This window comes from Streptomyces sp. NPDC058274 (assembly GCF_042881375.1).
GTDB lineage: Bacteria > Actinomycetota > Actinomycetes > Streptomycetales > Streptomycetaceae > Streptomyces.
Genome location: NZ_JBHVXW010000026.1, coordinates 57,672 through 113,178 on the forward strand (window position 1 = coordinate 57,672; position 55,507 = coordinate 113,178).

General features: G+C 71.0%; 51 protein-coding genes and 1 pseudogene (1 of these 52 running past the window's edge). 20 read left to right on the forward strand and 32 right to left on the reverse strand.

Annotated elements, in window-relative coordinates; translation table 11 throughout:
• Positions 1-331, reverse strand: partial view of a thioredoxin domain-containing protein gene (locus tag ACFVYF_RS34810; protein ID WP_389461911.1) — the 5' end (the start) only. Its footprint begins 1,706 nt before the window's first position; only the first 331 of its 2,037 coding nucleotides appear in the window; the start codon lies at positions 329-331; the stop codon falls past the left edge of the window.
• A 236-nt stretch (positions 332-567) separates the two neighbouring features.
• On the opposite strand from ACFVYF_RS34810, the gene ACFVYF_RS34815 reads away from it, so the two are divergent.
• A complete protein-coding gene (locus ACFVYF_RS34815) occupies positions 568-3,786 on the forward strand; it encodes a tetratricopeptide repeat protein (RefSeq protein WP_389461913.1) in 3,219 nt (1,072 codons plus the stop codon).
• Positions 3,787-4,367: 581 nt separating this feature from the next.
• Here the strand turns inward: ACFVYF_RS34815 and ACFVYF_RS34820 are convergent.
• Both ACFVYF_RS34820 and mca read right to left on the reverse strand, forming a co-directional pair.
• Positions 4,368-4,640 (reverse strand): hypothetical protein, encoded by a 273-nt coding sequence (locus ACFVYF_RS34820; protein ID WP_389461914.1) that lies wholly within the window; start codon positions 4,638-4,640, stop codon positions 4,368-4,370.
• Positions 4,633-5,493, reverse strand: a complete 861-nt coding sequence (gene mca, locus ACFVYF_RS34825) for a mycothiol conjugate amidase Mca (RefSeq protein WP_389462008.1) — start codon at positions 5,491-5,493, stop codon at positions 4,633-4,635. The genes ACFVYF_RS34820 and mca overlap by 8 nt, the downstream gene beginning before the upstream one ends.
• Before the next feature lie 170 nt (positions 5,494-5,663).
• Between mca and ACFVYF_RS34830 the strand changes: the two genes are divergently transcribed.
• Both ACFVYF_RS34830 and greA read left to right on the forward strand, forming a co-directional pair.
• On the forward strand, positions 5,664-6,062 hold the full coding sequence (locus ACFVYF_RS34830) for a DUF4307 domain-containing protein (RefSeq protein ID WP_389461916.1): 399 nt from the start codon (positions 5,664-5,666) through the stop codon (positions 6,060-6,062).
• Between the two features lie 248 nt (positions 6,063-6,310).
• Entirely contained in the window at positions 6,311-6,808 is a 498-nt protein-coding gene (gene greA, locus ACFVYF_RS34835; RefSeq protein ID WP_389461918.1) for a transcription elongation factor GreA, read from the forward strand.
• 176 nt (positions 6,809-6,984) lie between these two features.
• On the opposite strand, the gene ACFVYF_RS34840 is transcribed toward greA, so the two are convergent.
• From ACFVYF_RS34840 to ilvA, 3 genes are all read right to left on the reverse strand, one after another.
• Positions 6,985-7,842 (reverse strand): ABC transporter permease, encoded by an 858-nt coding sequence (locus ACFVYF_RS34840; protein ID WP_389461920.1) that lies wholly within the window; start codon positions 7,840-7,842, stop codon positions 6,985-6,987.
• Positions 7,839-8,846 carry an ATP-binding cassette domain-containing protein gene (locus tag ACFVYF_RS34845; RefSeq protein WP_389461922.1) on the reverse strand — a complete coding sequence of 336 codons (1,008 nt, stop codon included), beginning with the start codon at positions 8,844-8,846 and terminating at the stop codon, positions 7,839-7,841. The genes ACFVYF_RS34840 and ACFVYF_RS34845 overlap by 4 nt, the downstream gene beginning before the upstream one ends.
• A 147-nt stretch (positions 8,847-8,993) precedes the next feature.
• A complete protein-coding gene (gene ilvA / locus ACFVYF_RS34850; protein ID WP_389461923.1) occupies positions 8,994-10,223 on the reverse strand; it encodes a threonine ammonia-lyase in 1,230 nt (409 codons plus the stop codon).
• Positions 10,224-10,387: 164 nt separating this feature from the next.
• On the opposite strand from ilvA, the gene ACFVYF_RS34855 reads away from it, so the two are divergent.
• The 3 genes from ACFVYF_RS34855 to ACFVYF_RS34865 all read left to right on the forward strand — a co-directional run bounded on the left by ACFVYF_RS34855 (position 10,388) and on the right by ACFVYF_RS34865 (position 11,859).
• The gene (locus ACFVYF_RS34855; protein WP_389462010.1) at positions 10,388-10,894 is read left to right on the forward strand and encodes a MarR family winged helix-turn-helix transcriptional regulator; all 507 of its coding nucleotides are present in this window, start codon (positions 10,388-10,390) and stop codon (positions 10,892-10,894) included.
• Positions 10,895-11,116: 222 nt separating this feature from the next.
• Positions 11,117-11,614: a sigma factor-like helix-turn-helix DNA-binding protein gene (locus ACFVYF_RS34860; RefSeq protein ID WP_389461925.1), complete on the forward strand. Its 498-nt coding sequence runs from the start codon at positions 11,117-11,119 to the stop codon at positions 11,612-11,614.
• The gene (locus ACFVYF_RS34865; protein ID WP_389461927.1) at positions 11,611-11,859 is read left to right on the forward strand and encodes a hypothetical protein; all 249 of its coding nucleotides are present in this window, start codon (positions 11,611-11,613) and stop codon (positions 11,857-11,859) included. Before ACFVYF_RS34860 ends, ACFVYF_RS34865 begins: the two co-directional genes overlap by 4 nt.
• A gap of 31 nt (positions 11,860-11,890) precedes the next feature.
• On the opposite strand, the gene ACFVYF_RS34870 is transcribed toward ACFVYF_RS34865, so the two are convergent.
• Positions 11,891-13,045, reverse strand: coding sequence for a cystathionine gamma-synthase (locus ACFVYF_RS34870; protein WP_389461929.1), 1,155 nt, complete (start codon positions 13,043-13,045; stop codon positions 11,891-11,893).
• A 176-nt stretch (positions 13,046-13,221) separates the two neighbouring features.
• Here ACFVYF_RS34870 and ACFVYF_RS34875 point away from each other — a divergent pair, with 176 nt between their 5' ends.
• Positions 13,222-14,340, forward strand: a complete 1,119-nt coding sequence (locus ACFVYF_RS34875) for a hypothetical protein (RefSeq protein WP_389461931.1) — start codon at positions 13,222-13,224, stop codon at positions 14,338-14,340.
• 79 nt (positions 14,341-14,419) lie between these two features.
• Here the strand turns inward: ACFVYF_RS34875 and msrA are convergent, their stop codons facing one another.
• The 6 genes and pseudogenes from msrA to ACFVYF_RS34905 all read right to left on the reverse strand — a co-directional run bounded on the left by msrA (position 14,420) and on the right by ACFVYF_RS34905 (position 18,937).
• The gene (gene msrA, locus ACFVYF_RS34880; protein ID WP_389461933.1) at positions 14,420-14,932 is read right to left on the reverse strand and encodes a peptide-methionine (S)-S-oxide reductase MsrA; all 513 of its coding nucleotides are present in this window, start codon (positions 14,930-14,932) and stop codon (positions 14,420-14,422) included.
• A 492-nt stretch (positions 14,933-15,424) separates the two neighbouring features.
• On the reverse strand, positions 15,425-16,048 hold the full coding sequence (locus ACFVYF_RS34885) for a hypothetical protein (protein ID WP_389461935.1): 624 nt from the start codon (positions 16,046-16,048) through the stop codon (positions 15,425-15,427).
• An 87-nt stretch (positions 16,049-16,135) separates the two neighbouring features.
• A complete protein-coding gene (locus ACFVYF_RS34890) occupies positions 16,136-16,420 on the reverse strand; it encodes a hypothetical protein (protein ID WP_389461937.1) in 285 nt (94 codons plus the stop codon).
• Positions 16,417-17,229, reverse strand: coding sequence for an MBL fold metallo-hydrolase (locus ACFVYF_RS34895; RefSeq protein WP_389461939.1), 813 nt, complete (start codon positions 17,227-17,229; stop codon positions 16,417-16,419). Before ACFVYF_RS34895 ends, ACFVYF_RS34890 begins: the two co-directional genes overlap by 4 nt.
• Positions 17,230-17,306: 77 nt before the next feature.
• Positions 17,307-17,489 (reverse strand): annotated as a pseudogene (locus ACFVYF_RS34900) (VOC family protein); the annotation flags it as partial.
• 68 nt (positions 17,490-17,557) lie between these two features.
• Complete coding sequence (locus tag ACFVYF_RS34905) at positions 17,558-18,937, reverse strand: FAD-dependent oxidoreductase (RefSeq protein WP_389461940.1); 1,380 nt, start codon at positions 18,935-18,937, stop codon at positions 17,558-17,560.
• Between the two features lie 292 nt (positions 18,938-19,229).
• On the opposite strand from ACFVYF_RS34905, the gene ACFVYF_RS34910 reads away from it, so the two are divergent.
• Positions 19,230-19,595: an ArsR/SmtB family transcription factor gene (locus ACFVYF_RS34910; protein WP_389461942.1), complete on the forward strand. Its 366-nt coding sequence runs from the start codon at positions 19,230-19,232 to the stop codon at positions 19,593-19,595.
• Between the two features lie 165 nt (positions 19,596-19,760).
• Here ACFVYF_RS34910 and arsB read toward each other — a convergent pair whose 3' ends face one another.
• Together arsB and ACFVYF_RS34920 are read right to left on the reverse strand one after the other, a co-directional pair.
• Entirely contained in the window at positions 19,761-20,858 is a 1,098-nt protein-coding gene (gene arsB, locus ACFVYF_RS34915) for an ACR3 family arsenite efflux transporter (RefSeq protein ID WP_389461944.1), read from the reverse strand.
• Positions 20,855-21,163 carry an ArsR/SmtB family transcription factor gene (locus ACFVYF_RS34920; RefSeq protein ID WP_389461946.1) on the reverse strand — a complete coding sequence of 103 codons (309 nt, stop codon included), beginning with the start codon at positions 21,161-21,163 and terminating at the stop codon, positions 20,855-20,857. The genes arsB and ACFVYF_RS34920 overlap by 4 nt, the downstream gene beginning before the upstream one ends.
• Before the next feature lie 47 nt (positions 21,164-21,210).
• Here ACFVYF_RS34920 and ACFVYF_RS34925 point away from each other — a divergent pair, with 47 nt between their 5' ends.
• On the forward strand, positions 21,211-21,630 hold the full coding sequence (locus ACFVYF_RS34925) for an arsenate reductase ArsC (RefSeq protein WP_389461948.1): 420 nt from the start codon (positions 21,211-21,213) through the stop codon (positions 21,628-21,630).
• Between the two features lie 211 nt (positions 21,631-21,841).
• Here the strand turns inward: ACFVYF_RS34925 and ACFVYF_RS34930 are convergent, their stop codons facing one another.
• Both ACFVYF_RS34930 and ACFVYF_RS34935 read right to left on the reverse strand, forming a co-directional pair.
• Positions 21,842-22,621: an MBL fold metallo-hydrolase gene (locus tag ACFVYF_RS34930; protein ID WP_389461949.1), complete on the reverse strand. Its 780-nt coding sequence runs from the start codon at positions 22,619-22,621 to the stop codon at positions 21,842-21,844.
• A gap of 327 nt (positions 22,622-22,948) precedes the next feature.
• Positions 22,949-23,338 carry a VOC family protein gene (locus ACFVYF_RS34935; protein WP_389461951.1) on the reverse strand — a complete coding sequence of 130 codons (390 nt, stop codon included), beginning with the start codon at positions 23,336-23,338 and terminating at the stop codon, positions 22,949-22,951.
• 250 nt (positions 23,339-23,588) lie between these two features.
• Here ACFVYF_RS34935 and ACFVYF_RS34940 point away from each other — a divergent pair, with 250 nt between their 5' ends.
• The 3 genes from ACFVYF_RS34940 to ACFVYF_RS34950 all read left to right on the forward strand — a co-directional run bounded on the left by ACFVYF_RS34940 (position 23,589) and on the right by ACFVYF_RS34950 (position 26,994).
• Positions 23,589-24,659: an iron-siderophore ABC transporter substrate-binding protein gene (locus ACFVYF_RS34940; protein WP_389461952.1), complete on the forward strand. Its 1,071-nt coding sequence runs from the start codon at positions 23,589-23,591 to the stop codon at positions 24,657-24,659.
• 23 nt (positions 24,660-24,682) lie between these two features.
• Positions 24,683-25,717: a FecCD family ABC transporter permease gene (locus ACFVYF_RS34945; RefSeq protein WP_389461954.1), complete on the forward strand. Its 1,035-nt coding sequence runs from the start codon at positions 24,683-24,685 to the stop codon at positions 25,715-25,717.
• A 230-nt stretch (positions 25,718-25,947) separates the two neighbouring features.
• The gene (locus ACFVYF_RS34950; RefSeq protein ID WP_389462012.1) at positions 25,948-26,994 is read left to right on the forward strand and encodes a FecCD family ABC transporter permease; all 1,047 of its coding nucleotides are present in this window, start codon (positions 25,948-25,950) and stop codon (positions 26,992-26,994) included.
• A gap of 28 nt (positions 26,995-27,022) precedes the next feature.
• Here the strand turns inward: ACFVYF_RS34950 and ACFVYF_RS34955 are convergent, their stop codons facing one another.
• Positions 27,023-28,063: an NAD(P)-dependent alcohol dehydrogenase gene (locus ACFVYF_RS34955; RefSeq protein ID WP_389461956.1), complete on the reverse strand. Its 1,041-nt coding sequence runs from the start codon at positions 28,061-28,063 to the stop codon at positions 27,023-27,025.
• 171 nt (positions 28,064-28,234) lie between these two features.
• On the opposite strand from ACFVYF_RS34955, the gene ACFVYF_RS34960 reads away from it, so the two are divergent.
• The gene (locus ACFVYF_RS34960) at positions 28,235-29,143 is read left to right on the forward strand and encodes a helix-turn-helix domain-containing protein (RefSeq protein WP_389461958.1); all 909 of its coding nucleotides are present in this window, start codon (positions 28,235-28,237) and stop codon (positions 29,141-29,143) included.
• Between the two features lie 92 nt (positions 29,144-29,235).
• Here the strand turns inward: ACFVYF_RS34960 and ACFVYF_RS34965 are convergent, their stop codons facing one another.
• The 6 genes from ACFVYF_RS34965 to ACFVYF_RS34990 all read right to left on the reverse strand — a co-directional run bounded on the left by ACFVYF_RS34965 (position 29,236) and on the right by ACFVYF_RS34990 (position 37,996).
• Positions 29,236-30,006, reverse strand: coding sequence for a group II truncated hemoglobin (locus ACFVYF_RS34965; RefSeq protein WP_389461961.1), 771 nt, complete (start codon positions 30,004-30,006; stop codon positions 29,236-29,238).
• A 117-nt stretch (positions 30,007-30,123) separates the two neighbouring features.
• Positions 30,124-33,441, reverse strand: a complete 3,318-nt coding sequence (locus tag ACFVYF_RS34970; RefSeq protein ID WP_389461963.1) for a S8 family serine peptidase — start codon at positions 33,439-33,441, stop codon at positions 30,124-30,126.
• Positions 33,442-33,660: 219 nt separating this feature from the next.
• Positions 33,661-34,344: an ABC transporter ATP-binding protein gene (locus tag ACFVYF_RS34975; protein ID WP_389461964.1), complete on the reverse strand. Its 684-nt coding sequence runs from the start codon at positions 34,342-34,344 to the stop codon at positions 33,661-33,663.
• A 91-nt stretch (positions 34,345-34,435) separates the two neighbouring features.
• Positions 34,436-35,884, reverse strand: coding sequence for an ABC transporter permease (locus tag ACFVYF_RS34980; protein ID WP_389461966.1), 1,449 nt, complete (start codon positions 35,882-35,884; stop codon positions 34,436-34,438).
• 266 nt (positions 35,885-36,150) lie between these two features.
• Complete coding sequence (locus tag ACFVYF_RS34985) at positions 36,151-37,419, reverse strand: Ig-like domain-containing protein (RefSeq protein WP_389461968.1); 1,269 nt, start codon at positions 37,417-37,419, stop codon at positions 36,151-36,153.
• A 232-nt stretch (positions 37,420-37,651) separates the two neighbouring features.
• A complete protein-coding gene (locus tag ACFVYF_RS34990) occupies positions 37,652-37,996 on the reverse strand; it encodes a hypothetical protein (protein WP_389461970.1) in 345 nt (114 codons plus the stop codon).
• 128 nt (positions 37,997-38,124) lie between these two features.
• Here ACFVYF_RS34990 and ACFVYF_RS34995 point away from each other — a divergent pair, with 128 nt between their 5' ends.
• Together ACFVYF_RS34995 and ACFVYF_RS35000 are read left to right on the forward strand one after the other, a co-directional pair.
• Entirely contained in the window at positions 38,125-38,478 is a 354-nt protein-coding gene (locus ACFVYF_RS34995) for a hypothetical protein (RefSeq protein ID WP_389462014.1), read from the forward strand.
• A 59-nt stretch (positions 38,479-38,537) separates the two neighbouring features.
• Positions 38,538-39,284, forward strand: a complete 747-nt coding sequence (locus ACFVYF_RS35000; protein ID WP_389461972.1) for a DUF2625 domain-containing protein — start codon at positions 38,538-38,540, stop codon at positions 39,282-39,284.
• 69 nt (positions 39,285-39,353) lie between these two features.
• Here ACFVYF_RS35000 and ACFVYF_RS35005 read toward each other — a convergent pair whose 3' ends face one another.
• Both ACFVYF_RS35005 and ACFVYF_RS35010 read right to left on the reverse strand, forming a co-directional pair.
• Complete coding sequence (locus tag ACFVYF_RS35005) at positions 39,354-41,072, reverse strand: DEAD/DEAH box helicase (RefSeq protein WP_389461974.1); 1,719 nt, start codon at positions 41,070-41,072, stop codon at positions 39,354-39,356.
• A gap of 599 nt (positions 41,073-41,671) precedes the next feature.
• The gene (locus tag ACFVYF_RS35010; RefSeq protein WP_389461976.1) at positions 41,672-42,757 is read right to left on the reverse strand and encodes an Lrp/AsnC family transcriptional regulator; all 1,086 of its coding nucleotides are present in this window, start codon (positions 42,755-42,757) and stop codon (positions 41,672-41,674) included.
• A gap of 257 nt (positions 42,758-43,014) precedes the next feature.
• On the opposite strand from ACFVYF_RS35010, the gene ACFVYF_RS35015 reads away from it, so the two are divergent.
• On the forward strand, positions 43,015-43,932 hold the full coding sequence (locus ACFVYF_RS35015) for an alpha/beta hydrolase (RefSeq protein WP_389461978.1): 918 nt from the start codon (positions 43,015-43,017) through the stop codon (positions 43,930-43,932).
• Between the two features lie 122 nt (positions 43,933-44,054).
• Here ACFVYF_RS35015 and hutH read toward each other — a convergent pair whose 3' ends face one another.
• The 3 genes from hutH to ACFVYF_RS35030 form a co-directional block, all read right to left on the reverse strand.
• Positions 44,055-45,593 (reverse strand): histidine ammonia-lyase, encoded by a 1,539-nt coding sequence (gene hutH, locus ACFVYF_RS35020; RefSeq protein WP_389462016.1) that lies wholly within the window; start codon positions 45,591-45,593, stop codon positions 44,055-44,057.
• A gap of 120 nt (positions 45,594-45,713) precedes the next feature.
• The gene (locus tag ACFVYF_RS35025; RefSeq protein ID WP_389461980.1) at positions 45,714-46,865 is read right to left on the reverse strand and encodes a diguanylate cyclase domain-containing protein; all 1,152 of its coding nucleotides are present in this window, start codon (positions 46,863-46,865) and stop codon (positions 45,714-45,716) included.
• A 276-nt stretch (positions 46,866-47,141) separates the two neighbouring features.
• Positions 47,142-47,948, reverse strand: a complete 807-nt coding sequence (locus ACFVYF_RS35030; protein WP_389461982.1) for an enoyl-CoA hydratase/isomerase family protein — start codon at positions 47,946-47,948, stop codon at positions 47,142-47,144.
• Between the two features lie 980 nt (positions 47,949-48,928).
• Here ACFVYF_RS35030 and ACFVYF_RS35035 point away from each other — a divergent pair.
• The gene (locus tag ACFVYF_RS35035) at positions 48,929-49,474 is read left to right on the forward strand and encodes a hypothetical protein (protein ID WP_389461984.1); all 546 of its coding nucleotides are present in this window, start codon (positions 48,929-48,931) and stop codon (positions 49,472-49,474) included.
• A gap of 35 nt (positions 49,475-49,509) precedes the next feature.
• Here ACFVYF_RS35035 and ACFVYF_RS35040 read toward each other — a convergent pair whose 3' ends face one another.
• Together ACFVYF_RS35040 and ACFVYF_RS35045 are read right to left on the reverse strand one after the other, a co-directional pair.
• Positions 49,510-50,751, reverse strand: a complete 1,242-nt coding sequence (locus tag ACFVYF_RS35040; RefSeq protein ID WP_389461986.1) for an adenylate/guanylate cyclase domain-containing protein — start codon at positions 50,749-50,751, stop codon at positions 49,510-49,512.
• A gap of 369 nt (positions 50,752-51,120) precedes the next feature.
• Positions 51,121-52,011 (reverse strand): biotin--[acetyl-CoA-carboxylase] ligase, encoded by an 891-nt coding sequence (locus ACFVYF_RS35045; protein WP_389461988.1) that lies wholly within the window; start codon positions 52,009-52,011, stop codon positions 51,121-51,123.
• Between the two features lie 143 nt (positions 52,012-52,154).
• Between ACFVYF_RS35045 and ACFVYF_RS35050 the strand changes: the two genes are divergently transcribed.
• Positions 52,155-53,756 (forward strand): acyl-CoA carboxylase subunit beta, encoded by a 1,602-nt coding sequence (locus tag ACFVYF_RS35050; protein ID WP_389461990.1) that lies wholly within the window; start codon positions 52,155-52,157, stop codon positions 53,754-53,756.
• Positions 53,757-53,780: 24 nt separating this feature from the next.
• Entirely contained in the window at positions 53,781-53,990 is a 210-nt protein-coding gene (locus ACFVYF_RS35055) for an acyl-CoA carboxylase subunit epsilon (RefSeq protein WP_389461992.1), read from the forward strand.
• Positions 53,991-53,999: 9 nt separating this feature from the next.
• Here ACFVYF_RS35055 and ACFVYF_RS35060 read toward each other — a convergent pair whose 3' ends face one another.
• Positions 54,000-55,130, reverse strand: coding sequence for an SGNH/GDSL hydrolase family protein (locus ACFVYF_RS35060; protein ID WP_389461994.1), 1,131 nt, complete (start codon positions 55,128-55,130; stop codon positions 54,000-54,002).
• A 152-nt stretch (positions 55,131-55,282) separates the two neighbouring features.
• Between ACFVYF_RS35060 and mmpB the strand changes: the two genes are divergently transcribed.
• On the forward strand, positions 55,283-55,411 hold the full coding sequence (gene mmpB / locus ACFVYF_RS35065; RefSeq protein WP_389462018.1) for a morphogenic membrane protein MmpB: 129 nt from the start codon (positions 55,283-55,285) through the stop codon (positions 55,409-55,411).
• The last annotated feature ends 96 nt before the right edge of the window (positions 55,412-55,507 follow it).

Here is a 55,507-nt window from a genome sequence, read left to right on the forward strand (position 1 = left end):
GCGTGAGGAAGACCGTCATGGGCCAGCCCCCCTGGCCGGTCGCCGCCTGCACGGCCTCCATATAGACGGCGTCGACGTCGGGGCGCTCCTCGCGGTCGACCTTGACGCTCACGAAGTGCTCGTTCAGATAGGCGGCGGTCGTCTCGTCCTCGAAGGACTCTCGAGCCATGACATGGCACCAGTGGCAGCTGCTGTAGCCGACGCTCAGCAGGACGGGGACACCGCGTTTACGGGCCTCGTCGAAGGCCTCGGCCGACCAGGGCCACCAGTCGACGGGGTTGTCGGCGTGCTGGAGCAGATACGGAGACGTCTCATGGGCCAGTCGGTTCACCGTTCCACTCTCCCACGGTGTCCGGCGGGGCGGAGAAGCGCACGATCACCCGGCGCGCCCCCGAAAGGCGCCTGCGCCGGTACGTCCGTACCCAGCGCCTTCCCTGCCCGTCGCGGGCTCTGGCCACGCGTACCCCCGGGATCACGCCGCGCCGCTGATCGTCGGCCCCCTCGCGCTCGCGCTCCGGACCAAGGACACTCGTAGCCAATGCAGTTGCCGCCGGAGGGGGACGTGACATGCGGGACAGCCATCGGGCGGAGGCCGAGCGGCTGTTGGCCCGGGCCGTGGAGGAGGAGGTGCGGCGTTCGGGCGGGCGCACCGACGGAGCCGTGCTGCTGTCGCGGGCGCGCGGCGGACTCGACACCATGGCGCGGACGGTCGCGGAGGAGTACGAGGCGTACACCCGCGCGCTGGACGAGGCGGAGACGGGCCGGCTGACCTTCGGGCAGCGCTACGCCCGGGAAGGTGCCGGAACTCCCCTGCTGGTGGCGGCCGTTGCGGCGGTCGCGGCCTGCGTGGCGGACCTGGCGCTCGGCACGGGCGCGGGCACGGCGCTGGGGACCGGCGCCCTCGTCGGCGTGGCCGGCGCGGCCACGACCGTGGCGAAGGTGACCGCCTCGCATCTGCCGGACGCGAGCCGCAGCGCGGGTGCCCGGAGCCAGCCGGGCGGCCCCGAGCAGCTGCGGCTGCAGTGGCTGACCGCGCTGGAGGTACGTGGCATCCGCCCGTTCTTCGACCAGCAGCGGGTGCTCAGCGCGTCCACGGGCGCGAAGCAGGGGGCGCCGCAGCTGCGCCGCACGGACAAGAGCGCGGCGGCACGCAGGCGTACCGTCCTGGAGCAGTCCTTCGGTCAACTCCCCGAACCGGACGGGGTGTTCGCCGGGCGCCGGCAGGAGCTGGCGCGGGTGGCGCAGTGGGTGCACGCGGCCCGCGCCAGCACGGAGACCAGACCGACGGTCGTGGTGCTGCACGGCCCGCCGGGATCGGGCCGCAGCACGCTCGCGGTGCGGGCGGCGCACGACCTGAAGGACCAGTTCCGGGGCGCGTGCGTGGTGGATCTGCGGGGGGACAACCCGGAGGAGCCGCCGCTGTCCACCCGGGACGCGCTGCTCCATCTGCTCAACCGGCTCGGCGCACCCCGCGAGCAGCTCCTGTTCCGTGAACGTTCCTCGCAGGATCAGCAGGTCAGACGGCTGAGCGAGCTCTATCACCAGCATCTGACGGGCCTGCCGGTCACCATCGTGCTCGACGACGTGTCCGACGCCGAGCAGGTGCGCACACTGCTCCCCGAGCGCTCGGACAGCCTGGTCCTTGTCACCGCGCGCAAGCCGCTCGACCTGCCGGCCGACCTGCCCGCCTGGGTGCACCAGCTCCCGCTGGAGGCGCTGGACGCCGCGGGCGCCGAAGAGCTGCTGAACGCGGCGGCGCAGGACGCGTCGGGCCCCTACGACGCCGAATCCTCGGACCGTATCCGGGAGTTGTGCGGCGGCCTGCCGCTGGCCCTGCGGGTCGCGGGCTCCTCGCTCGGCGCCCGTACGCCCCTGCGGCTGGCCGCGGACCTGGAGGCGTACGGGCCCGTGGAGCCGGTCGAGCGGGTGCTGTGGCTGCGCTACGCGGACCAGTCGGAGGCGGCCCGGCGGCTGCTGCGACGGCTGGCGCTGGCGGGCCGGGCCTCACTGGGCGCGGCCGCGGCGGCGGCCCTCCTCGCGACCGACGAGCAGGAGGCGACCCGTCAGCTGACCGCGCTGGCGCGAGCGGGCCTGATCGACCACGTGCGCGGCAGCCGCTACCGGCTGCACGACGTCGTACGGACCTTCGCGCAGGCGCGACTCCTCGACGAGGAGGAGCCGGCCGAGCGGACGGCGGCGCAGGAGCGGCTGATCGTCAACTACGCGGAGCTGGCCGACTCGGTGATCCGCCTGGTCGACGGCAAGACGTCGACGCGCGCGGACACCGCGTTCCAGTCGAGCACGGTCGGCCCGCACGGCTTCACGTCCCTCGACTCGGCCCTGCGCTGGCTGGACGACGAGTCGAGCTTCATCACGGCGGCGCTGCGGCACGCGGAGGGCGTGAACCAGGCGGCTGTACTGAATCTGCTGGGCGCCCTGTGCGACTACTGCCTGCTGCGCGGCGACCTCTACCGCCTGGGCGAGATCAGCGAGCTGACCCAGGCCGTCGACCAGGGGCTCCTGGTCCGCTCGGTGCAGTGGCGTACGGGCATCGCGGCCCGTCAGCTCGGCGAGCTGGACAAGGCGCGCACGACCCTCACCTCGGTCGTGGACCTCTACTTCGAGGCGCACCACGACGCGGGAGCGGCCCGCGCGCTCTGCTCGCTCGGCATCACCCTGCACCACCAGGGCAATCTGACCGAGGCGGCGGCGCGGCTCCAGGAGGCGATGGACCTTCAGGCCTCCCCCGGGCTGGCGGCGGACCGCGCCTGGACGATGCACGCGCTGGCCGCCGTGGAGCGGGACCGCGCCCGGCTGTCCCAGGCCCTGGACCTGCTCACCGAGGCGCTGGTGCTGCACCGCGAGGGCGAGTCGGTGCACGGCGAGGCGTGGGCGCACTTCCAGCTCGGCCAGCTGGGGCTGCGCATGGGCGACGTCCCGCGCGCGGAGCGGGAGTTGCGGGACGCGCTCGATCTGTACGGCCGGACGCGCGACGCCCGCGGCGAGGCCTGGGCGCTGACGCAGCTGGCCCGGGCCCGGCTGGTGGACGGCGATCCGTCGTCGGCCGTCGACGGACTGCGCCAGGCGGCCTCCCGGCACCGGGACAACGAGGACGCGCGCGGCGAGGCCTGGACGGTGTACTACCTGGGCCAGGCGCTGGAGGAGACCGGCAGTCTGGACCAGGCGGTGCGCGAGCTGGAGCGCTCCCGCACGATGTTCTCGCGGATACGGGACGTCTACGGTCTGGCGTGCGCCCGCCACCACTCGGCGCGGGTGACCCGCGACCAGCGGGCGGCCCAGACGGGCTCGCTGCGCAACTCCGGCTTCGCCCGCCAGCTCCTCGTGGACGCCCGCGCCGACTTCCAGCGCATCGGGGTGGCTCACGGCGAGGCCTGGACCTGCCTGGAGCTGGCCGTCGTCGACGCGGGCAATGCCCGTACGCAGCAGGCCCTGGCCCTGTGCGACGAAGCGCTGGGGCTCTTCACGTCCTACGGCGACCGCCGCGGGGAGGACTGGGCGCGCTTCCTGCGCTGCACGCTGCTGCCGTACGCCTCCCCCGGCGGCACGGAGGTGGGCTCCGCCGTCGCCCAGGAGGAGCTGACCCAGCTCGCCCGCTCGGGCCACCCGTCCCGGGACGCCAAGCTGGACGACTACGTCGAGGCCTATCAGCTCCTGCTGGAACGCGGCGCGAACCTCGACGCCGGCTGGCAGGCCTGGCGCCTCGGCATGGTCCCCAACCGCCACGCCCGCGAAGTCATGGGGGTACCGGTCACGACCGACCGCTAGCCCTGCAGCGGCAACTGGGGCGACCGGCGCCCAGCCCCTCACCGGGGCTGCGACGGCGACGGAGTCCCGTCCCGTCGCGACGGCGGCGGGGGTCCCTCCCGCCGCGACGGCGACGGGCCTCTTCCCCCACGACGGCGTGCACCCCCAGCCCCACCGGGGCTGCGACGACCGGGCCACTCCCGTCGCGACAGCGACGGGTCTCTCCCCCACCACGGCGTGCACCCCCCAGCCCCTCACCGGGGCTGCGACGGCCGGGCCACTCCCGTCGTGACGGTGGCGGAGTCCCGTCCCGTCCCGCCGCGACGGCGGCGGGGGTCCCTCCCGCCGCGACGGCGACCGGCCGAGACGGCGCAGTCCGGCGGTGCCCACCGCACCGCACCCCGGCGAAGCCGAAAGCCTCCGCACCGCGAGGGCGAGCGGACGCGACGCCGCAGTCCGGGCATCGGCGGACCAGCCGCCGTGGACGAAGCCGAAAGCCTCCGCACCGCAAGGGCTGGACCAGCCGCCCCCGCGCGAGGTCACCGCAGCGGACCGCGGCCGCCCCGGCCGAAGCGGGGCAGACGCAGCCGAGGGAGCCGGACTCAGCCCTGCTGAGGCTTGGGCGTGGTGTTCGGGCCCCCGGAGCTGTTCTCCGCGGTCCCCTTGCCGGAGGCCCCGTTCTCCGGATCCACGTCGAAGTCGACCTTCCGCATGTGCCGGTTCATCGACTTCATCAGGCCCCACACCGCCAGAGCCATCACCGCGAAGACGATGAAACCGAGGACGCCGGGGGTGACCTTGTTCTCGTCGACCTCCTTGGCGAGGGGGACGAGGTGTGTCATTGCCAGGCTTGCGCTTGCGCTCATGTCAGGCATTGTCGCGGATGCCCGCAAAGAGGTCGTCCTCGGGGAGGGAGGTATCGACGAGGGACTGCGCGAGCTCGTACTCCTCGGTGGGCCAGACCGCCTTCTGGATGTCCATGGGGACCTTGAACCAGCCGCCGTCGGGGTCGATCTGCGTGGCGTGCGCGATCAGCGCCTTGTCACGGATCTCAAAGAACTCCGCGCACGGAATGTGCGTGGTCAGCGTGCGCTCCGTGCGTTCGAACTCGGACCAGCGCTTCAGCCAGTCCCCGTACGGCGACTCCAGGCCCCGGTCGAGCAGCGCGTGGTGCAGCGCCTCGGTGCGCGGACGGTTGAAGCCCTGGTTGTAGTAGAGCTTCTGCGGCCGGAAAGCGGGGCCGAACTCCGACTCCGGGTACTTCTCGGTGTCCGCCGCGCCCTCGAACGCCACCATCGAGATCTTGTGGGTCATGATGTGGTCGGGATGCGGATAACCGCCGTTCTCGTCGTAGGTGGTGATCACCTGCGGACGGAACGAGCGGATCTGCTTCACCAGCTCACCGGCCGCCTTGTCGACGTCCTCCAGGGCGAAGCAGCCCTCGGGAAGCGGCGGCAGCGGGTCGCCCTCCGGAAGTCCGGAGTCCACGAAACCGAGCCACTCCTGCTTGATGCCGAGGATCTCGCGGGCCTCGTCCATCTCCTTCTTGCGCACCTCGTGGATGTGCTCCTCGATGTACTTGTCACCCTGCAGCTTCGGGTTGAGGATGGAGCCGCGCTCCCCGCCCGTGCAGGTCACGACCAGCACGTCCACCCCCTCGGACACGTACTTCGCCATGGTGGCCGCGCCCTTGCTCGACTCGTCGTCGGGGTGGGCGTGCACGGCCATCAGTCGCAGCTGGTCAGTCAAGACTCAATCCTCAGTAAGTCGGCGCCCGGTGTGAATCGGCGCGATCGGCGGCTTCTATAGTGACCGAATCGGGGGGCGAATAATTCCGGGGCCGGGTCCTGGGAGCCCCTTCCGGGACCTCCGTTCCGGCCCCTTGCGAGAGGACGATCATGAGTACGGCGAGCACGCAGCTGCCCGAGGGCCGGTACGGCCCCTCCGCGGACCAGCGCGCCGACCGCAAGCTCAAGGTCATCGGCGGTGTGCTGGGCGTGGCCCTGCTCGTGCTCGTCGGCTGGTTCGCGTACTACTACGTCGGCGGGAACAAGATCAGCGCGGAAGTGATCACCTTCAGCGCTTCGGACAACGCCGTGAAGGTGCACCTCGAGGTGCGCAAGGACAGGGACGCGAGCGGCTACTGCACCCTGCGCTCACAGAGCGCCGACGGCGGCGAGGTCGGCCGCGCGGACTTCCGCTTCGACCAGCACTCCTCCCGGATCGACAAGGTCCTCACCCTGCGCACGACCGCCCGGGGCACCACGGCGGAGCTGCTCGGCTGTCACGCGGACTGATCCCGAAGGCTTCTGGGGCCCCTGTGGCTCCTGGGGCTCCTGGGGCGCGACCGCACCGCACCAGAAGCGACGCGGCCCGGCCTCACTCTCTACACTTACGCGCTGACCTGCGTTGACGTAATTCTGATGGCTTATGTCCTCCCCCTTGAGCCGCGGAATTGTTAGGCTCGTGGTTTCGCCCACCCGTGAAGGAACATTCTTCTGGGTAGGGCGATGCTTTGTATTCCCAGTACCTACGAGGAGCACCTGTGACCCAGACCAGCGAGAACGTCACCTGGCTGACCCAGGAGGCGTACAACCAGCTGAAGGCCGAGCTGGAGCACCTGTCTGGTCCTGCGCGCACGGAAATCGCCGCCAAGATCGCGGCTGCGCGCGAGGAGGGGGACCTGCGCGAGAACGGCGGGTACCACGCGGCCAAGGAGGAGCAGGGCAAGCAGGAACTCCGCGTGCGCCAGCTCACCCAGCTCCTGGAGAACGCCAAGGTGGGTGAGGCCCCGGCCGCGGACGGCGTGGTCGCGCCCGGCATGGTGGTGACCATCGCCTTCGACGGCGACGAGGACGACACCCTGACCTTCCTGCTCGCCTCCCGCGAGTACGCGAGCGCGGACATCGAGACGTACTCGCCGCAGTCCCCGCTCGGCTCCGGCGTGAACGGCAAGAAGATCGCCGAGGACGCCCAGTACGAGCTGCCGAACGGCAAGCTCGCCTCGGTGAAGATCCTCAAGGCCGTGCCCTACCAGGGCTGAGCCTCGGCCGGTCTTTGGCGAGCCCCCGGCGCGTGGCGCCGGGGGCTTCGTCATGTCCGGACGACGGGACGATGCGCGGGTCATCACCGCGGAATCCGGACTGACGGGTCGGGCAGGTCAGCAGGTCAGCAGGTCGGGGAGGTCCGCAGGTCGGGGAGGTCAGCAGGCCGGGCGGGTCAGGCCGTGGCGGAGCGGTACTTGCGGACCGCCAGGGTGCGGAAGATCAGCACGATCACCACCGAGTAGATCAGCGAGGCCCACACCGGGTGCTGCATGGGCCAGGCGTCGGACGAGGACAGCCCGGGGTCGCCGAAGAGCTTGCGGCACGCCTGCACCGTCGCGCTGAACGGGTTCCACTCGGCGATGTGGCGCAACCAGGGCGTCATCTTGCTGGAGTCCACGAAGGCGTTCGAGATGAACGTCACCGGGAAGAGCCAGATCAGTCCGCCGGAGGTGGCCGCCTCAGGCGTGCGCACGGACAGACCGATCAGCGCGCCGATCCACGTGAACGCGTATCCCAGAAGAAGCAGCAGCCCGAACCCGCCCAGGATCTTCCCGAGGTTGGTCGGGTCCACCGAGCCGGGGCGCCAGCCCACGATCAGCGCGACGATCGCGAGGACAAGCAGCGTCAAGCCCGTCTGCACGAGATCCGCGACGGTACGCCCGGTGAGGACGGCGCCACGCGCCATGGGCAGCGAGCGGAAGCGGTCGATGAGCCCCTTGTGCATGTCGTCGGCGATGCCGGCGCCGGAACTGGCGGTGGCGAACGTGACGGTCTGCGCGAAGATGCCGGCCATCAGGAAGTTCTTGTAGACGTCCAGATCGGTGCTCTTGCCGATCTGCATGGAACCGCCGAACACGTAGGTGAACAGCACCACGAACATGATGGGCTGGATGAGCCCGAACAGAATCATCTCGGGAATCCGGGTCATGCGGATCAGGTTGCGCTTGGCGATGACCAGGGAGTCGCGCACGGACTGCCCGAGGACGCCCTTGGGAACCGCCACCGGGGCGGCGTCTGTCACGGCACTCACTTCGCGGTCTCCTTCTTCGTCCGGCTGCTCTTGGCGTCCGCCGTGCCGTTGTCCTCGTCCTTCACCTCGGCGACGTGTCCCGTCAGCGAGAGGAAGACGTCGTCGAGGGTGGGCCGGCGCAGGCCGATGTCGTCGATCTCGATGCCACGGGTGTCCAGCTCTCGGATGACCTCCGCGAGGAGCTTGGCGCCGCCGGTCACCGGGACGGTGAGCTTGCGGGTGTGCTCCTCGACCGTGGTCTCGCCCTTGCCGAAGCCGGCCAGCACCTCCGAGGCCGTCACGATGTGTTCGCGCTCGTGCACGACGACCTCGACGCGCTCGCCGCCGGTGCGGGCCTTGAGCTGGTCGGAGGTGCCGCGGGCGATGACGCGGCCGTGGTCCACGACGCAGATGTCGTGCGCGAGGTGGTCGGCCTCCTCCAGATACTGGGTGGTCAGCAGCAGCGTCGTACCGCCGGAGACCAGCTCCTTGATGACCCCCCACAACTGCTGCCGGTTGCGCGGGTCGAGGCCGGTCGTCGGCTCGTCCATGAACATCACCGGCGGGGACACGACGAGCGCGGCCGCCAGGTCGAGCCGGCGGCGCATACCGCCGGAGTACGTCTTCGCGGGGCGGTCGGCGGCGTCCGCGAGGTGGAACTGCTCCAGGAGCTCGCCCGCCCGTACCTTCGCGGCCTTCGCCCGCATCTGGTAGAGCTGGCCGACCATCTGGAGGTTCTCCCGGCCCGTCAGCAGCTCGTCGACCGCCGCGAACTGGCCGGACAGGCCGACGGAGCGCCGGACCGCGTCGGGGTGCTTCAGTACGTCGATGCCCGCGACGACCGCCTTGCCGCTGTCGGGCCGCAGCAAGGTCGTCAGACAGCGGACTGCGGTGGTCTTACCCGCGCCGTTCGGCCCGAGGAGGCCCAGCACGGTGCCTTCCGGGACATCGAGGTCGACGCCGTCCAGAGCCCTTACGTCACCGAAGGTCTTCACCAGGCCTTCGGCATAGATGGCGCCTGGCATATGAGTCTCCACGTCGTTGAGGATTCTTGAAAAGCCTGGAATTTGTGCGGTTCGCACCGCGCGGTGAGGAGCGAGAAACACACTGTAACGCGATGTATCGCGTCTCTCAATGGATTTTTCTCACTGCCGACGACCGGGCCTTCGGCCTCAGTCGATGACGGTGTAGCCCGCCTGGCGCAGCGCCCGGTTGACCTCGGCGCAGTGCTCGGGCCCCTTCATCTCCAGATGCAGCTCGACCTCCACCTCTGTGAGCCCCAGCCGCGGATCGGTCCGCACGTGGCTCACATCGAGGACGTTAGCGTCGGCCACTGACAACACCCCCAGAAGCGTCGCCAGAGCGCCCGGCCGGTCGGTCAGCCGCAGGGTGACCGCCAGATAGCGGCCCGCCGCCGCCATGCCGTGGCGCAGGATGCGCTGCATCAGCAGGGGGTCCACATTGCCGCCGGACAGCACCGCCACGACCGGCCCCTCGAAGGCACCCGGCTCGCTCAGCAGGGCCGCGACGGGACTCGCGCCGGCCGGCTCGACGACGAGCTTGGCCCGCTCCAGGCAGAGCAGGAGCGCGCTGGAGAGATGGTTCTCCTCGACCGTGACGACGTCGTCCACCAGGTTCTGGATGATCCGGAAGGGGACGTCCCCGGGCCGCCCGACCTTGATGCCGTCGGCCATCGTCGCCGGCTTCTCAACCGCCAGCGGGCGCCCGGCCGCGAGCGAGGGCGGGTACGCCGCCGCACCCGCCGCCTGCACGCCGACGATCCGTACATCCGGGCGCAGCGCCTTCACGGCCGTGGCGACGCCCGCCACCAGGCCGCCCCCGCCGATCCCGACGACGATCGTGCGCACCTCGGGGCACTGCTCCAGGATCTCCAGGCCGACCGTGCCCTGACCGGCGATGATGTCCGGGTGGTCGAACGGGTGGATGAACACCGCGCCCGTCTCGGCCGCGTACTCCTGGGCGGCGGCCAGCGTCTCGTCGACGACCTGGCCGTGCAGCCGCACCTCGGCGCCGTAGTCACGGGTCGCCGCGACCTTCGGCAGCGGTGCGCCGGTGGGCATGAACACCGTGGAGCGGACGCCGAGCAGCGAGGAGGCCAGGGCGACGCCCTGCGCGTGATTGCCCGCGCTCGCGGCGACGACACCCGCGGCGCGCTCCTCGGGAAGCAGTCCCGCGATCCGCACGTACGCGCCGCGCAGCTTGAAGGAGCCCGTCCGCTGGAGGTTCTCGCACTTGAGGTGCACCGGCGCGCCGACCAGCTGGGACAGATGCCTGCTGCCCTCCATGGCGGTCACCCGCGCCACGCCCGAGAGCATCTTCTGGGCACCCCGTACGTCGTCCAGGGTGACCGTCGGCAAGGAGTCAGCGGTGCTGTGGCTCATGACCACCAGTCTCGCAGTTCACAGCGCGCCACTCCTGGTGTGACCACGGGGCGAGACTGGTTTGCACAGCAGCGGTACGACCTACGCCCCGGCCGCGTACCCTGTCCCCCAACCCAGCACCCTCCGCATGAATTGAGCCTCCGGCCATGCCCACAACACCTGAAATGTCGATGGACATGACGACCCTCGGTGACACCGGTCTCCTCGACACGCTGCAGCACGAAGTGGCGGTGTTCGCCCGCCGTGCCGAACAGACCCGGCTCGGTGGGGTGGGGCAGGTGCGCAACTCCATGGACCGTGCCGCGTACCTGCTGCTCAACCGCCTCGACAAGGAAGGCCCGATGGGCGTCAAGGCGCTGGCGGCGAGCATGGGGATCGACTCCTCGACGGTCACCCGGCAGGTGGCACCGCTCGTGGACACCGGCCTCGTCAAGCGCACCTCCCACCCGGAGGACGGGCGTGCCGTGGTGCTCCAGCTCTCCCCGCGCGGGCTGTCGCGACTGGAGGAAGTCCGTTCGTCGAGGCGTCAGTTGATGGCCGAGCTGACCCACGACTGGGCCCCCGAGGAGCGCGAGGCGTTCTGCACGCTCCTCACGCGCTTCAACGGCGCGCTCTCGGCCCGCCAGGCCGCGCAGGGGCTCCCGGTGGCGGAGCCGCAGCCGGAGTCCTGACCCGGAGTCCTGACCCGCCGGGCGCGCCTCACGCGCGCGTGCATGTGCGCCGGACTCTTGACCGGAAGGCCGGCCCTGGCCTCATATGAGATCGGGCCCTTGTCGTACGCGGTCTGACCTGTCGTACGCGGCCGGGGTTCCGCGTTTTCCACAGGTCCCACAGGTCCCACGGGTTCCTCAGGTCTCACAGGACCCGCAGGGTCGTCCTCAGGCGGAGGCGTGGTGCGAGAACGGCGTGCACTCCGAAGTGCCCGCCGGGCCCGGGAGTTCGAGACGTTCGTCGCGGGCGCGGCAGGGCGGCTGCTGCATGCCGCCACGCTGCTCACGGCGGAAACCCGGGACGTCAACCCACGCGCGCGGCGCCTGCTGACGCTGTCCCTCGCCCACACGTACGCCTCCTGGGACCGGCTGCGCGGCGAGGACCCCTACGACCGGGCCCGCCAGGAGCTGGCGGTCCGCTTCGCGCGCACGGCCTGGCATCAGTACGGCGGCCTCGGCCGGAGCCGCCCCGACCCCGGCGGCGTACTGGCCCGGCTCACGCCCCAGGAGCGGCTGATCCTGGTCCTGCGGTTGTACGAGGGCGTCGCCGAGGAACAGACGGCGGCCCTGCTCGGCCTCCCGGGCGAACGCGTACGGACGATCTGTGCCCGCGCGATGGCCACGCTGCTGCACCCGCCGCGCGGGCCGGCGCCCGCCTTGGCGAAGGTGGCGCCGTCGTGAACCTGCCCGAGCGGGAGTCGGCCGTACGGCGCATGCTGGAGCGGACGCCGCCCCAGGTGCCGGCCGACCTGTACGCCGACGTCGTACGCCGCGGTGGACGCATGCTGCGCCGCCGGACGGCGGCCCGGCGGCTGCTGTGGCTGCTGCTGTTCGCGGCGGCCGTCGCGTTCATCGTGTGGGCCACGATGGCGCGTCCCTGGGTGGAGCCGCCGTCGGACACGACTCCACCCCTCACCGGCTGGTGAGCACCGGCTTTCCACCGGCTCTCGGGCCCCTCTAGCCGAGGGCCTGCTGGAGGTCCTGGAGCAGGTCGTCGATGTTCTCGATGCCCACGGAGAGGCGTACGAGATCGGCGGGGACCTCCAGGGCCGAGCCGGCCACAGAGGCGTGGGTCATCCGCCCCGGGTGCTCGATCAGGGACTCGACACCGCCCAGGGACTCGCCCAGCGTGAACACCTTGGCGCGGTTGCAGACCTCGACGGCCGCCTCCTCGCCGCCCGCCACCCGGAAGGAGACCATGCCGCCGAAGGACTTCATCTGCTTGGCGGCGACCTCGTGGCCGGGGTGCTCCGGGAGACCCGGGTACAGCACACTCGTCACGCGCGCGTGCCGGGTGAGCATGTCGGCGACCTTGGTGGCGTTCTCACCGTGGCGGTCCATCCGCACGGAGAGCGTCTTGGTGCCGCGCAGCACCAGCCAGGAGTCGAAGGGGCCGGAGACCGCGCCCATCGCGTTCTGGTGGTAGGCCAGCTCCTCGCCCAGGGCTTCGTCACTGACGACCAGCGCGCCGCCCACGACGTCCGAGTGGCCGCCCATGTACTTGGTCAGCGAGTGCACGACGATGTCCGCGCCGAGCGCCAGCGGCTGCTGGAGGTAGGGGGTCGCGAAGGTGTTGTCCACGACGAGCCGGGCGTCCGCCTCGCGTGCGATCTGCGCGACCGCGGCGATGTCGGTGATGCCGAGGAGCGGGTTGGACGGCGTCTCCACCCAGATCGCCTTGGTCTTCGGCGTGAGGGCGGCCCGTACGGCGGTGGGGTCGCTGGTGTCGGCGACCGACCACTCCACGCCCCAGCGGGAGACGACCTTCGCGAAGAGGCGGAACGTGCCGCCGTACGCGTCATTGGGGATGACCACGTGATCGCCGGGACTGAGCAGCGTACGCAACAGGCAGTCCTCGGCCGCCAGTCCGGACGCGAACGCGAGGCCTCGGCGACCGCCCTCCAGGGCGGCGAGGTTCTCTTCGAGGGCGGTCCTGGTCGGGTTGGCGCTGCGGCTGTACTCGTATCCGCCGCGCAGCCCTCCGACGCCGTCCTGCTTGTAGGTCGAGACCTGGTAGATCGGCGGGACGACCGCGCCGGTGAGGGGATCGGCGGTGTTTCCCGCGTGGATCGCCAGGGTCTCGAAGTGCTGACTGATGTGCCTGTCGCTCATGGGAACCGAGGGTAATGCGCTCGCGCGGTGGATGACGGCACGCACCCCCCGCGGAGGGGTCCGGCTGGCGACCGCGAGCCCCTCGGGGCCTGCCTCGGGCGCCTTTGGGGCCGGCCGGGAAAAGCCGTCGCCGACCGGGTTGGCCAAGTGTCCGACCCGTCTGGTTCGCTTGGGGCATGGAGATTCTCTGGGTCCTGATCGCGCTGGCCATGTTCACCATGGTTCTGGTGCCGGTCCTCAGGCGCAGGCACGCCGGAATTCAGCAGGTCGCCCCCGGCGACCCGGACGCCGCGGACCCGGCGAACTACGGCTTCGCCCGGCAGGAGGAGCTGGACATCCGGATGCCCGGCCCGGACGGCGACCTGCTCGACGTGCTGGACCTGGTGCAGCGCACCCAGGACTACCGCGCCGCGTCGCAGCTCCTCGCGGGCACGGACACGGACGGCGAGCTGCGCTGGCAGCGCGTGCAGGCCTTCGCCGGCGCGGCGTCCCTGGAGCTGCAGCAGCGCCCCGGCGGGGTCAGCGAGACGCCCGGCGGGCAGTGGCTGCGGGTGTGGCGGGCCGAGGCCCCGAAGGACGCGGGCGGCTCGGCGGTGCACGCGGAGTTCCTGGTGCAGCAGGCGTGGCGTACGGCGACACCGGGCACGGACGAGTTCCGGATCATCATGGAGGAGGCGCGGGCGGCGTGCGGCGACGCGGCGCTGCTGGCCCCCGGTGACCCGGTCCCGTACATCATCGAGCTCTCCGTGGCCCGCGGACTGACGTACTCACAGGCGGAGTTCGAGAAGCTCTGGCTGAAGATCCTGGACCGCGCGCCCGCCCATATGGGCGCCCATCTCGCCGCCCTGCACTACTGGTGCGAGAAGTGGCACGGCTCGCGGGCGCAGGCGTACGCCTTCGCGGAAGCGGCGGCGGCCCGCGCGCCGCAGGGCTCCCTGCTGGCCGCGATGCCGCTGTTCGCGGTCTTCGAGCACCTGCCCGAGGTGAATCTCGTCAGCGGCTTCTACCAGAGCGAGGTCGTGACGAAGGCGGTGCACGGCGCACTCTTCGCGGTGCACGCGGCCCGCCCGGACGACCCCATGCTGGCCCACGTCCGCCACCTGCTGGTGTTCTTCCTGGTCCGCGGGGAGCGCTGGGCGGAGGCGATGAACCAGCTGGTCCACATCGACGGACACGTCGGCGCGCTGCCGTGGACGCTGACGTCCGACCCGGCCGCGGACTACGCGGTCTACCGCGCGCTGGCGGTGGCGGGGTACGAGGCGAATGGGGGGAGTCCCGCTACGTTGCCGCACTGAGTGGGGTGTCCCGGGGGGCGGGGGTTTGTCCCGCCCCCCCGCCCTCGGCCCTGCGCCTCCGTCGGGCCGTCTGCCGCGGTCAGCCCGTCGCGCGGGTCGGCAGCCGCCATCCGGGGCGCGGGAAGTGGCAGGTGTAGCCGTCCGGGTAACGCTCCAGGTAGTCCTGGTGCTCGGGCTCGGCCTCCCAGAAGGGGCCGACCGGCTCCACCTCGGTGACGACCTTGCCCGGCCACAGTCCGGAGGCGTCCACATCCGCGATCGTGTCCTCGGCAATCCGCTTCTGCTCGTCATCCACGTAGTAGATCGCCGAGCGGTAGCTGAGGCCGATGTCGTTGCCCTGACGGTTCTTGGTGCTCGGGTCGTGGACCTGGAAGAAGAACTCGAGGAGCGCGCGGTAGTCGGTCTTCTCAGGGTCGAAAAGGATCTCGATGGCCTCCGCGTGCGTGCCGTGGTTGCGGTACGTCGCGTTCTGCACATCGCCCCCGGTGTAACCGACCCGGGTCGCCGTCACGCCCGGAAGCCGGCGGATCAGGTCCTGCATCCCCCAGAAGCATCCGCCCGCCAGCACGGCCCTCTGCGTCTGCGCAGCCATGTACGACCCCTCCAATTTCTGTCAGCTCGTTGACTCGGGTATCTGTCAGCTCGTTCACTCGGGCCGCCCGGCTCGCACACCACCGGCATCTCCTGCCCACTCCCCTCAACGCGCGAGGGTTCCAACCGATTCCGTGCCCGTCCGACCGGCCTCGCGACCGGCGAGGAGCGCACCGACCTGTCGCCTCCCTCATGCCGGTGCTCCGACCCCGGACAACCCCGCGGCTCACGGGTAGCCGACGCATCCCGTACGCCCAGTGAGCCGCCCACCTGCCAACGGCCGGCCGTTCAGAAGACCGGAGATCTCCTCGCCGCTGACGCGGACGCTCTCCGGATGACGTGGGTCATCAAGCCTCGTTCACAGACCTCAACCGGTGGTGCGTATCGGCACGGCGCACCACCCTTCACGGCCTCACCACCCTGAACACTGAACTGCGGAGAGTGCGTTGAGGGCGCCCGCTGAGCAGGAGGGAGGGTGTGGGGCAGCGCGCCCTCAGTCGAACGCTACGACCAGGCGGACGCCATCGTCACCGAAGCGGTCAGCCAGGGCCTTCATCACGGCGAAGACATGCGGCCAGTGTGTCGTCGGTCCCAGGACGCTACCGATGGTCAGTGGTTCATATGCGCAGACCAAGTCGCTGGTGGTCCACTCGACGCGTTCTGAAGCGCTGTGCGAGTCGGCAGGCGGTACGCCCACGGTGGACAGGACTTCCGCGGGCCATGGTCGAGATACGAGTTGGCTCCGTCGTATCGCCGGCTGCGACTTCTTGTGCCAGGTCACGCGGCCGTCGAAGTCTTCGGGCGTGGTCGCGGGATCGATTGAGGCGAGTTCGGCCCAGCTGACCCAGCTCGCGCCGTCCATCTCACCCTGGCCAACCCATGATCCCAGCGTTGAGCGCATGGCGCTCGACAAGTCAGCAGGAAGACCACGACCGGCTGCAAGCGGCCGGAAACCCACGTAGTTGCGGACACCGAAGAGCAGGCCGAAGGCCGAGTAGTCGGTCTCGTCGTAGAGGGGCCACAGATCCATGGCGGTCACCCATGGCTCGCCGTCGTAGTAGTCGGTGCCGACCTGGGGATGACGGAATTCGATCCCACCGTGGATGTCCGTGCCCATGGTGGCGCACTTTAACTGCCCTGATCTGAGCACCACAGTCATTATCGGCGTCCAGCGGCGGATACAGCCCGTGGCCGACGTGAGCCATCAGGCAGCGTTGACAGACCACTGGCGCCGGTCGGCGTACAGACGTGTGTGGGTGTGGAACTCCGGGTCGGGGTCGTCCTGCTCCGACTCTGTCCACCAGCGGAAGCCGTCGGGATGCATGGGCTGGAGCATCAATTCGAGTTCGGCGTCAGTGACACTCCGCGAGTCGAGGCGGAGGGTCTGGAGGAACTGTGTGCGTTCCTCGTCGAGTCCGCCCAGTAACCGTGGCGGGCCGGGAACGCGCTCCGCCCCGTCGCCCTCGTCCGGGCAGGGCACCTGCTTCAAACGCGGTCAGCTCGTCGAACCCCCGGGGCAGCCACGGCCTGGCCGATCGAGAAGGTGGCACCGGGGGCGGCGTAGTCGACGGGACCGCCGAACCGTGCCGAGGCACGCGCCACCGCTTGCTGCGGCGTGAGGAAGCGGCCGACGTGCGTGACGATCAGCCCGCCCGCCCCGGCCGTGCCGGCGGTGTCTCCGGTGTCCTCGGGCGTGTGGTGCACCTGTTCGCCCTCTAGCGGCGCCTGTGCGCTCTCGGCCTCACACAACAGGACGTCGCACCCCTCGGCCAGCTCCGTGAGGCTCGGGCACGGTGCCGTGTCCCCGGAGTAGACCAGCGACTTGCCCGCCGCCTCGATGCGTACGGCGAAGGCCGGGATGCCGTGCGACACCGCGCGGCTGGTCAGCCGGAGCGAGCCGATGGCCACCTGGTGCCCGTCGTACAACTCGGTGACGGCGAAGGCGGATTCAATGGGGCTGCGGGCCGGAGTGTTGGTGAGGAAGTCGGCCAACCGGTTGGCGATTCCAGGCGGACCGTAGAGAGGGATCGACGCCGCGAGGTGGATGTCCGCGTACAGGGCTCCGTAGTACGCGGTGAGCAGATCCGCGCTGTGATCGGCGTGCAGATGCGAGATCCAGATCGCATCGAGCTCGTCCAGCCGCACATGACGCTGAAGCGGGCCGAGCGTCCCGCTGCCCGCCTCCACCCAGATACGGGTGTCCCCGCTCGACACGAGATAGCCGGAGCACGGATTGTCGACGCTCGGGTAGGGCGTGGCGGAGCCCAGGACCGTGAGGTGAAGAAGCTCATCGCTCATCCCAAGATCCTAGAACGCACGATCCACAAGCCCTGACGATTATTCACTCATCGACGGTCGCGGGCTCAGCGCCCTTGGTCCATCCTCGTGTCCTCACCTGCCGTGCCCTGCACCAGGACGAGCTTGAGCGGGGGTTCGGCGATGGCGAAGTTGGCGTAGCCGTCGCGGAGTTTGGCCGGCTCCGTGCCGAACAGCTTGCTGTAGAAGGTGATGGAGGCCTGAAGGTCGGGGACGCGCAGGGCGAGTTGCACTCGGGACATGACGATCCTCCTGCCGTAGGAGTGGCAGTGCCCTGGCCACGGTGTCCAGGGCACCTGGGAGTTGAGCCTCAGCGGCAGCCACCGGACGAGTCGCCGGCCGCAGCTGCCGTGGACGCGCCGGTGCCGAGCTGGACGAGTTGTGGAGAGGGGGCGCAGCAGCCTCCGCCGTCGCTCTGCGCGGCGGCCGGGTCGTCGAAGAGGCCCGCGCCTCCGCACACTCCCGTTTCGGGGAGGGTGAGTTCGACGCGGTCGGCGGATTCACGGTCGCCGGCGATGGCCGCGGTGACGGAGCGGACCTGCTCGTAGCCGGTCATGGCCAGGAAGGTGGGGGCGCGGCCGTACGCCTTCATGCCGACCAGGTAGATGCCCTGTTCGGGGTGGGACAGCTCCCTGTGGCCGTGCGGGTAGACGGTGCCGCACGAGTGCTGGTTCGGATCGATGAGCGGCGCCAGCTCGATGGGGGCCTGTAGACGTTCGTCCAGGCCGAGGCGGATCTCGGAGAGGAAGGACAGATCGGGGCGGAATCCGGTCAGGACGATGACCTCGTCGACCGGGTCGAGGCGGCGGTCGTCATCGCCGACCAGGACGAGCCGTCCGTCGTCCGCCCGCTCGATGGCCTCGGTACGGAATCCGGTGACCGCGTCCGCATAGCCGCCGGCGACCGCGGCCTTCGCCGCCAGGCCCAACGCGCCGCGGGCGGGCAGCTGGTCGGCCTCTCCGCCACCGAAGGTGGAGCCGCTGATGCCCCGGCGCAGTACCCATACGGCGTGGGTGCCCGGTTCGTCCTGGGCGACGTCGGCGAGGGTGGCGAGTGCGGTGAAGGCGGAGGCGCCGGAGCCGATCACGGCCGTACGCCTGCCTGCGTAACGGGCGTGCACGGCCGGGTCCTTGAGGTCGGGCACTCGGTAGACGATGCGGTCGGCGGCGGCCCTCTCCCCGAGGGCGGGCAGGCCGCCTGCACCGGCCGGACCGGGTGTGGTCCAGGTGCCGGAGGCGTCGATGACGGCGCGGGCGACGATGCGCTCTTCGCGGCCGTCGGTGGTGGCGAGGTGCAGGACGAAGGGTTGGGACTCCCGGTCGGCGTCGACGATGCGGTCACGGCCGGCGCGCGAGACGCCGGTGACGCGTGCGCCGTAGCGGATGCGGTCACCCAGCGCATCGGCGAGCGGCTGCACATAGAGGTCGGCCCAGTCAGCGCCGCTCGGACAGGTGGCGGAGTCGGGCTTGGTCCAGCCCGTCGGGGCGAGCAGTTTCTCGGCGGCCTGGTCGGTGACCTCGCCCCAGGTCGAGAACAGCCGTACGTGGCTCCACTCGCGCACCGCGGAGGCGGCGGCCGGGCCGGCTTCCAGGACCAGAGGGTCGATGCCGCGCTCGACGAGATGGGCGGCGGCGGCCAGGCCGACGGGCCCGGCTCCGATGACGACGACGGGGAGCTTCTGCTCGCTCATGGTGGTCGGTCTCCCTGCGTAGGTGTGCCGGATCAGCGGGCGACGGGGAACGTGGTCCGGACGCGCCGCTGATGTGCCGTGGTGCGGCAGGAGCTGTCGCGGACCTGGGCGCAGCCGTCGCAGAATCGGACGCCGGCCAGGTGGCAGGCCATACGGCGGCCCCGGGCGGCGGTGAGAGCGGGGTGAACGGCACGAGCCCTGGTCGTCACGACAACCTCTTGTTTCGATGCTTGTCGATGTCTGGCGTTGCCTGGAGCTTGCCACCCGTATCGACGAGTGTCAACATAGACGCATGTCGAAGTCAGAGGTTGTCGAGCTTCCGGTTCTGGACACCGGGGCCACCGTGCCGTGCTGCCCGCCGATCACCGCCGGGGAGCTGTCGCAGGCCGACGCGGAGAAGATGGCCGCGATGTTCAAGGCCCTGTCCGACCCCGTGCGGCTGCGCCTGTTCTCCAAGGTCGCCTCGTCTGCGGGCGGCGAGGCATGCGTCTGCGACATCTCCGACGTCGGCGTCTCCCAGCCGACCGTCTCCCACCATCTGAAGAAGCTGCGCGAGGCCGGACTGCTCACCTCGGAGCGGCGCGGGACCTGGGTCTACTACCAGGTCGCCCCGTCCGTGGTCGCCGCGATGTCCGCCATGCTCGATCTGCGCGCTTGACCGTGCGGCGCCGCTCGATCTGCGCGCTTGACCGTGCGGCGCCGCTCGGGGGCGCGGGTCGTGCAAGCTGCCGCGGCGTGGAGAACGCGGCCGGGGTGAAGCTCAGTTGGATCGGCGGTGAGCCGGCCCAGCCACCGCCGAGCACCACCACGTCCACGGCGCACGTCACACCGACGTCGTCGACGTCCCGGCGGTGAACTTCCCGCGCCACGCAAGGGCGACGTAAACGAGGCCGATGAGCACGGGCACCTCGATGAGCGGGCCGACGACACCTGACAGCGCCTGGCCGGAGGTGACGCCGAAGGTGGCGATGGCGACGGCGATGGCCAGCTCGAAGTTGTTCCCGGCCGCGGTGAACGCGAGCGTCGCCGTTCGGTCGTAGGCGAGGCCGAGCCCCTTGCCGAGCGCGAAGGTTCCGAAGAACATCACGGCGAAGTACACGAGCAGTGGCAGCGCGATCCGCGCCACGTCCAACGGCTGCGAGGTGATCGTTTTCCCTTGCAGCGCGAAGAGGACGACGATCGTGAAGAGCAGGCCGTACAGAGCCCAAGGGCCGATCTTCGGAAGGAAGTTGGACTCGTAGCGGTCCCGGCCGAGCTTCTTCTCGCCGATCCGACGGGTCAGGAACCCGGCCAGCAGCGGGACGCCCAGGAAGATGACGACGTTCAGGGCGATCTTCCACATCGAGATGTCGAGGCGCTCGCCGTCGCCCAGGCCCAGCCACCCGGGGAGCAGGTCGAGGTAGAGCCAGCCCAGCAGGCCGAACGCGAGCACCTGGAACACGGAGTTGAGCGCGACCAGGACGGCGGCGGCTTCGCGGTCACCGCAGGCGAGGTCGTTCCAGATGATGACCATGGCGATGCAGCGGGCCAGGCCGACGATGATCAGGCCGGTGCGGTACTCCGGAAGATCCGGCAGGAAGGTCCACGCCAGCGCGAACATCACCGCCGGGCCGACGACCCAGTTGATCACCAGCGAGGAGGCCATGAGCCTTCGGTCGCCCGTCACGGAGTCGAGCTTGTCGTAGCGGACCTTGGCCAGGACCGGATACATCATGACCAGCAGGCCTGCCGCGATGGGCAGCGAGATGCCGCCTGTCTCGACTCTGGCCAGCGCGTCGTTCAGACCGGGGACGAGGCGGCCCAGACCCAGCCCCAGACCCATGGCGGCCAGGATCCACACCGCGAGGAAGCGGTCCAACGTGGAGAGCTTCGCCGCGACCGAGGATTCCTCCACGGTCGCCGGCGGTTCGGTGCGGGTCACGGGCAGGCCCTCTTGTTCTCGTTGGCGGTACGGGCGGATTCCGCCAGTTCCGCGAACTGGCCGGCGAGCTGGGCGATGACGTCGGGCTTGAGCTTGTAGTAGGTCCAGCGCCCGCACGGCTCCGTCTCGACGACCCCGGCCTCGCGCAGCACTCTCAGGTGGTTGGAGAGGTTGGTCTGCCGAGCGCCGGTCTCCTCCACCAGGTGAGTGGTGCAGAGGGTCTCTTGTGCAAGCAGGGTCACGATGCGGAGCCTGAGCGGGTCGGCCAGCACCCGAATCAGATCAGTGTCGACTGACGTCATCATGGGCTGATACTGTCACATCACTCCAGGCTGATACCAAGGAAGAACCCATGTCCTCCAGCCCGCTCGCCTCCGTTCTGTTCGTCTGCGTCCACAACGCCGGGCGCTCGCAGATGGCCGCCGGATTCCTCGCTCACCTCGCGGGCGATCGGATCGAGGTCCGCTCGGCCGGCTCCCTCCCCGGTGACCAGATCAATCCGTCCGCCGTCGCGGCCATGCAGGAAGCCGGCATCGACATCTCGGACCAGAAGCCGAAGATCCTCACCACCGAGGCCGTCCAGGCCTCCGATTACGTCATCACGATGGGTTGCGGCGACGCCTGCCCGGTCTTCCCCGGGAAGAAGTATCTGGACTGGGCGCTGGAGGACCCGGCAGGCAAGGGAGTCGAGTCGGTCCGCCCGATCCGCGACGAGATCAAGACCCGTATCGAGGGCTTGATCGCCGAGATCGATGCCCAGCGGGAGGCGTGAGGGCCGAGCACGTGGCGTGTGCCCCAGCGGGAGGCGTGAGCGCCCAGCAGGAGGCGTGAGCGCCAAGCGGGAGGCGTAAGCACCAGGCAGGAGGCGTGAGCGCCAAGCGGGAGGCGTAAGCACCAGGCAAGAGGCGTGAACGCCAAGCGGGAGGCGTGCGCAGCGGCACCGCCCGTCAGGCTCCGCGAGATCCTGACCGGATCCGATACCGCTACGGCCCTTCCCCCAGCGCGAAGCGCAGGTACCGCTCCGCCGAACGTCGCACCGCGGCCTCCCCGTCGGTGACGACGACTCGTCCCCAGAACGCTCCGTAGATGCGCTCGAAGCTGAACGGTTCGACCAGGGCGAGGGCGCGGCGGATGGTGCTCGGCCGTTCCGGGATGAAGTTGGGGATGCTGTACATGAAGCTGACCCAGCGCCGGTCCATGACCACCAGGAAGATGTCGCCGCTGAACAGCGCGCCGCGCCCCTGCGGGTCAGCGTCCCAGTGCAGCACGGTGCCACCGGCGAAGTGCGTGCCCGCGTTGATCAGCGTCATGCCGGGCGCGATCTCGTGGGTGTCGCCGGTCCAGTACTCGATGGCCGGATCGGGGCGCCCGACCCACTCACGGTCAGCGGCGTGGACGTACACCGGAACGTCGAAGGCCCGGCCCCACTCGGTCATCGCGCCGTAGAAGTGCGGATGGCTGACGCCGATCGCGCGGATCCCGCCCAGTTTCTCGATCTCGACGGCGAGATCGTCATCGAAATAGCCCACGCAGTCCCACAACACGTTGCCGGAGGGTGAGCGGATCAGCAGCGCGCGCTGGCCGACGCCGACGGACGGCTCCACACCGACCCCGATCACGCCGGGGCCTTCCTCCTCCAGCCGGCCCCGCCTGCCGTCGGCGCGCAACTCGGCCAGCGTGGTCCACTGCTGGCCGTCCCAGCCGACGTACTGCCGCTCGTCCAGGCAGATCGGGCAGTCGGAGCGCGGCGCCCCGTACTGCACACCACAGGTGCAGCAGAGGGGAAGCTGACTACCGGTTACGGGTGCGATCGACTCCGAGGACGACACCGGAGCCTCCCTCCTTGTGAATTCCGCCCGATCCCCCACGTGGCCACTTGACCAAGTGGCCACGTGACCACGTGACCACGTGACCACGTGACCACGTGGCCACGTGGCCATGCTTGCAGCTATTGCCCCAGCTCAGCGGCGGCACGCGTAGCCGTCCGTGGACATTCACGGCATCATCAGAGCACGACCGCCCCTACCGTGCCGGCGAAGCCCTCCGCGCCGCTGCGCCGCCTGATCCACCGTCGCGCCCGTACCGCCGCGTCACGCGGCGCCTCCACTCCCGTACGGCCTCGTCAGGATTTCCAGCTTGTGGCCGTTCGGGTCGTCGAAGTACGTCCCCCGGCCGCCGTCGTTGTGGTTGATCTCGCCCGGGCGGCGATGGTACGGGTCCGCCCAGTACACGAGGCCGGCCGCTCGGATGCGGGCGAAGATCTCGTCGAAGTCGTCTTCCGAGACCAGGAAGGCGTAGTGCTGCGAGGTGATGGGACCGGCTGCGTCCGCGTAGTCGAGCGTGACCCCGTTGGGGATCGGGACGGGCATGAACGGTCCGTACTGCGGGGCGACTTCCAGTCCCAGGATGTCGGCCAGGAACTGGGCCGAGACCTTCTTGTCGTGGGCGGCGACGATCGTGTGGTTCAGCTCGACGGGCATCGTCGAGGCCTCCTCTTGGTCGCGTCTCACTGTCCTGCGGTCGCTCTCACTCACCGGCATGGGCACGTGGGGCCGACGCCGGCACGCACCGGAGCGTCCGGGGTCGGTTCCACGCTAGTCAGGCGGCCGGTCCCCTCACCATCGGTCCATCGGTCCGGGGTTCTACGACCAGAGACCTGGGTCCCGAGTCCCAGTCACCCGTCCGACCGGTTAAGGTAAGGCTTACCTTAGTCAAGTGGTCGGAGTGGGCGTGCGTACGTTGCGGTGGAAGGCCGTCCTGGCCGGAGTGCTGGTCAGCGGAGTGCTGGTCGGCTGTTCGGGGGCCGGCGGGAGGGACGACGGTACGGGCCAGGGCGCCGGTGGGGCAGACGGTTCGCGCAATCTCGTCGCCGGAGCGTCCGAAGGGCCGTCCGTCGCGCCCAGCGCCGTGGCCGAGGGTATGGGCGCGGGTAACGCGGCGGACGGTCAATTCCCGCGCACTGTAGGGCACTTCGCGGGGAAGACCCGGATCGCCGCCCGGCCCGCCCGGATCGCCGCGCTCAGCACCGGCCAGCTGGACGACCTGCTGTCGCTCGGCATCGTGCCGGCGGCCACCACCCGCGCCGACAACGCCGGGCTCGTACCGGAGTATCTGCGCGACGCCTTCCCCGAGGACAAGAAGCCGCTGGCCGCGATGACCGACGTGGGGACGCGGACCGCGCCCAACCTGGAGACGCTGGCCGCCGCCCACCCGGACCTGATCCTGGTCAACGACTCGCTCGGGGAGCTCTACGCCAAGCTCTCGAAGATCGCGCCCACCGTCGTCACGGCGGGCAACGGCATCAACTGGAAGCGGGACCTGCTGCTCGTGGGCGCCGCGGTCGGCAAGGCCGGGCAGGCCCAGCAGGAGCTGGACGACATCGCGGACGACGCCGCCGGCGGTGGCGAAGGGCTGGGCGGCACGTCGGTGTCGATGGTGCGCTTCACTCCCGACCGCACGCGGATGTTCGGGGTGTCCTCGTTCACCGGGTCGATCGCCGCCGACATGGGGCTCGGACGGCCCAAGTCGCAGCGTTTCCGGGCGATTTCGCAGGACATCGGGGCGGAGAGCATCGATGTGGCCGACGCGGACTGGATCTTCTACTCGGTGCAGGGAGACGCGTCGGGGACGGACGCGGGCAGCGTACTGGCCGGGCCGTTGTGGAAGTCGATGAAGGCGGTCGAGGCCGGCCACGCGGTGAAGGTCGACGACGACCCCTGGTACCTCAACGCCGGACCGGCCGCCGCCCGGCTCGTCGTACGACAGCTCTCGACGGACATCGCCGGACACCGCGCCAAGTGACCGTCCCCACCGGGCAGTCGGCCATGCGACACACGGGACGTGCGACGAGCCCGGCCCGCGTGGGGCGCCGCACCAGGTCCGCCGCCTGCCTGCTCGCCGCCCTCGTCCTGGCCCTCGTCGCCGTCGGACTCAGTCTCTGCGTCGGTACCCGGCCCGTGCCGCTGTCTGCCGTCGTCGACGCCCTGGTGCACGGCGGGAGTTCGCCGGACGCGCTGGTCGTACGGTCGTTGCGGATGCCGCGGACGGCGATCGGGGTGACGGCGGGGGCCGCGCTCGGACTGGCCGGGGCCGCGCTGCAGGCCGTCAGCCGCAATCCGCTGGCCGATCCCGGCATCCTCGGGCTGAGCCAGGGCGCTGCCGCGGGGGTGGTCGTCGCCATCTCCCTGGGCCTCGCGAACGGCTTCGGTGGATACGTCTGGTACGCGTTCGCCGGGGCCGTCGCCGCCGCGTGTGCGGTGTACGCGATCGCCTCGCGCGGGCGGGGCGGCGCCTCACCGGTGAAACTGGCGCTGGCCGGGACCGCCCTGTCGGCGATGACGGCCGGGGCCACCACCGTGGTGCTGACGTCGAGTTCGGCCACGCTGGACCAGTTCCGCTTCTGGCAGGTGGGGGCACTCAGCGGGCGGGACGCCGGGACGGTCGGGCGGATGCTGCCGTTCCTGGCGGCCGGTGCACTGCTGGTGCTGGCCTGCGCGCGCGGCCTCGACGCCCTCGCCCTCGGTGACGACACGGCGCGGGCGCTGGGGCACCGGGTCCATGCCGTACGGGCGTGTGCGGCCCTCGGTGCGACGGTGCTCACCGCGGCCGCGGTCGCCGCGGCGGGGCCGATCGCCTTCGTCGGCCTTGCCGTGCCGCACCTCGCCCGCCGCCTCGTCGCCGGCGGCCACCGGTGGGTTCTCCCGCTCTCCGCCCTGCTCGGCGCCGGCCTGTTGCCGGCCGCGGACGTGGCGGGCCGGGTGGTCCGGCCACCGGCGGAGGTGCCGGCCGGGGTGATGACGGCCCTCGTGGGCGTGCCGGTGCTCATCGCGCTCGTACGACGGAAGGACGTGGGAGCGTGAAGGGCGGGTCCCGCATCGGTGCGGCGAGGACCACGCCCGCACACACGCGTACGGCAGAACACCCCGGGACCGACAAGGACGCACCCCGGACCGGTACGGAAGAACCTGGGACCGTGCAGGACGCACCCCGGACGAGTACGGCGGAAGAACCCGGCACCGCGCAGGACACACCCCGGACCAGTACGACGGAAGAACCCGGCACCGCGCAGGACCCGGCGCTTCCGGTCGGGGTGAAAGTCCCGCCGGGGCCGCCCGGCACCACCGTGCTCCGCCCCCTCCCCGGCGTCTCGCTGCTGCTGCACCGCCGCTCGGCCCTCGTGGTCGGGGTGCTATTCGTGCTGCTCGGCGTGGTGATGCTCGGGTCGGCGTGTGCCGGTCGGACGTACGTCCCTCCGGGCGAGGTGTGGCAGGTGCTGCGCGGGCAGCCGACGGCGTACGACCTTGTGGTGGGCGAGCTGCGGCTGCCGCGCATCGTGCTCGGTGCGGCGGTCGGCGTCGCGCTCGGGCTCGCCGGGGCACTGGTGCAGAGCGTGACGCGGAATCCGCTGGCCAGTCCGGATGTCATCGGCGTCGGGCACGGGGCCGCCGCGGCGACGGTGCTGGCGCTCGCCACGGGCGTGGCCACCTCGCCCGGCGCGCTCCCGGCGGTCGCCGTCGCCGGCGGTCTCGCGGCCGCCGCGCTCGTGTATGCGCTGGCCTGGCGGCACGGGATGCGGCCGAGCCGGTTCGTGCTGACGGGAGTCGGGATCGGCGTCGCGTTGTCCGCCCTCGTACAGCTGTATCTGACCGAGAGCGAGCCGGCCGCCGCGGAGCAGCTCATGCTGTGGCTGACCGGCAGCCTCAACGGGCGTGGCTGGGCGCAGGCGGCGCCGCTCGGCTGGGTGCTGGCCCTGTCCCTGCCCGCCCTGGTGTGGGCGGGCAGGGCGCTGCGGCCGCTCGGTCTGGACGCCGACACGGCCGCGGCACTCGGGGTGCGTGTGCACCGTGACCGGCTCGGCCTCACGGCCCTCGGCGTGGTGCTCGCGGCGAGCGCGACCGCCGCCGCGGGTCCGATCGGCTTCGTCGCGCTGACCGCCCCGCAGCTGGCCCGCCGTCTCACCCGCACCCCGCAACTGCCGCCGGCCGCCTCGGCGTTGACCGGCGCGATCGTGATGGTCGCCGCCGATCTCGCGGCCCGCACCCTGTTGCCGCCCCTGGAGATACCGGTCGGGGCGCTCACGTCCCTGGTCGGAGGGCCGTATCTGCTGTGGCTGCTGGGGCGGTCGGGCCGCGGCTGACGGGCGGACCCGTGCGGGGTTCAGAGGGTCAGATCGTCGCGCTGTCGATCACGAAGCGGTAGCGGACGTCACTGGCCAGCACCCGCTCGTACGCGTCGTTGATCTCGGAGGCGCTGATCAGTTCGATCTCGGCCCCGAGGCCGTGCTCGGCGCAGAAGTCGAGCATGTCCTGGGTCTCCTGGATGCCGCCGATGCCCGAGCCGGACAGGGACTTGCGGCCCATGATCACGGAGAACAGGTTGAGGGAGATCGGCTCCTCGGGTGCGCCGACGTTCACCAGCGCGCCGTCCGTCTTCAGCAGGGAGAGGAACGCGCCGAAGTCCAGCGGGGCGGAGACCGTCGACAGGATGATGTCGAACGTGCCGGCCAGCTCCTCGAAGGTCTTCGGGTCGCTGGTCGCGTAGTAGTGGTCGGCGCCCAGCCTCAGGCCGTCCTCCTGCTTGCGCAGGGACTGCGAGAGCACGGTCACCTCGGCGCCGAGGGCGTGCGCGATCTTGACGCCCATGTGACCGAGACCGCCCATGCCGAGGACGGCGACCTTCTTGCCGGGGCCGGCGTTCCAGTGCTTGAGCGGGGAGTACGTGGTGATGCCGGCGCAGAGCAGCGGCGCGGCCTCGTCGAGGGCGAGTCCGTCGGGGATCCGGACGGTGTAGTTCTCGTCGACGATGATGTGCGTGGAGTAGCCGCCGTAGGTGGGCCTGCCGTCCTTGCCGATGCCGTTGTACGTCGGGACGTTGCCCTTGGAGCAGTACTGCTCCAGGCCGGCCTTGCAGTTCTCGCACTCGCGGCAGGAGTCGACCATGCAGCCGACGCCCACGCGGTCGCCGACCGCGAACTTGGTGACACCGGAGCCGGCCTCGGTGACGACACCGGCGATCTCGTGGCCCGGGACCATCGGGAAGATCGCCTCGCCCCAGCCCTCGCGGACCTGGTGGATGTCCGAGTGGCAGATTCCGGCGAACTTGATCTCGATCAGGACGTCGTGCGGACCGACCGGGCGACGCTCGATGGTGGTGCGCTCCAGCGGAGCCTTGGCGGCGGGGGCGGCGTAAGCAGCGAAAGTGGTCATGCCGGGGTTCTCCTCAGGAGGGGTTCCGTACCCGGCCGCCTTCCGACCGGGTACGCCATCCACAGTGCACCTTCCCCCGGAATTCACCCAGGTCACGGCTTTGCCTACGTTCACTGGTCCTACTACTGACGGGGTCAGGCTGATGGGCGTACGACCGTGAATACTGGATGCATGGACGAACAGGCCCCCCTCCCCGCGGGCGCAGCGGGGCAGCCGCTGGACCAGCGTGCCGAGCTCAGTGAGTTCCTGCGCACCCGCCGGGCCCGGCTGAAGCCGGAGGACGTCGGGCTGCCGGACTTCGGCCGGCACCGCAGGGTGCCGGGGCTGCGCCGCGAGGAGCTGGCGCAGCTGGCCGGGGTCTCCGTCGCGTACTACACCCGCCTCGAACAGGGCAACGGCCGGAACGTGTCCGCGGAGGTGCTGGACGCGATCGCGCGGGCCCTGCGGCTGACCGACGCCGAGTACGCGCACCTCACGCACCTCGCCAAGCCCAAGCAGCACAAGAAGAAGCAGTCGGCGCGTCCGCAGCAGGTCCGGGGGGCGCTGCGGCAGCTCCTGGACACCATGGACGGCATCCCGGCGTACATCACCAGTAGCCGCTCGGACGTCCTGGTCTGGAACCGGATGGCCGCGGCCGTCTTCGGCGACTGGTCGGAGCTGCCGCCGCACGAGCGGAACTGGGCGCGGATGGTGTTCCTGAAGCCGGAGTACCGCGAGCTGTTCGTGGAGTGGGAACAGAAGGCGATCGACATCGTGTGTCTGCTGCGGATGGACGCGGGCTGCCATCCGGACGATCCGCAGCTGTCCGCACTGGTCGGGGAGTTGTCCGTGAAGAGCGAGGACTTCCGGCGGCTGTGGGCCACCCATGACGTGAAGGAGAAGACGTACGGGGTGAAGCGGCTGCGGCATCCGCTGGTCGGGGACCTTGCGCTGCAGTTCGAGTCGTTCCGGCTGTCCGACGACAGTGAGCAGGCGCTGATCACCTATCACGCGGAGCCGGGGTCGGCCTCGGCGGAGGCGCTGCGCCTGCTGGCCAGCTGGGGCACGGACGCGACCCGGGCGGGCGCCGCCTCGCAGTAGGGGTTCACGTGCTGCCCCGCGCCCCTGGAACAGGGAGCGCGGGGCACGCGTAAGCGGGTCCGAGGGGCAACAAGGGCAACGGAACCCGTCTCTCACCCCCGGTACGGCGGTGCGGACCCCCAGGTCCAGCGGGGGATCGGCTGCTCCCCGGGCGGCGTCGCGTCCGGGCCGGAGAAGTACACGGCCAGCCGCGTCCCCCACTCCACGTACGCCACGAACGCGGAGCGGAACTCGGCGTCGGTCGGGAGACCGGCGTCGTCCGCCGCGTCCTGGAGGAGGTTCACCCAGCGCCTGCGCTGGGGCTCCGTGATCCCCTTGCCCAGGTGCTTGGCGACCATGTGGCCGTGTCCGCCCTGGGTCTCGGAGTACGCGGGCGGCCCGCCGAAGACCTCGCCGAGCCAGAGGGCGACGTGGGCGGCGTGCTCGGGGGCCAGCTCCGCGAACAGGGGCGCGAGGAGGTCGTCCTTGAGCACCCTGTCGTAGAACGCCTCGGTCAGGCGGGTGAAGGCCTCCGCGCCGCCCGCCCAGGCGTACAGCGTGGGTACGGAGGCGCCCGTACCCCGGACCGTCGTCGGCTTGTAGTGGCGCATCTCCTCGATGTCGCCGATGTAGGGGCGGATCTCGGCCAGGAAGTCGGGGAAGAGCTCCGACGTGCGGAAGCCCTCGACGTGGCCCTCGGTCGAGGTCCAGGTGATCCGCAGGACGAAGTGCTCGAAGTCCTCCTCGCAGCGCGCCAGTTCGTAGTCCACGCACTGCGGGGCCGCGGCGAGCTGGGCGGCGGCCCGGGTGTAGGCGGCCAGGAACTCCGCGGACTGCTGCGCGGGGATCCGGTACCGGATGTATTCCACGGTCGATACGGTCATGCCCCCACACAAACACGGACGGCCCGCCGGAAGCTCTGCTTCCGACGGGCCGTCGTGCGTATCAGCGCTGGGCGAAAACCGGTCAGCGCTCAGCGAGACGCGCGCCTGCGGTACGGCTCACTTGCCGTAGTAGGCGTTGTAGATCGAGATCGTCGACTTGTTGCCCTTCTTGTCGGCGATCTTGGCGTGGAAGGAGATGCCCTTGTCCTTCGCCGGGTTCTTGACGGTGATCTTGCCGTTCTTGACGTTGACCTTGGTCCACGTCTGGCCGTAGTCGTACGACACGTACACCGCCAGCGACTTCAGGTTGCTGCCGGCGGCCGCGCCCTGGACGGTGACCGGGACGGTGACCTTCTTGTCGGCCTCGACGCGGCTGTCCAGACCCGTGGCGGCGTTGAAGCGGACCGTGGAGACGGGCAGCTTCGCGCTGTCGACCTTCTTGGAGTGGAAGGTCCAGCTCGCGTCGATCCGGGTGGAGGCCGCGGCGACCTTCACACTGCGCTTGACCGAGGTGGTCAGCTTGTACTCGGCGTTGCCGGCCGGGACCTTGAACTGCTCCTCACCGAAGAGCGGGTCGGCGTTGGAGCCGACCTTGGTGCCGTTGCGGTACAGGGTCGTGGTGACCGAGCTGAACAGCGAGGAACCGGCGTGGGTCTGGCCGTCGGCGAACAGGGGCACGAGGCCGTAGATGTTGTTGCCCTCGCGGTAGACGCCGTAGGCGCCGCCGATCCGCGGCCCGAAGACGGCCGTGCCGAAGACCTTCGCGTAGCTCTTGCCGCCCGTGAAGGCCTGGGAGTTGCCGAGCGTGTAGTAGGCCTCGCTGATCGGGAAGCCGTCCGCGTCGACCCCGCCGTACTGCTCGAAGTCGATGCTCCACTTCACGCCGCCACCGGTGGACAGGTGCAGCGTCCGGGTGCCGGGCAGGGCCTGCGGGATGGAGATGGCGGAGCTGCCGGAGCTGCCGGGCAGCCATCCGAACGCGGTGACCGCGCCCTTCTTGCCGCTCGTGGAGCCGCCGAGTCCGGTCTTCACCGTGGCCAGTTCGTTCGCCTTGTAGTGCTTGGTGTAGCCGGTGGCGAGCTGCTTGACCTTGGCGGCCGCGGTGGTGTCGTACTGCGCGTCGTCACCCTTGGTCCAGTGCGCGTCCCACTGCTGGGAGAGCGAACCGTCGGTGATCTGCGGACCGAGGTGGGCGGTGTGGAAGTTCTCGTACGAGTCCAGCCACCAGCCGTAGGAGTAGCTGCCGTTGCCGGCCTCCACCGTGAAGTCCGGGGACGCGAACGCCGACTTGACGCCGGTGTCGGGCACGGTGATGTCCACCGGCTTGGCGGTCCGCGCGTCGACGGTGATCGTCGTGTCCTTGGCGATGTTCAGCTTCGGCTGGGCGATCCAGTCGGCGCCCTTGGTGAAGTCCTCCGGGTCCACGAACAGACCCGAGTTCAGGATGTAGCCACCCTTGGGGACGCGCACCTTGACCGTGCCCGAGGCGTCGTAGGGCGAGAACCACTTCTCCGTGGCGAGGCCCGAGACACCGGACAGGTCGGTGCCGTAGTTCACGGCCGGCTTGCCGTCGCGGTCGATGTGCTTGAGCGTGACGGTGTACGACTCCACCTCGCGCTGCACCGCGGCCGCCGTGCGGACACTCTGGCCGCCGCCGGTCGCCGTGACGTACGCGGAGTACGCGCCGTCCGTGGTGCCGCCGAGCTTGCTGTTGACCGTGAGGTCGGCGGAGGCACTGCCGTTCGCCGGGACGGTGAGCGTCTTCGCGCCGAGCGTGAAGAATCCGGCGGGAGCGGCCTGGCCCTTGGGGTTGGTGGCCGCGACCGACAGGTTCAGCGTGACGTCGGTCTTGCCGAGGTTGCGGTACGTGACCTTGTGGGTGACCGGGGTGTCGTCGGTGTGCGGCCACTGCTGGGTGCCGAAGCTGACCGAGTTCGGCTCGGCGAGCACGGACTGCTTGATCGCCTTGTCGACGGCGATCCGGCCCGAACCCTGCTGGAACGGCGTGTACTTACCGCCCTTGGCGGAGCCGGTCAGCGCGCTCTTGAGCTCGGCGGACGTCCAGTCCGGGTGCTCCTGCTTGAGGATCGCCGCCGCGCCCGCGACATGCGGGGTCGCCATCGACGTACCCGAGATCGTCAGGTAGCCGGGCGGGTTCTCGCCGACTTCCTTGTCGATGACGCTGCCCGGTGCCGCGGCGGCCGTGATGTTCACGCCGGGGGCGGTCACGTCGGGCTTGATGGCGCCGTCGAGGCCGGGGCCGCGGCTGGAGAAGGACGCCAGCTTGTCGCTGTCGTCGACGGCGCCGACGGTGAGCGCGGCGGCCGCGCTGCCCGGGGAGCCGATCGTCTGGTCGCCGAACTCGCCTTCGTTGCCGGCGGCGATGGCGAAGAGGATGCCCTTCTCCGCCGAGAGCTTGTTGACCTCGGCTTCGAGCGGGTCGATCTCGGGGGTGTCGCCGCCGCCCAGGCTGAGGTTGACGACGTCGGCGCCCTGCGCGGCGGCCCACTCCATGCCCGCGAGGATCTCGGAGTCCTCTCCGTAGCCCTCGTCGCTGAGCACCTTGCCGTTCAGGATCTTCGCGCCGGGCGCGACACCCTTGAACTTGCCGTTCGACTTCGCGCCCGTGCCGGCCGCGATGGACGCGACGTGCGTGCCGTGACCGAAGTGGTCGGTCGCGTCGGCCGAGGTGGAGAAGTTCTTCGACTCCAGCACCTGGTCCTTGAGGTCCGGGTGGGTCGCGTCGACACCGGTGTCCAGGACGGCGATCTTGACGCCCTTGCCGTCGTAGCCCGCCGCCCACGCGGTGGGGGCGCCGATCTGCGGCACGGACTTGTCGAGGCTGGCCTTGCGGACGCCGTCGAGCCACACATGGGCGATGCCGGAGGCGGCGGTGCCCTCGTTGGTGACCGCGTCCCACAGCTGGTTCGCGTCCTGCTTCGGCGTGAGGACCGCGTCCGCGTTCAGGGACTTCAGGGTCCGGCGGACCTTGGTCTCCCCCGCGTCGCGGACGTCGGCCTTGGCGGCCGTCGCGGATCCCTTGTAGCCCACGATCAGCTTCAGGCCCTGCTTCTGCGCCTTGCGGCTCGCGGCCTTGTTGAGCTCGGCCACGTCGAAGAGGCGCTGGTCCAGCTTGCCCGTGGCGATCAGCCGCTGTGCGTCGGCCGGGACGACGAGCGTGCGTCCGTCGGCCTTGCGCACCTGGACGGGTATGTGTTCGCGGCCCTTGGCGGCCTCGAAGCCGATCACGCGCCCCTTGGCACCCATGACGACACGGTCACCGGTGATCAGGGTGATGCGGTGCTTGGCCGTGAAGTCGCCTGCCGTGGCCCCCGTGGCACTGCCGGTCTGCTCGGCCGACGCCGGGCTGGTCATGCCCGCCGCCAACGCCACGGCGGCTGCCGCGGCGACCGTGGCCGCGCATGCTCTTTTCACTTGTCTGCGCAAGTCTCCCCCTGGAGATGAGTTCCGGATGAATTCCCCATTCACCCGGTCGGGGGCAGTCCCGCACGTGTGCACGTACACCCCCCGGTATACGCAGTATGCCCGGGGGGTGATCAGGTGCTCAATAGTGAGACGAGGGTTAAGAGTTGATTACTTCCTTCCGTTTGGCGACCAAAAGGGACGACTCGGGTCTGTTCCGGCGGAATGACCTCAGTGGCCCGCGTTCTCCTTGACGGTGATCTTTCCCTTGCGGATCGTCGCGACCCGAGGGGCCTTCTTCGCGATCGCCGAATCATGGGTGACCATGATGAAAGTGAGCCCGTGCTCCTTCCACATCGTCTCCAGTACGTCCATGATCTCGTCGCGCATGGACTCGTCGAGGTTGCCGGTGGGTTCGTCCGCGAGGAGCACCTTCGGCTGCTTCACCAGTGCCCGGGCGATGGCGACCCGCTGCTGCTGACCGCCGGACAGCTCCGCGGGCAGATGCCCGGCCCGCTCGGCGAGACCCACCGACTCCAGTGCGTCGGCGGCCCGCTGCCGCCGCTCCTTGACCTTCACCTTCAGCGGTACGAGAGCGGTCTCGACGTTCTCCTGCGCGGTGAGCGTCGGGATGAGGTTGAAGCTCTGGAAGACAAAGCCGATGTTCTGGCTGCGCACGTTGGTGAGCTTGGCCTCGGACAGCTTCGCCAGGTCGGTGCCGTCGAGGTCGACGCTCCCGGAGGTCGGCCGGTCGAGCCCGCCCAGCATCTGCAGGAGGGTGGACTTGCCGCCACCGGTGGGGCCCTGGATGACGAGCCGGTCGCCGTCCGCGATGGTGAGGTCGACGCCGGCGAGCGCGTCGACGGTCTCCTTGCCCCGCGTATAGCGCTTGGTGACGCCTCTGAGTTCGTACATGGTGCAACTCCTGGTCTGCGTAAGGATGATGGGCGCCGGGGCGGGGACAGTGCGCGGGCCTGCTCGACGCGGCGCGGAGTGGTCCCCGGGGCTACTCGACGCGGCGCAGGGCGTCCGCGGGCCGCAGCCGGGAGGCGCGCCAGCCGCCGAAGGCGCCGGCGATCAGACCGCCGGTGACGGCGAGGGCGACCGCGACGACGATCGTGCTGAAGGCGACGGGAGCGGTGAGCGCGACGTCGAGGGCCTTGGACGCGGTCTGCCGCGCGGGGCCGCCGAAGCCGCCACCGGGACCTCCGCCGCCGGGGCCGCCACCCGCCGACGGCAGCTCGGCCTTGAGGGTGGGGCTGATCGCCGTGACGACATAGGCGCCCGCGAGACCGACCCCGATGCCGAGGACACCGCCGACCAGCCCGTTGACGATGGCTTCACCGACGACCTGGCGGGTCACCCGGCCGGACTTCCAGCCGAGGGCCTTGAGGGTGCCGAACTCGCGGACGCGGCGGGAGACCGCCGAGGAGGTGAGCAGTCCCGCCACCAGGAAGGCGGCCACCAGGACGGCGATGGACAGCCACTTGCCCACGCTGGAGGCGAGGTCGGAGGCGGTCGACAGGGAGCCGGAGACGGTGTCGGCGAGGTCCGCCGAGGTGGTGACCGTCGTACCCGGGATGTTCTTCTGGATGGTGCTCTTGACCCCGCTGATCTGCTGCGAGTCGGCCGCCTTGACGTAGATCGTGGTGACCTTGTTCTTGGAGTCGCTGAGCGTCTGCGCCTGCTTGAGCGGGATGTAGAGGTTGGCCGCCGCGTCACCGCTGTCGGGCGTCGCGATGCCGATGACCTTGTACTTGACGCTCTTGACCGTGACGGTGTCGCCGAGGACGAGCTTCTTCTCCTTGGCGTACGACTTGTCGGCGATCACGACCTTGGCGTTGGTCTCGGAGGACTTGAAGGTCCGACCGCTGGTGATCTTCGAGGAGGTCAGCGGACCGAGGGCCGGCTTGGTGACGTCCGTGCCGTAGACGGAGTAGCTGTTGACGTCGAACTGGGCGCCGCCGCCCTCGACCCGGCCCTGCGGCGAGGGCGGGGCACCCCGGCCGCCGCCCTGCTGGTTCGGGTCCTGCTTGAACTGGCCCTGCTTGAACTGGCCGTTGACCTTGATGACCTGGAGGCTCAGCCCGCCGACGGCGTCCCCGACACCCTTCTGGTCGTCGACCTTGGTGACGGTGCCGGCGGCCAGGGTCTGGAAGCCCTGGACCATCACGCGGTCGCTGCTCTGTTCCGCGTCGGAGTCGGAGTCACGTGCGTCGAAGTTGAAGCGGGGCCGGTCGCTGCTGCTGGACTGCGCGGCAGCGGCCTTGGTGACGGTCATGTCCGTGCCCAGCCCGTACAGCGACTGGAGGACCTTGCCCTGCGCCTTCTCCATGCCCGAGGAGACGGAACTGACCACGATGACCAGGGCGATGCCCAGGGCGAGTCCGGAGGCGACGACGAGGGCCGCTTTTCTGCGGCGGCGCAGTTCGCGCCTCAGGTAGGTGAAGAACATGGCCGAAAGCTAGGTACGAACCGTGATGACGGCATAAGGCCGGGATAAGAGAACGATGAGAAGGCTGTGGTTTACGGCCACCGGGGGCTGTGCACCGTCTCGGAATGCTGTGCTCCGCCTCGGAACGCTGCGCTCCGCCTCGGAGTTGCGTGCTCCGCTTGTCGGCGCGGGTGCCCGGAAATGCCGAAGCGGCGACCCCCTTGCGCAGGGAGCCGCCGCTGGTGACGGAGTGAGCCGGCGTCAGGCGCCGGCCGGGTGAGCCGGCGTCAGGCCGCCGAACCCGCCTGCCAGGCCGCCCAGTCCATGTTCCAGTCGCTCAGACCGTTGTCCGGGGCGATGGTCTTGTCGCCGGTGTTCTTGATGACCACGACGTCGCCGATGAGCGAGTGGTTGTAGAACCACGCGGCCGGCGTGTTCGGGTCCTTGGCACCCTTGGTGTCCGAGAGGCCCACACAGCCGTGGCTGGTGTTCACCGAGCCGAAGATGGACTTCGCGCCCCAGTAGTTGCCGTGGATGAACGTGCCGGAGGCGGACAGGCGCATGGCGTTCGGTACATCCTTGATGTCGTACTCGCCCTTGCCGTCGTCGTCCGTGAAGCCGACCGTCGCGCCGTTCATCCGGGTCTCCTTGAACTTCTCGGAGATCACCATCTGGCCCGCGTACGTCTTGTTCTCCGGAGAGCCCGCGGAGATCGGGATGGTCTTGATCGTCTTGCCGTCCTGCGTGACCTTCATGGTCTTCGTCTGGGCGTCGACGACCGAGACCTGGTTGCGGCCGATCTTGAAGGTGACCGTCTTCTGCTGGACGCCATACACGCCGTTCGCGCCCTCGACGCCGTCGAGGTTCAGCTTGAGGGTGATGGTGGAGCCGCCGGTCCAGTACTGCTCGGGGCGGAAGTCCAGGCGGTTGGCGCTGAACCAGTGGCCGACGACCTCCTGGCCGCTGCTGGAGGAGACGGTGATCCCCTTCTGCACGGCCGCCTTGTTCGTGATGGCCTTGTCGAAGTTGATCGACACCGGCATGCCGACGCCGACGGTCGAGCCGTCCTCGGGCGTGAAGTTGCCGATGAAGCTGTTGGCCGGGGAGACCGTGGCGAAGGAGGCGTTCTCGTGGGCGGCGCGGCCCTCGGAGTCCTTGGCCTCGGCGGTGATCTTGTACGTGGTGGCGCGCTCGAGCTGGCCGGTCGGGGCCCAGCTCTTCTTGTCCGCGGATATCCGGCCGGCCACCGCGGTGCCCTCGGCGGTCTTCATGGTGACGTCCGTGAGCGAGCCCTTGCTCACGGTGACCTTGGTGCCGTTGTTGATGGAGGCGTTGTCGGAGCCGTCCTTGGGCGTGATCTTGATCTGGGCCTCGGAGGTCTTCTTGGCGGCCGCCTCGTCGACCTTGGCCTGCGAGGTGCTGTCACCGCCGCCCGAGCCGCCGGCCTTGTCGTCGCCTCCGCTGCACGCAGAGAGCACCAGCACCCCGCCGAGCAGTGCGGACGCGGCCATCAGGCCCTTGCGCCGCTTACTGTCCGTCATCACACGCTTCTCCATCGTTGCCGAATCCCCAAGAACCACGAGGGCCCCGTACGAACTTTCAACGCTACGACCGGTTCGTCCCGTTCCACATACCGCAGAGGTGTGGGGCACACCACGTCCGATCGACCGGATCCACTGCTGCGGACCCGGAATCGAAGCTGGTGCGGAGGTGGCCGGTGCGTCTCCTGAGACGAGGAAACCCCGGGCGGCGGTTGCCGCCCGGGGTCACGATTTCCCCCAAGCCGCCTCAGCCGAGCCCGTTTTCCTCGTCGTCCTCGGCAGCATCATCCTCGTCCAGGTCCCAATCCGGCGAATCGGGGTCGTAGTCGATCTGCTCGCTGCTCCAGGACGCCTGTGCGAGTTCGATCCCGGGCACGTCGCTGACCAGGTCGAACGGATCCACGAGATACGCCAGGGCCTCCGCAGTGTCTTCCGTCACTGCGCCCTCGGCGTGCGCCCGCTCATCGGCCGGCATGCCGGCGTCACCGGCGATACGCTGCAGCGCGGCCTTGGTGACGGCGCCGGAGTCGTCGACTTCCAGCACCAGTTCGACCCGAAGCCGTACAAAACGTGATGTCTCAGGAGTACTCATGGGACGGAGCGTACGACCCACAGGTTGCGCGACTTTCCCACGACCCGCGCCTTTCATTAGCATCGCCTCGCACGGCCAATTCGCCAGCGCCACAAGGGGATCGATATTCCGTGTCCGCACGTCGATCGTTGCTGACCGCCACCGCCGCGGGGACCCTCCTGGGAGCCCTGTGGTTCGTCCCGTCCGCCAACGCCTCGCAGGACGAGCTCGCGCAGCACTCCTCGACCGCCACGGCACAGACCTCCACGAGACAGACCTCGACGGACTCGACACGTTCGTCGTACGCCGCCCACGCGTCGGACTCCTCGACGGTGGCGGACGTGACGGGGACGTCCGTCGACTCGGCGGGCGACGGTGCCCGGCTCGCCGACACCGGCGGCATCGACACCACGCCGTACGTCGTCGGCGGCACGTTCTTCCTCGGCCTCGGGGCCGGGTTCGTGGCGTACTCGGTGCGGCGGGAACGTGCGACGGCCTACTGAGCACCGTACGACCGCGCCTTGAGCCGCCGTCGCGGCCCGCGAGACCCCTGGGTGGAGCCATGCGAGATCTGACCGAGCTGATCGATGTCGAGGAGCCCGCGTGGCCGCTCGTCTCCGCGGAGCTGGCCACGGGCGACGTGCATGTGGACCTGCTCCCGGTGGATCCGGAGCGGGGCCGCCGTTCGCTGCTCCAGCTGCAGATCACCGCCCGCGCGCGGCTCGGCGGGGTGGTCCTCAACTGCGGGGGCCTGGTACTGGACAGCGGCTGGCTGCGGGTCTACGGCAGCCCGGGCGCCGACGGCCCGGGCGGGCAGCCCGGTGTGGTCGCGCTGCCCTCGCTGGCCGAGGTGAACGGCTTCCCCGAGCACTTCGACCCGGCGTGGCGGCCGCGGGACGCGCTCGTCGTCGCCCATGACGTGCTCGGCGGCGTCTTCACGGTCAACGGCCCCGACCCCCAGGCGGCGGGCCGCCCCGGCGAGCCCGGCGAGGTGGTGTACTTCGCGCCGGACTCGCTGCGCTGGGACGCCCTCGGAGTCGGCTACGGCCCTTGGCTCGCGTGGCTCCTGACCGGGGGCATGGACCAGTTCTACGAGACCCTGCGCTGGCCCGGCTGGCGGGCCGAGACCGGCGCGCTGAGCGGCACGCAGGGACTGTCGTTCGTACCGTTCCTGTGGTCCGCCGAGGCCCGGCGGGACCTGGCGGCGACGAGTCGCCGCGCGGTCCCGCTGGCCGAACTCCTCGGCGTCAACAGGGACTTCTGCCAGGAACTGGATTCGGTGGATCCAGGGTTCCTGGGTGACATCTAGGACCTGTCGGGCCGACAGGCCCTGGACGGATGGGCCGCCTGAGGCGGCCTGTCCTTTGCGAACAGCGGCTCAGGCGGCCTTGCGACCGCCGCCGCCCTGGCCGCCGCGCTGCGCGGCACGGCCACGGCCGCCCGACCGCGCGGCACCCGCGCCGGCGCCGGTGCCGGAACGGCCACCCGTGCCCGCCCCGGTCCGCCCGCCGGCGGCAGCGCCCGAACGGCCGGCCGTGCCGGCGCCGGTACGGCCGCCGGCCGCGGTGCCACCGCGGGCCGCCGTGCCGGAACCGCCGCGGCCTGCCGTGCCGTTGCCGGTACGGCCCGCGGTGTTCGCGCCCGTACCGCCACGGCGGCCGTTCCCGCTCCCGCCCGCCGACGCGGTCCTCGGCCTCGACCTCGGCCGCTGCTGCTTCGGCTGCTCGGCCTGCTGCGGCACCTCGATGACGACCGGGACGCCGGAGGGCTCGCGCGCTCCGGTGAGCCGGGCCAGTTCCGCGTCGCTGGAGGAGACGCGGGCCGTGCGCGGGGTGATGCCGGCATCGGCCATCAGCCGCGTCATCTCCCGCTTCTGCTCGGGCAGTACGAGGGTCACCACGCTGCCGGACTCACCGGCCCGGGCGGTGCGCCCGCCGCGGTGCAGATAGTCCTTGTGGTCGGTCGGCGGGTCGACGTTCACCACGAGGTCGAGGTCGTCGACGTGGATGCCGCGGGCCGCCACGTTGGTCGCCACCAGGGCGGTGACATGACCGGTCTTGAACTGGTCGAGGGTGCGGTTGCGCTGCGGCTGGCTGCGCCCGCCGTGCAGCGCGGAGGCGCGCACGCCGTTGGCCAGCAGCCGCTTGGTGAACCGGTCCGCGCCACGCTTGGTGTCGACGAAGAGGATCACGCGGCCCTCGCGCGCCGCGATACGCATCGCGACGGCCTTCTTGTCGGTCTCGTCGGCGACATGCAGCACGTGGTGCTCCATGGTGGTCACCGCACCCGCGGACGGGTCGACGGAGTGCACCACGGGGTCCGTCAGGAACATCCGGACGAGCCGGTCGATGTTCTTGTCCAGGGTCGCCGAGAACAGCATCCGCTGGCCGTCCGGCTCGACCTGCTTGAGCAGCGCCGTGACCTGCGGCATGAAGCCCATGTCGGCCATCTGGTCGGCCTCGTCGAGGACCGTGATGGAGACCCGGTCGAGGGTGCAGTCGCCCCGCTCGATGAGGTCCTTGAGACGTCCGGGGGTGGCGACCAGCACCTCGGCACCGCGGCGCAGCGAACCGGCCTGGCGGCCGATCGACATACCGCCGACGGCCACCGTCATCCGTACGTTGACCGCGGTCGCGTACGGGGTGAGGGCGTCGGAGACCTGCTGGGCGAGTTCCCGGGTGGGTACGAGGACCAGGGCGAGCGGCGACCTGGGCTCGGCACGGCGGCCGGCGGTGCGCGCCAGCAGGCCGAGGCCGAAGGCGAGGGTCTTGCCCGATCCGGTGCGTCCGCGGCCGAGCACATCGCGCCCGGCGAGGGTGTTCGGCAGGGTCGCGGCCTGGATCGGGAACGGCTCGGTGACGCCCTGGGCCGCGAGGGTCTTCGTCAGGGCGGCCGGCATGTCCAGCGCGTCGAAGGACTCGACGGCGGGCAGCGCGGGCGTGACGGTCTCGGGCAGTGAGAACTCCTGCGGCGGAGCGACCTTGCGGACGGGGGCGCCCCTGCGGGCACCCTGTCCGCCGTTGTTCTGGGTGCGCCGGCTCGCGGCGCCGGAGGGCCGGCCCACGGTCTTGCGGGCGGGACGATCGGATCGAGTCATGCTGGCTCTGGATTTCCTTCCTGGGCCCCATGGAGAGCAGGAGCCGGGGCCCACACCCGAGAGGTGCGGGCCCCGGCTCAAGAGAAGAGCGTCCCCGCTTCCGTCCCGGGACGTCCTCCCGCAAAACAAAACGCGCCTGCGGAAGATTCCGATCAGGCGCACAAAGTGAAGGGAGTAATGGGATAACTAGAAAACGTATCAATGGGACCTTAGCACAGCAAGGGCCGCCACCCCGCGGGCGGCGGCCCTCACCAGCGCTTTCGTGTGCTGGAGGCGGTCCTAGGGCCTGTCGTCAAAGGTCAGATCCAGAGCAGGATTGAGGCGATGGTGACGGCAGCGTTGCAGGACTCGCGGGTCTTGCCGCAGCGAGTGGCTGACCCGCGCCACTGCTTGAGACGGTTGAAGCAGCGTTCGACGACGTTGCGGCGGCGGTAGGTGCATCGGTTGAAGCCCGGCGGCCGACCGCCACGTGTGCCGCGGTTGCGTCGGCCCAGGATCTGGTCAGCAGGCTCTGCGGTGCGCGCGGGTTGTTGCCGAGTCGGCAGTGACGAGTGTCGGTACGTCCTTCGCGGCTCTGCGCGGGTCGCGTGACCCGCCTGCTAGCCCTTCCCCTCCCCCACGCGGGCCGGCGGCCGACGCCGCGTGGCGGTGGCTCGGGCGGGGAGCTCGCCGCCCAGGGGCGGTGTACGTTTCGCGGCGCGGCTCACGATCGCGGTCTCCACCTGGGTGATTCCGAGCCCGGACAGGTCGCGGGAGAGGAAGCCGTAGAGCGCGGTCAGATCGGGGAAGTATGCGGCGGCGTGCAGGTTCGAGGGGCCGGAGGTCGCAAACGCGCCGTGAACGGCGGGGTGGTCGGCCAGGGCCTGTCCTGCGGCGGCCAGGTGGTCGGGGGCCACGTGCAGCAGCAGCTTGGCCTCGATGGGCAGCCCGAGGCGGCGGGGGTCGACCAGGACCTGCGTCACCAGCCGTCCCTGCGCGGTCAGTTGGGCGACGCGCCGGCGCACCGTCGTCTCCGGGTGGCCCGTGCGGGCGGCCAGCGCGGCGGCGGGGAGCCGGGCGTCGGGGGTGAGCGCGTCAATGAGGGACTGTTCCACGGGGTCGGTGTCGACGCCGTACGGTCCCGGGGAGCCGGCGGATGGCCGCACCCGCTCTGTTGCCGGCTCCGCCTGCGGATCGGTCCGGGACAGAGCGGTGCGCTCGGCGGGGCTCAGGACGGTGTGCCGCCACTCGGAGGTGAGCCGGAAGACGTGCAGGATGGTGGCGCTCTCCAGCGAGGTGACCGCCTGTGTGGAGGGCAACTGGCGGAACACCAGCGGGTCGCGCGAGCCAGGCTCGGTCCGGGCCACCGCGAAGATCTCGTCACCGGCGGTGGTGACGTCGATGAACGGGATGTCCTCCCGTGCCGCGAGCGCGGCCACGATCGTGTCGAGCTTTCCCCGCAGCACCCGGATCCGGAGGAACAGGGCGCCGGCCGAGCCGCCGTTGCGCGGCCGCGCGACCGGGGAGACCACCACCCGCACGGTGCCGTCCGCCGTGAGCGCGTGCAGGCGCCGGCGGACCGTGGCGGCGCCGAGGCCGAGCACCTGCGCCGCCCGCTCGGCCGTCAGACGCCCGTCGCACTGCAGGGCGGACACCAGCCGCTGATCGGTGAGGCTGAGGACGGAATCCGCCGGAACGTTGGCCATGAAGGCGAGTTTCGCTCATCCCGGCGTCGGATGCGGCCTCTTGGGCCGGGACCCGGACCAGCATGAAGAGCACGCGCTGCACACCGTTCCCCGGATGCCCGACGGGGACCCGAGCAACGGAGGGAGACGCCGATGATCATCGATCCGCGCAACTGGTTCCCCTTCTGATCCGCCCACGACCGAAGGCCGCCGGGTCGCCGTCCGCGACCCGGCGACCGCCCCCGAACCCGAACCCGAACACAGAACGAGAGGTTCCCGTGTCCCCCGTCCTCCCGCGCGAAAAAGTACGGTTCACCAGCGGTGACACGACGTGCGCCGCTTGGCACTACCCAGGCGCCAACGGCGGCTGCGTGATCATGGCGGGCGGGACCGCCGTGACGAAGGAGCCCGCCTCGGACCTCTTCGCCCGGCGCTTCAACGACGCCGGCTTCGCCGTCCTGGCCTTCGACTACCGCCGCTTCGGGGAGAGCGGCGGCTCCCCGCGCCAGGTCGTCCGCTTCACCGAGCAGCGCGCCGACTGGCAGGCCGCGATCGACTTCGCGCGCGAGCTGCCCGACGTCGACCCAGCAGGGGTCTCCCTGTGGAGTTTCTCTCTCGGATCCGGCCACATCCTTCAGGTGGCGGCGGAGAACGCGGGTCTGGCGTCGGTGATCGCGCAGTCGCCGGTCGTCGACGGCCGCGCCCTCGCACCCAACGCGTTGCGCGCCATGACGCCCCTGGCCGTGCTGCGGCTCATGGGTCTGGCGGTCGCGGACGTGCTCGGCGGTCTCGTAGGACGCCGGCCGCTGCTGGTTCCCGCGGCAGGCGTACGCGGTGACGTCGCCGCGCTCACCACCCCCGACGCGATGGACGGAGGCCGCGCCCTGGACCCCGGCCAGCGTCACTCGGGCTGGGAGCAGACGGTCGCGGCGCGGATTGCGCTCCACATGGGCCGGTACCGGCCCGGCCTGCACGCCTCCCGGATCCGGTGTCCCCTGCTCATGGTGGTCTGTGACCAGGATCGGAGCACGCTCCCCGGCCCTGCTCTGCGAGCCGCCGCGGCGGCTCCCGACGCGGAGGTGCTGCACGTCGAGGGCCGGCATTACGCCCCGTTCCTGACGGCTCACGAGAAGGTCGTCGAAGCGGAGATCGCCTTCCTGCGCAAACATCTGGACGGACGCGGCCGGTCCGCCTAGAGGTTCGCGAGGAGGCTCAACTCGCAGCATCTGAGCTCACCGCTGTCGAGCAGAAGGACCTCAACCCCATACGGTGGCAACCACTGGCATGTCTCGTGTTCAACGACCCTCAGAGGGCCCTGCTAGGCCAGCGGCCCGGTCACCGGTTCCACCGCCGCGACGACGTGACCGCCCCGCACGAAGGCGTCGGCCGCCGCCAGGTCGGGCGAGAGGAAGCGGTCGGGACCGGGCCCCTGGACGCCGGCCGCGCGCACGGCGTCGATGACCGCCTGCGACGCGGGAGCCGGGACCAGGCCCGTGCGCAGCTCGATCGCGCGGGTGGCGGCGTACAGCTCGATCGCGACGATGCGGGTGAGATTGTCCACGGCCGTGCGCAGCTTGCGCGCCGCCGACCACCCCATGGACACGTGGTCCTCCTGCATCGCGGAGGACGGGATGGAGTCCGCCGACGCCGGTACGGCGAGCCGCTTCATCTCGCTGACCAGTGCGGCCTGCGTGTACTGGGCGATCATCAGGCCCGAGTCGACGCCGGCGTCGTCCGCGAGGAACGGCGGCAGGCCGTGCGAGCGGTTCTTGTCGAGCAGCCGGTCGGTGCGGCGCTCGGCGATGGAGCCGAGGTCGGCGGCGGCGATGGCCAGGAAGTCGAGGACGTACGCCACCGGGGCGCCGTGGAAGTTGCCGTTGGACTCGACGCGGCCGTCGCGCAGCACGACCGGGTTGTCGACGGCGGAGGCGAGTTCGCGCTCGGCGACCGTGCGCGCGTGGGCCAGGGTGTCCCGTCCGGCGCCCGCGACCTGCGGGGCGCAGCGCACCGAGTAGGCGTCCTGGACGCGGGGCGCGTCGTCCTGGTGGTGCCCGGTGAGCTCCGAACCCTTCAGCACGGCCAGCATGTTGGCGGCCGAGGCGCCCTGCCCGGGGTGCGGGCGGATGGCGTGCAGTTCGGGGGCGAGGACCTTGTCGGTACCGAGCAGGGCCTCGAGGGACAGGGCGGCGGTCACGTCGGCCGACTTGTAGAGGGTCTCCAGGTCGGCGAGGGCCATCACCAGCATGCCGAGCATGCCGTCGGTGCCGTTGAGGAGGGCGAGGCCCTCCTTCTCGCGCAGCTCGACGGGCGCGATGCCGTGCTCGGCGAGCAGCTCGCCGGCGGGCCGTACGACACCGTCCGGGCCTTCGGCGTCGCCCTCGCCCATCAGCGTCAGCGCGCAGTGGGACAGCGGCGCCAGGTCGCCGGAGCAGCCGAGCGAGCCGTACTCGTGGACGACCGGGACGATGCCGGCGTTCAGGACGTCGGCCATGGTCTGCGCGACCTCGGGCCGCACGCCCGTGTGTCCGGAGCAGACGGTCTTCAGCCGCAGGAACATCAGCGCGCGGACGACCTCGCGCTCCACGCGCGGGCCCATCCCGGCGGCGTGCGAGCGGACGATGTTGCGCTGCAGCTGGGCGCGGAGTTCCGGGCTGATGTGCCGGGTCGCGAGGGCTCCGAAGCCGGTGGAGACGCCGTAGACCGGCTCCGGCTTGGCCGCCAGCGCGTCCACGATCCCGCGGGCCGCGGCGAGGGCCGCCACCGCCTCTTCGGAGAGCTCGATCCGGGCGCCGCCGCGCGCCACGGCGAGTACGTCGGACGCGGTCACGCCGGACGTCCCCACCACCACAGTGTGCATATCCATATTCAGGAGCGTACGCAGTGAATTCGATGATGTCACTAGTGGGTGGCGGGTTGACCCCTTACTTCGACATACATCACAGAGAGGCCGGTACGGACCTCCCGGCAAGGGCCCGGCTCAGGGGCGGGGTTCGTGGCGGCCGCGGAAGCGGCGGCGCTCGGCGGCCTCGGGCGGCGGGGTGTCCGCGAGCCGCACCACCGGGTCGTCCGGGCCCTCCCGGCCGGCGACCACGGGCTTGGTGGCGCGCACGGCCTTCGCGCGGTACTGCGCCGCGTCGGCCAGCCGGAACAGCCGGCGCGCCGACCGTACGGGCCCGATCGCGTCCTCGGTGGAGGCGACCCCGCACGCCACCCCGTCGCCGAGCTCCAACTCGGCCGCACGGCGGCAGAGTTCGTCGGCGATCCGGACGACCTCGTCGGCGGCCGGGCCGATCGCGAGCAGACAGAACTCGTCCCCGCCGAGGCGCGCGGCGAGCGTGCCGGGCACCATGGCGCCGCACACGGACAGCACGGAACCGAAGCGTTCCAGCAGCCGGTCGCCGACGGCGTGCCCCCGGGTGTCGTTGACCCGCTTGAGGCCGTTGAGGTCACAGACGACGAGGCTCACCACGACCCCGTCGCGCCGGTGCAGCTCGATCGCCTCGTCGAGCCGTACGTCGACGGCGCGCCGGTTGGCGAGACCCGTCAGGGCGTCGGTGTAGGCCAGCCGGCGCGCCTCCTCCAGCCGCTCGGTCTGGGCGATCCCGGCCGCGACGACGGAGGCGAGGACGGTGGCGAAGTCGGCGTCACCCCGGTCGAAGACGGGAGCGCCGACCGGGCGGGCCACGTACAGCTCGCCCCAGGCGCGGCCGTGCAGGACGATCGGGGCGACGACGCAGCAGCCGCGGCCGCGACGGCGGAGCGCGGCGACCCGCTGGTGGCAGTACTCGGCGCGGCCCTCGGCGGGACCGTCCGCCGTCTCCACCCAGGCGTTGGGCTCGCCGCCGCCGGCCCAGCGCTCGTGCAGGAACTCGGCGATCTCCGGAAACTGGTGCACGGGGTAGGCCTCCCCGTCGGGGAACTCCTCCTCGCCTTCGGTGCGTTCGCCCACATTGGCGAGGACCCGCAGCCGGCCGAGCTCGCGCTCCCACACGGAGAGCGCGGCGAAGCTCCCGGCCAGCGCACGGCACGCGCCGCTCGCCGCCGCCCGCCAGGACTCGCGCGGGCTGTGCGCCGCCGCCATCCCCTGCGCCAGCTCCACCACGGCCCTCAGCCGTCTGTCCTCACCCATCCGTCCAGGCTAGGCAATTTCCGACAATCCGGGACATTGATGCGCCGAACAGGGGTCCGAGTGGCCGTACGCGACGGCCGGCCGACGGCGCGCCCACCACTCCGCCCGGCCACTCCGGCATGCACCCGCCCGGCCACTCCGGCATGCACCCGCCGGGCCGGTCCGGCGGGCCCCGTCACACGCACTCCGCCCCGAGGCTCCGGCATACCCCCGGCCACTCCGGCACTCACTCCGCCCGGCCCCCGTCACAGGCACACCGCCCAGCCGCTTCGGCCTTCACTCCCCCGGCCAGTGCGGCGGGCGCTTCTCGTTGAAGGCGGCGACACCCTCCGCGCGGTCGCCCGAGAAGGCGACCGACCGCCAGGCGGCGTCCTCGACCTCCAGGCCGGCCCGCAGATCGAGGCCGTGTCCGAGCCGCAGCGCCCGCTTGGCGGCCCGCAGCCCCACGGGAGAGTTCGCGGCGATCCGCGCTGCCAGCTCCAGCGCCTCCGCCCGGTCCCGCCCCTCGTCCACCAGTTCGTCGACGAGCCCCAACTCCCGCGCCTCGACCGCCTCAAGACGCCGCGCGGAGAAGATCAGCTCGGCCGCCCGGGCCGCCCCCACCCTGCGCGGCAGCAACTGCGTACCGCCGCCGCCCGGGATCACCCCGACGGACACCTCGGGCAGACCCACCACCGCCGTACGGTCGGCCACGATCAGGTCGCAGGACAGCGCCAGCTCGAAGCCGCCGCCCAACGCGAAGCCGTGCACGGCGGCGACGGTGGGCATCGGCAGCTCCAGCACGCCCGTGTACGCGGCCCGCGCCACGGGGCGCTGGCGGACCAGGTCGGCATCGCTGAAGGAGTTGCGCTCCTTCAGGTCGGCGCCGACGCAGAACGCACGCTCGTGGGTGGAGGTCAGCACGACCACGCGCACCTCGCGGTCGGCGGCGAGGGCGGCGCAGGCCCCGGCGATGGCGCGGGCCATGTCGGTGGAGACCGCGTTCATGGCCTTCGGCCGGTCGAGGGCGAGCTCCGCGACATGCGCATGCCGCCGTACGACGACGTACTCCCCGAAGCGCCGCTCGTCCCCTTGCTCCGCCATGACACCCTCCCGGTTAACGCGGGTTAACTTCCGACGCCCCGATCATCGCAGCCGCGCCCGCCCAAGAAAAGGCGCACCGTCCGCACCCCGTCCCGCGGGGGCGCCCCGTTCGAGTGAAACCGCCCCCAACTCCCCCCGTACGCCCCCAAGCCGTGCATAACCTGCGCACCGCCACAGCGCGCCGGGGGGCGCCGGCGCACCGGGGAGGGAACGCCATGAAGAACACCGCAGAAACGTCAGAAACCGCAGGCCCAGCCAGTACGACACCCCAACCGACGCCGACCGCGACGGCTGCGCCCACGGAAGCGGCGAAAACGACCGAAGCCGCCGGGGCGGAGACACACCGAAGGCCGGAGACGGACGCCGGAGCGCCGACGAATGGGGAGAACCGCGGGCCTGCGGGGGCGTCGACGGAGGCGAAGGACCCCGGCCCATCGGGCGACGTAGGAACAGGCCCCACGGGAGACATCGAGCCTCCCGCGACAGCAGGCTCAGCAGCAGCCCCCACAGCAGGCGGCAATCCCAGCACGCCGGCGAGCCCGGCAGCAGTCCCGACAGCAAGCGGCAAACCCAGCGCGCCAGCGAGCGCGGGAGCAGTCCCGACAGCAAGCGGCAAACCCAGCGCGCCGGCGAGCCCGGCAGCAGTCCCGACAGCACGCGCCAAACCCAGCGCGCCAGCGAGCGCGGGAGCAGTCCCGACAGCAAGCGCCAAACCCAGCACGCCGGCGAGCCCGGCAGCAGTCCCCACAGCAGGCGACAAACCCAGCCCGGCAGTAGTCCCGACAGCAAGCGCCAAACCCAGCGCGCCAGCGAGCGCGGGAGCAGTCCCGACAGCAGGCGCCAAACCCAGCGCGCCAGCGAGCCCGGCAGCAGTCCCGACAGCAGGCGCCAAACCCGGCGCAAAGGCCGGCGCAGAAGGAGACGCGGCAGCCGGCGCACAGGCAGCCGCAGCGGACGGCGCCTCCCTCCGGAGTCGTCCCGTGCGGGGCCGGCATCGCAGGCCCCGGCCCCGCCGGGTCCTCCTCGCCGTCGGCAGCCTCGCTCTGGCCGTCGGCGCGCTGAGCCTCGTACGGCTGGCGCCCGAGTCGATGGTCGGGGTCCCCGGAACCGCCGAGGCCGAGCCCCGGGTGGGCGCGCCCAGCGACACGGCCGGCAACGCCGCGGTCACCGTGGAGGCCGTACCGCCGGCCGGTTCCGTGACCGCCACGGCGACGGCTCTGATGGGCGGCGCGAGCGCGACCCCGACGTCCGGCGCGGCTTCGGTCCCGGCGGGGAGCCTCGTACCGGCACCCTCCGCTGTCCCCGGGTCGACGGCACGTCCCACCGATCCCGGGACCGGGATCCCCGGGGCGCCCGCGACAACGGCACCGCCCGCGCCGCCGAAGCCACCGGCGACCACTCCCGCGCCACGGCCCACCCCGAGCCCCAGCACGCACGCCCCGGACCCGGGTCGCGGCGACCAGGGCCTGTGCGTGCCGATCATCGGCCTTTGCATCGACGCACTCGGCAACGCGCCCATGGGCTGAGCCCCGGCTCGCCCACCGGCCGGAAGCGAGTACGCCTAAAGCGTCGGGTTGCGGCGGGTGAGCAGCCAGGGTTCGATCACGCCGAGCCCGCGGACGGGCCGCTGCCACATCGGCTGGAGCGCGAAGCGGTACAGGGGTGGCTCCTCGCCCTCCTTCTCCGCGGCGGCCGCGGCCTCGGCGGCCTCCGCCTCGGAGGCGGGGGCCTCGACGGTGCGGACCAGTTCCTCGGCGAAGGCGCCGTCCACCAGGACGGCATCCCGTGGCGCTATCGACGTGAGCCGGCTCGCCAGGTTCACCGTCGTACCGAAGACATCACCCATACGGGTCGTCACCGTGCCGAAGGCGATGCCGACGCGCAGCTCCGGCATCGTCTCGTCATTCGCCATCGTCTCGATGAGGCGCAGGGCGATCTCCGCGGCCACGCCGGCGTCGTCCGCCGCGTACAGCACCTCGTCGCCCAGGGTCTTGATGAGCCGGCCGCCGTGCGCGGCCACCAGGTCGGCGGCGGTGGTCTCGAAGGCCTCGACGAGTTCGCCGAGTTCCTCCTCCTCCATACGACGGGTCAGCCGGGTGAAGCCGACCAGGTCCGCGAAGCCGACGGCGAGGCGCCGGTCGACCATCTCCTCGTCGTCCGCGGCCTGGACGACGCGGCCGGTCGCGGCGGCGAGCTGGCGCCGCCATACGTAGACGATGAACTCCTCCAGCTCGGGCAGGAGCAGCTCGACCAGGGGGTACGTCACCTCGGTGCGGGTCATCCCCGGCTCGGGCGGCTCGGTCAGGCCCTCCAGGAAGGAGTCGATCTGCCACTCGGCGAGCCGGGCGGTGGTCTGGCCGGTGGACCGGGCGACCTGGACCGCCATGGCCTCGCTGAGCAGCCCCGCCTCGACGAGACCGGCGAGCCGGCGCAGGGCCAGGACATCCGCTTCGGTCAGTGCCTTGGCCTGGCCGATGTCGGCGAAGCCCATGGCGCGCCAGAAACGGGACGCCAGCTCCATGGAGACGCCCGCGCTGCGTGCCGCCTGAAAAGGGGTGTAGCGCCGCTCGGCCCCGAGGATGAGCTGTTCGAGCCGCAGGGCGAGCGGGTCGTGCTCCTCGTCCGGATCGTCCGGGTCGTCCAGGCGGTCGTGGGCGTCGGCGCGGGAGGTGCGGGTGGCCGCTCTGGCGTCCGAGTCGTACCGCGCGGGAGACGAGTCGTCGACGGGCCGGGCGGCACGCTCCGGCTCGCCGTCGGCGCCGGGGTGTTCGCCCGTGCCGGAGCCCGTGTCGTCGACGGTCACGCCTGCTGCCCTTCCGATCTGCCGCGGTCAGGTATCGACCGCGCTCAACTCTACGGCAGGTGTGCTGTGGCTCACTCCCGACGCGTACGGCTGCCGGGCTGACCTCGGAGTATCCCGCCTTCACCACTCCGGTCCGCCTGGGTACGGGGGCCGCCCGCGGCACGACCCGCTCAGCGGACGCCGAACGGGCCGACTGCCCGGCTCACAGCAGGCGCACAAGTACGATTCACGCCAGGCCCAGGGACCCGAATCACGCCGCGCGCACACGCACGCCTCCGCGCCGCGCAACCGGACGAATCCCGCCGGGCGCAGCCGCACGCATCACGCCGGGCGCACACGCACGCATCACGCCGGGCGCAGATGCACGATTCACGCCGGGCGCAGATGCACGATGTCGCCCGCCCCCACGGGCTCCTGCACGCCCTCGCCGGTGGCCAGCACCAGCCGCCCGTCCCCGTCCACGGCCACCGCCTCCCCGGTGATGGACCGGTCCCCGGGCAGCTCGGCCCGCACCGACCGCCCGAGCGTCGCGCACCCCGCGGCGTACGTCTCCTGGAGGCCGGAGGCGACCGGGTCGCCGCCCGCGTCGCGCCATTTGCCGTACCACTGCTCCAGGGAGCGCAGGACGGCCCGCAGGAGGGGGTCACGGTCGGTGGACACCGCTCCGGCCAGCACGAGCGAGCCGGCGCCGGGGACCGGCAGCTCGTCCGCACGGAGCGTGACGTTGACGCCGATGCCGACGACGACCCCGTCGGCGCCGGCCCGTTCGGCGAGGATGCCGCCGGCCTTGCGCTCCTCGCCGTCGACGGTGATCAGCAGGTCGTTGGGCCACTTGAGTGCCGTGTCGACGCCCGCCGCCCGCGCGAGCCCCGTCGCCACCGCGATGCCGGTGAGCAGCGGGATCCAGCCCCAGCGCTCGACGGGCACCTCGACGGGCTTCAGCAGGACGGAGAAGAAGAGGCCCGAGCGGGCCGGGGCGGTCCACCGGCGGTCCAGCCGCCCGCGGCCGGCGTCCTGCTCCTCGGCGACCAGGATCGCGCCCTCGTCCACCTTGCCCGCGTCGGCGAGGGCGACGAGGTCGGAGTTGGTCGAACCGGTCCGCTGCACCACCTCGAAGGAGCTCCAGAGCCCGTCCTCGCGCACCAGCGCGCGGCGCAGGGCGACGGAGTTGAGGGGCGGGCGGTCCAGATCGGACCAGCGGCTCGCGCCCGGGCCGTCGTCGCGCTTGTCGTTCGCGTCTGCTGCATCTCGCGGCGTCATGCAACCCACCCTAGGTGTGGTAAACGCCGCACTGCCGAACCGTATCCGCAGCACTACCCTACGAGTCAGTAGCAATCTCCCCCGAGTACGCCTCAGCACGTCACCCTCACGTCCCCTTTGAGCAGGCAGGGAGCCGCATCCCGATGTCCGAGCCGCACGAGCGCCAGGCGATCCACGAGATCGACATCCACACGACCGCGGGCAAGATCGCGGACTTGCAGCGCCGCATCGAGGAGGCGACGCACGCCGGCTCGGAGCGCGCCGTCGAGAAGCAGCACGCCAAGGGCAAGCTGACGGCCCGTGAGCGCATCGAACTCCTCCTCGACGAGGGCTCCTTCGTCGAGCTGGACGAGTTCGCGCAGCACCGCTCGACCGACTTCGGCATGGAGCACACGCGGCCGTACGGCGACGGTGTCGTCACCGGGTACGGGACGGTCGACGGCCGTCCGGTCGCCGTGTTCTCCCAGGACTTCACCGTCTTCGGCGGCGCCCTGGGCGAGGTCTTCGGGCAGAAGATCATGAAGGTGATGGACTTCGCCCTGAAGACGGGCTGCCCGGTCATCGGCATCAACGACTCCGGCGGCGCCCGCATCCAGGAGGGGGTCAGCGCACTCGGCATGTACGGCGAGATCTTCCGCCGCAACACCCACGCGTCGGGCGTCATTCCGCAGATCAGCCTGGTCGTCGGCCCCTGTGCGGGCGGCGCGGTGTACTCGCCCGCGATCACCGACTTCACCGTCATGGTCGACCAGACCTCGCACATGTTCATCACCGGCCCCGACGTCATCAAGACGGTCACCGGCGAGGACGTCGGCTTCGAGGAGCTGGGCGGCGCCCGCACCCACAACGCCGTCTCGGGCGTGGCCCATCACATGGCGGGGGACGAGAAGGACGCCATCGAGTACGTCAAGCAGCTGCTGTCGTACCTGCCGTCCAACAACCTCAGCGAGCCCCCGGCGTTCCCCGAGGAGGCGGACCTCACCGTCACCGACGAGGACCGCGAGCTGGACACGATCGTGCCGGACAGCGCGAACCAGCCGTACGACATGCACACGGTGATCGAACACGTCCTGGACGACGCCGAGTTCTTCGAGACCCAGCCGCTGTTCGCGCCGAACATCCTCACCGGCTTCGGCCGGGTCGAGGGCCGCCCGGTGGGCATCGTCGCCAACCAGCCGATGCAGTTCGCCGGCTGTCTCGACATCGACGCGAGCGAGAAGGCCGCGCGGTTCGTGCGGACCTGCGACGCGTTCAACGTGCCCGTCCTCACCTTCGTGGACGTGCCGGGCTTCCTGCCGGGCGTCGACCAGGAGCACACCGGCATCATCCGGCGCGGCGCCAAGCTGATCTACGCGTACGCGGAGGCGACGGTCCCGCTGATCACGATCATCACCCGCAAGGCCTTCGGCGGCGCGTACGACGTCATGGGCTCCAAGCACCTCGGCGCCGACCTGAACCTCGCCTGGCCGACCGCGCAGATCGCCGTCATGGGTGCGCAGGGCGCGGTCAACATCCTGCACCGGCGCACCATCGCGGCCGCCGACGACCAGGAGGCGACCCGCGCCCGCCTGATCCAGGAGTACGAGGACACCCTCCTCAACCCCTACACGGCGGCCGAGCGCGGCTACATCGACGGCGTGATCATGCCGTCCGACACCCGCGCCCACCTCGTACGGGGGCTGCGTCAACTGCGTACGAAGCGGGAATCACTGCCTCCGAAGAAGCACGGCAACATCCCCCTCTAGACCCCGGGACCCTTGGGAGCAGACATGACGATCAAGGTCGTACGGGGCAATCCGACCCCGGAGGAGCTGGCCGCCGCACTGGCGGTCGTACAGGTGCGCGCCGCAGCGGCTGCCGGTACGCCGTCCGGCGCGCCCCGGCCCCGGGACTCCTGGGCCGACCCGTCCCGCATCGCCGCCCATCGGCTGCCCCAGCCGGGCCCGACGGCGTGGGGCCGCACGTACTGGCCCGGCTGACCGTCCCGGTCAGAGTTGTCCGGCGAGGACTTCGGCCATCACCGCGTACCCGGCGTCGTTCGGGTGCAGGTGGTCGCCGAAGTCGTACGCCGGGTGCAGCCGGTCCGGGTCCGCCGGGTCGGCCAGCGCGCGGTTGAGGTCCACCACCGCGTCCCACTCCCCCGAGCCGCGGATCCACTCGTTGACCTCGTGGCTCACCTTCGCCGCGTGCTCGCCCCAGTGGTCGGAGCCGCCGAGGGGCAGCAGGGTCGAGCCGATCACCCGTAGGCCCCTCGCACGGGCCTGTCCGATCAACTCACGGTATCCGTCGATGAGTTCGTCGCTCTCCACCACCGGCGCGGGCCGGTAGGTGGGCTGTTCGTCCGTCTCGCTGAAGCCGATGTCGTTGAGGCCGAGCAGCACGACGAGTGTGTCGACGCCCGGGTGGTCGAGGACGTCGCGGCCGAGCCGGTGGACAGCCTTCTCGCCGTACCAGGCCGAGTCGTTGAGCAGCAGGTTCCCGCCGATGCCCGCGTTGAGGACGGGCCGCCCGGTGCGCTCGGCGAGCGCGTCGGACCAGCGGCGGTCGGCGCCCGGGGTCGATCCGAAGCCGTCCGTGACGGAGTCCCCGAGGAGCGCCACCGCGTCCGCGCGGCCCGCGTCGACCTCGACGGCGGACAGGAAGTACCAGGACTCAGTGGCTTCGTCGAAGCCCTCGCCCGTGAGGTCCGCCAGCCGGTCGCCCGGACCCCGGTAGCCGGTCGCGAAGGCCTGCGCGTGGAAGGTCGCGGGCCCGGTGACGGCGTCGAGGTGGAGCGTGACGGTCATCGACTCGCCCGCTTCCAGGGCGAGTTCGGCCGGGTCGCTGACGACGTGAGCGCGCGCCGGTATCCCGACGGCATCCGCCCCGGCGAAGGTCAGCCGCCGCAGGGTGCCCGGCTGGACGGCCGCTCCCGCCGCGGTACGGGCCACGGTGGCGCCCGCGATCCTCAGCGGCGAGGTCCCGTACGCGTTCGACAGCTGGACGCGCAGGCGGGGGCCGCCCGCGGTGACGCGGACGATCTGGCGCAGCGACTGGCGCCAGAAGCCCTCCCGTGACCAGTTGGGGGTGAAGCCCTCCGCGGGGAGCTGGGGCGACGCGGTCCAGGCAGTGGTGAACACAGCAGTTCCCTCCCTAAAAGGGACCAGAGTTCCTTTAGCAGTGCCCATGACCGTAGCAGGAGCCCCCGCCTTAAAGAAACCTCAGACCCGTTTACGCAACTTGAGTACGCGTACTCAGGCGGGCGAGCCCCTGTCGTCGCACGATGAAGAGCATGCTGTGGTCCGACCCCGAGAACGAGCCGCCCAAGGAGCTCCGCGACATGCAGGAGATGTTGCGGCGGCTGGGCGTTCTCATGGCACTCGCCATGGTGCTCGCGATGATCGTCCTCGGCGTCAGGTGATCGGCCTCGACCTCGACCTGGGCAGCGGGCACAGCACCGAGACCGCACCCGGGACGGCAGTCGCACCTTCGGCCGCCGCCTCAACACGCACCCGGG

Excerpts from the sequence above, each read along its gene's own strand:
- msrA (WP_389461933.1), bottom strand. The coding sequence starts at position 14,932 with ATGGCTGCGCAGACGCAGAGGGCCGTGCTGGCGGGCGGATGCTTCTGG.
- ACFVYF_RS34905 (WP_389461940.1), bottom strand. The coding sequence starts at position 18,937 with ATGAGCGAGCAGAAGCTCCCCGTCGTCGTCATCGGAGCCGGGCCCGTC.
- ACFVYF_RS34945 (WP_389461954.1), top strand. The coding sequence starts at position 24,683 with ATGCGACACACGGGACGTGCGACGAGCCCGGCCCGCGTGGGGCGCCGC.
- ACFVYF_RS35005 (WP_389461974.1), bottom strand. The coding sequence starts at position 41,072 with ATGACTCGATCCGATCGTCCCGCCCGCAAGACCGTGGGCCGGCCCTCC.
- ACFVYF_RS34830 (WP_389461916.1), top strand. The coding sequence starts at position 5,664 with ATGAGTACGGCGAGCACGCAGCTGCCCGAGGGCCGGTACGGCCCCTCC.
- ACFVYF_RS34920 (WP_389461946.1), bottom strand. The coding sequence starts at position 21,163 with ATGATGACGTCAGTCGACACTGATCTGATTCGGGTGCTGGCCGACCCG.
- ACFVYF_RS34935 (WP_389461951.1), bottom strand. The coding sequence starts at position 23,338 with ATGCCCGTCGAGCTGAACCACACGATCGTCGCCGCCCACGACAAGAAG.
- ACFVYF_RS34955 (WP_389461956.1), bottom strand. The coding sequence starts at position 28,063 with ATGACCACTTTCGCTGCTTACGCCGCCCCCGCCGCCAAGGCTCCGCTG.
- ACFVYF_RS35025 (WP_389461980.1), bottom strand. The coding sequence starts at position 46,865 with ATGGGTGAGGACAGACGGCTGAGGGCCGTGGTGGAGCTGGCGCAGGGG.
- ACFVYF_RS34975 (WP_389461964.1), bottom strand. The coding sequence starts at position 34,344 with ATGTACGAACTCAGAGGCGTCACCAAGCGCTATACGCGGGGCAAGGAG.
- ACFVYF_RS34875 (WP_389461931.1), top strand. The coding sequence starts at position 13,222 with ATGGAGATTCTCTGGGTCCTGATCGCGCTGGCCATGTTCACCATGGTT.
- ACFVYF_RS34980 (WP_389461966.1), bottom strand. The coding sequence starts at position 35,884 with ATGTTCTTCACCTACCTGAGGCGCGAACTGCGCCGCCGCAGAAAAGCG.
- mca (WP_389462008.1), bottom strand. The coding sequence starts at position 5,493 with ATGGCCGTGCACGCCCACCCCGACGACGAGTCGAGCAAGGGCGCGGCC.
- ACFVYF_RS34855 (WP_389462010.1), top strand. The coding sequence starts at position 10,388 with ATGTCGATGGACATGACGACCCTCGGTGACACCGGTCTCCTCGACACG.
- ACFVYF_RS35000 (WP_389461972.1), top strand. The coding sequence starts at position 38,538 with ATGCGAGATCTGACCGAGCTGATCGATGTCGAGGAGCCCGCGTGGCCG.
- mmpB (WP_389462018.1), top strand. The coding sequence starts at position 55,283 with ATGCTGTGGTCCGACCCCGAGAACGAGCCGCCCAAGGAGCTCCGCGAC.
- ACFVYF_RS35030 (WP_389461982.1), bottom strand. The coding sequence starts at position 47,948 with ATGGCGGAGCAAGGGGACGAGCGGCGCTTCGGGGAGTACGTCGTCGTA.
- ilvA (WP_389461923.1), bottom strand. The coding sequence starts at position 10,223 with ATGAGCCACAGCACCGCTGACTCCTTGCCGACGGTCACCCTGGACGAC.
- ACFVYF_RS34820 (WP_389461914.1), bottom strand. The coding sequence starts at position 4,640 with ATGCCTGACATGAGCGCAAGCGCAAGCCTGGCAATGACACACCTCGTC.
- hutH (WP_389462016.1), bottom strand. The coding sequence starts at position 45,593 with ATGCACACTGTGGTGGTGGGGACGTCCGGCGTGACCGCGTCCGACGTA.
- ACFVYF_RS34985 (WP_389461968.1), bottom strand. The coding sequence starts at position 37,419 with ATGGAGAAGCGTGTGATGACGGACAGTAAGCGGCGCAAGGGCCTGATG.
- ACFVYF_RS35055 (WP_389461992.1), top strand. The coding sequence starts at position 53,781 with ATGACGATCAAGGTCGTACGGGGCAATCCGACCCCGGAGGAGCTGGCC.
- ACFVYF_RS34845 (WP_389461922.1), bottom strand. The coding sequence starts at position 8,846 with ATGCCAGGCGCCATCTATGCCGAAGGCCTGGTGAAGACCTTCGGTGAC.
- ACFVYF_RS35010 (WP_389461976.1), bottom strand. The coding sequence starts at position 42,757 with ATGGCCAACGTTCCGGCGGATTCCGTCCTCAGCCTCACCGATCAGCGG.
- ACFVYF_RS34960 (WP_389461958.1), top strand. The coding sequence starts at position 28,235 with ATGGACGAACAGGCCCCCCTCCCCGCGGGCGCAGCGGGGCAGCCGCTG.
- ACFVYF_RS34990 (WP_389461970.1), bottom strand. The coding sequence starts at position 37,996 with ATGAGTACTCCTGAGACATCACGTTTTGTACGGCTTCGGGTCGAACTG.
- ACFVYF_RS34815 (WP_389461913.1), top strand. The coding sequence starts at position 568 with ATGCGGGACAGCCATCGGGCGGAGGCCGAGCGGCTGTTGGCCCGGGCC.
- ACFVYF_RS34870 (WP_389461929.1), bottom strand. The coding sequence starts at position 13,045 with ATGAGCGACAGGCACATCAGTCAGCACTTCGAGACCCTGGCGATCCAC.
- ACFVYF_RS34910 (WP_389461942.1), top strand. The coding sequence starts at position 19,230 with ATGTCGAAGTCAGAGGTTGTCGAGCTTCCGGTTCTGGACACCGGGGCC.
- ACFVYF_RS34885 (WP_389461935.1), bottom strand. The coding sequence starts at position 16,048 with ATGGGCACGGACATCCACGGTGGGATCGAATTCCGTCATCCCCAGGTC.
- ACFVYF_RS35050 (WP_389461990.1), top strand. The coding sequence starts at position 52,155 with ATGTCCGAGCCGCACGAGCGCCAGGCGATCCACGAGATCGACATCCAC.
- ACFVYF_RS34965 (WP_389461961.1), bottom strand. The coding sequence starts at position 30,006 with ATGACCGTATCGACCGTGGAATACATCCGGTACCGGATCCCCGCGCAG.
- ACFVYF_RS34925 (WP_389461948.1), top strand. The coding sequence starts at position 21,211 with ATGTCCTCCAGCCCGCTCGCCTCCGTTCTGTTCGTCTGCGTCCACAAC.
- ACFVYF_RS35045 (WP_389461988.1), bottom strand. The coding sequence starts at position 52,011 with ATGACGCCGCGAGATGCAGCAGACGCGAACGACAAGCGCGACGACGGC.
- ACFVYF_RS34895 (WP_389461939.1), bottom strand. The coding sequence starts at position 17,229 with ATGAGCGATGAGCTTCTTCACCTCACGGTCCTGGGCTCCGCCACGCCC.